This window comes from Rhizobium sp. P40RR-XXII, assembly GCF_012641405.1.
Classification (GTDB): Bacteria; Pseudomonadota; Alphaproteobacteria; order Rhizobiales; family Rhizobiaceae; genus Rhizobium.
In genome coordinates this window covers 115,343-173,013 of sequence record NZ_JABAII010000011.1, presented here as the reverse complement: position 1 = coordinate 173,013, position 57,671 = coordinate 115,343, and the positions used below count along the sequence as shown (strand labels likewise).

Genomic DNA, 57,671 nt, shown 5'->3' with positions numbered 1-57,671 from the left:
ATAATAGGCGAGCCCACTTTCCGGCTCCATGAACATCGGATCCATGGCTTGCGTGTCCACGGTGAAAGGCTGGCGGATCAGATCCGGATTCTGTGCCAGATATTGGTTGATCTTGTCGCGATAGGTGGGAACGTTCTGCTGATAGGTTGTTGGATCGGCTGTGGCATAGCTGAAGGTTTCGCTATCCTCGAAGTATTTTACATAGGTCGTTTGAGGCGACCACGGCGCGCCCATGCCCTGTGAAGACGCATCATCCAACGCGTACACCTGAAAGCTGGCGTCGTTGAATTGCATGTAGCGCTTTGCCGCCCGATAAGTCTCCCGCTTGTCGAACATGAGCAAGGCGACCGCCTGCCCGAGGAAATTCGGAACGTTGCCGGGCTTAACGATGACATCGAATTCTACCGACGAGGATCCCTTTGAGGCAAAGGCCTGGACAGACGCGGCAAGCGGCGTTTTAAAGAGCTCCGTCAGTCCCTTGTGTTGATCGATTGCCTCAGCCTCGACCTGCAGATCACGATACCGAGCCAACGGAGCAGACCTAACCGCTGATTTCAGCTGATTGCCGAGCACGACCCGTTTTGGCTTTGCATCATCAGGCAGGTAACTCAAATCCACATTCAGGAATTTGTGCTCGGTCGTCAGAGCCGGCAGATAGAGCGCGTACCACTGATCCCCTGCCCATCCCATATCGGCGGAATTGAAGTCCCGGGCAAACACCTTCTGGCCGGTCACCTTCGCGCGGCCGTCGATCCGCTCACTGGCCACGCCGGGAACAGGTGTCTGCACGCCTGTCGAATTGCTTGATGACTGACTGGCGGTGGCTCTCATTGGCGGCCCAAGGACGGTAACCGCTATAAGACCTGCCGCACCTTGCAGGAAACGGCGTCGCTTAATGGATGAACTTATATGAAGGTTTTGGAAAGTCGTATCGTTCATCGCGCACCTCTCGCCAATAAAGTGAAGAGACTTTGGGCACTTCAGCCGATCGGACTGCACGAAGACGAGGTGTAAGGGATACGAATGCCAACGACGCGTATCGTTGACATATGCTTTTGTATAAGTGCTTTTGTATAAGCACTTACGCTGCAGGAAACGCCACCCGGCAAGCGTGCAATCGAACTCGCCTCGACACCATATTTGCACCCATAAGTAAGTCAAGACGAATTGCGACATCAGCTGGCCATTTGACGGGTTTATGAACCTGGCGAACGCGATCATGCCGATGATCGGGGAATGACGCGCCAATATTCCACGACATGAGCTACGCTTGGCGTATCGCGGTAGGGACGCCCATTACTGGGCGCCCCCCCCCGCATAGATCCACGCGGGCGGGTTTCCCGCACGTGGCTCTTACCTTGGGTGTTTGACGGCGAAGCGTACATTTGGCCATGGATGAAGGATGCAAGGCTTGGGTAGGTAGTTGTTGGCTAACTGCACGATCCGTTCCCACGTGACGTCGGCCCTCTGACTGCGCCGCGGTAGGCATCGCCGCCAGAGACCAATCACCCGATACCGAAGCGCGGTGAGCGCCCGGATGTTCGTTGGAACCGCGAAGTAGGCGAAATGCCCGCCGACGATCTGCCTCAGCCATTTTCCCTGGTGGGAGATCGGCCAGTGCATCCGCCGCCGCAGGTCCGCCTTGATGTCCTTGAGCTTCGCCCGCATGCGGTCGCCTCGGGTCTTCCGCATAAGCTGGAAGTGCCCTTTGCGTGTTTTCCCGCAGATGAACGTGAACCCCAGGAAGGCGAAGGTCTCCGGTTTGCCGAGCCCGCGTTGCTTGCGGTTGACTGCAGCGAAGCGGCCAAACTCAATCAGGCGGGTCTTGTCCGGATGGAGCGACAGCATGAACTCCTCAAGCGTAAGCGCGAGTTTCTCCGCACCTTCTTTAGTTGAGTGAGCTTTGGCATGAGGTGTCCGCCTAAAAGAGGTGGACACCTAGTTATGAATGAAGGTCAAAAATTCGCCGTGCGGCTGGTTGGTCGGAATGGGAGACGCCGTTTCGATCAAAGTTCGAAAGACCGCCTTGTCGCGGCCTGCCTTGAACCTGGCGCGTCGGTATCGAAACTCGCGCGCGATCACGGGGTCAACGCAAACCTCGTTTGGAAATGGATACGGAAACACACCCAGGCCCGTCCATTATCGCCGTCTTCGACATCGTCCTTTATTCCGGTTCAAATCACCGCCGCGAGCAGCAAGTTCGACATCGAGATGCCTGCCACGGATCGCGAAGAGCGATTACCGACGGCGGAGAGGAGCGGCCCGCTGTCCTCTCCAGCGAAGGTGAGCGCATCACTGCCGAATGGTGTGAGATTGTCGCTGGAGTGCAGCGACATCAGCGCGTTGACGGCGATAATCGGAGCTCTGGGCCATGTTTAAGCTTGGCGCTGATCTTCAAGTCTATCTGCATCGCGAACCAATCGACTTCCGGGCCGGCATCAACAGCCTTGCGGTTCTGGTCCAGGAGACGATGGCGCTCGATCCATTTGCGCCTGCGGTATTTGCCTTCTGCAATCGCCGTCACGACCGGGTGAAGCTGCTGTTCTTCGATCGCTCCGGCTTCGTGCTTGTCCTGAAGCGGTTGACAGAGGACAAGTTCAGATGGCCACGCCGTGAGGTGCCGGTGGTCATGCTGACGACAGAACAACTGCATTGGATACTCGACGGTATCGATATCGATGCGATGATCCGCCATCCGGTGCGGCAATATCAGATCGCCGGCTGAGAATGGCGAATTGCGATTGACGCGCAGGGGCGGTTCAGATTCAAGAATCTGATGACTCGGACCGGCGAACCAAGCGTTGCAGAGCTGATGGCGCAGTTGGCGGCAAATGCTGCCGAAATCGCTGCGCTTAAAGCCGAGAAGGACGCGCTCTCGCGACGGGTCGTCAAGCTGGAAGAGGAGCTGGCACTGGCAAGGCTGCATCGCTTTGCCCCTCGCAGCGAAAAGCACATCGATCGCCTCTTCAACGAAGCCGAACAGGCTGCAGACGAAGATGACGGTGATGACGTTGTCGATCTCCCGGACACAGGCCTGCCGCCGGTTGAGAGCGCCGTGGGAAAGAAGCGCGGCCGCCGGCCTCTGCCGGAAGACCTCCCGCGCGAGCGTGTCGAATATGACATTCCCGACGTTCAGAAGGCTTGTCCCTGCTGCAACGGCCAAATGCATCGTATGGGCGAGGCCGTTACCGAGCAGCTCCATATCGAGGTCAAGGCAAAGGTCCTGCAGAATGTGCGGTTCAAGTACGCTTGCCGTCATTGCGACCGCACCGGGATCAACACGCCGGTCGTGATCGCTCCAATGCCGCCGCAACCCCTGCCAGGCAGCATCGCCACTGCCTCGACGCTAGCCTTCGCGCTGGTTCATAAATACGTCGACGGCACCCCGCTCTACCGCGTGGCTCAGACATTCGAGCGGGCCGGCGTTCCGATCAGCCGTGGCGCTCTCGCTCACTGGGTCATCGGCTCAAGCCAGAAGCATCTGCACCGCATCTATGACGCGCTGAAGCTGCGGCTCCGATCGCAACCCATCATCCATGGAGATGAGACAACCGTTCAGGTGCTGAAGGAAAAGGACAAGGAAGCCACCAGCACGTCGTATATGTGGGCCTATCGCAGCGACGAGGACAGTGAAGAGCCGATCGTACTGCTCGATTATCAGCCCGGCCGCGGCCAGATACACCCGCAGACCTTCCTCGGTGACTATCGCGGCATACTGATGAGCGATGGTTACACAGCCTGGCGCACATTGGATAACGCAACCCATGTCGGGTGCATGGCCCATTCCCGGCGGCGCTTCGTCGAGGCCCTCAAAACCAGGAAGAATGGAGGCGGACCGCCGGAGCAGGCACTCCGGTTCTTCGAGCAGCTCTACCGGATCGAAAAGCAGGCGCGAGACAAAAAGCCCGACGCCGGTGAAACGCAGGCCGACTGCATTCGCCGTTTCCGGCAACAGCACAGCTTGCCTGTCCTGAACGCCCTAAAGACGTGGCTCGACAATATCGCGCCAAAGGTCGTGCCGGATACCAAGCTCGGCGATGCCGTGTCCTACACTCTGAACCAATGGGATTACCTGACACGCTATACCAGCGACGGCAGGATGCCGATCGATAACAACATTTTGGAACGCGAGATCAGAGTTTTTGCGACCGGAAGAAAATCGTGGCTGTTCAGCGATACCGCCGACGGGGCCAAGGCCAGCGCCGTGATCTACAGTTTGATGCTGACTTGCCGCGCCTGTGGCGTCGACCCACTCACCTGGCTGCGCCACGTGCTCAACGCGTTGCCGCAGCGCGACGAGATTGCCGATATCGGCGACCTGTTACCGTTCAACTTCTCCGGCACCTCCGCGGCCTAATAGAGCTGCATACCGCTCCCGATACGAGGGCGATTTAGCCGTGACGAAGCCGCCAATGCGCATGGAAAATAGCGCTTACTTCTAAAGTTATAAGCCGAAGCATTAACTTATTGATCTTTTAAGAGTTTAGCAACATCCTGAGAAAAAATCCCCTCGTCCGTAGGCGGAATTTTAGCGATCATCGCTTCCACATCGAAAGACCGTCCCAAGGTATCCAATACCATACCGCAGGAATTATGACCGCATGTTGGTGCTTGGCCCTGGTCGAGCAGCATGCGGTTGCCATTCCGGTCAATTGCATCTGCCCTGAGCGGATTGTTAGGCGCTCCTACGCCTCCCGCTACAAACTCCCCTGTTTGCGGATTCAGTTCAAGATTATTGACGGCGGAACGCACGCTGCTATCAGCAGCGTCACTGACCCGGAAGCGGATGGCAACTGCCTCGCCACCAGCGGTAACCAGGCTCGCTGCAACGAGACCGAGATCGATCGCGGCCTGGATCTTTTGCGCTTCTTCGTCGGAATAGTTCTGCTTCTTAAAGGCCGAGACCAGAAGTGAATCGGCTTCCTTGCCCGTTATTAGCGTCTCCGTATAGCCATGCAAATGGTTGGCGCTATTCATTGCGGTGGCGATCGCGGCAATGCAGGCTGAGGTGCCAACATTGCATAGAGAGGCAACGCCTACGGTTCCCGCGATTTCTAGGATTGCAGCCGTTCCTGCATTGGTTCGGGCGATCTGTGCAAGAGCGCCGTCGATCGCGGCGGGTATCGAGCCGCCCTTGTCGACTGCGTCGGCTATATATCTGGCTAGGATCACATCGAGATAAACGGCCCCTTTACCTGGTTGGGTTCGCGGTTTTATCCGAAGAATCGTCATCAGGCAGAGGGCCGTATGCTCCCTTTAGACCCTTGTGGGCCTTGATGTTGGCTAGGATGACTTATAACCCGCGAAACAGTCATACTTCTCCAGGTCCAATTTAAACCCATATCGTTGAAAAAGCTTTTCGTTAGCTTCTGCGTTAATTTGATACTCTCCATATAGGAACGGATCCTCATCAGGTACGTTTAACGTTTCCCGAAGAAATTGAAGATCACTGTGTTCGAGCTGTAACATGTTCATGAGTTTAGCGCCCTCTCTTTGGAACATGTTAATGACGAAATAAATTCCCATCGCGCACCTCACGTTTTTGTACTTCGACCAGGTTTCGGGGGCTTTGTTTGCTTTCCAGTTTTAGGATCGTATTCACCTAAATGTTTCTTCCCAGTTTTATCATATTTCTCTAACGCTCCATGCGTATGCGCCGTCCACGACCCATTGATTTATCAGTTGCAGCAGCTTGATAGTCTTGCGGGAGGGCCGGATGTGAGCTCACCCGATAGTATCTGACGAGCTCATTGTGAGGCCTTGATGCGTGCGGCATAGGCCCAGGGCATGAGGGCATCGATGTCTTTTGCCAGGTGGCCGTTTGCGAGGCGGGTGAAGAGGTCGCACAGATAGGCGTAAGGCTCAACGCCGTTCATTTTACAAGTGCCGATCAGGCTGGCAAACCGGGCCCAATTGCGGCCCCCTTCATCGTGGCCCGCAAAGAGCGCATTGCGGCGATTCATGGCGGGTCGGCGGATCGCGTTTTCCACCAGGTTGGAGTCGATATCGACGTGGCCGTCGTCCAGGAACAGCCGGAAGCCGTCCTGCCGCGTTAGCATATAGGCCAGGGCTTTTCCGAGATCGGACTTGCGTGAGACGCGCTTGGCTTGCGCTGCCAGCCAGGTGAAGAACTCGTCCACCAGCGGGAGGGATAGGTCCTGTCGAACTGCCCGGCGATGTTCGGGATCTGAGCCCCGGATACTGGCTTCGATCTTGTAGAGCGCGGCGATCCGCACCAGCGCCGCGTCGACGATGGGCGATCCACTCTTTGGCGTGGCCTTGATCAGCTTTCTGCGCCCGTGCGCCCAACAGAAAGCCAGCTTCAAGGGGTCGCCACCCATCCGGTCCGACGAGGCCAGATGAGAATAGCCTCCGTATGCATCGACCTGGATCGTGCCGTTGAACCCGTCGAGGATTTCAGCGGCATATTCGCCTTTACGCCCAGGTCGATAATGGAACACCACGCCCGGCGGTGCAGAACCGTTCCAGCCGCGGTCGTCACGCAACACGGCCCAGAGATAACCGGTCTTCGTCTTGCCTCGCCCCGGATCAAGAACCGGAGCTGTTGTCTCGTCGACATAGAGCCGCGTGCTTTCAAACAGCAGCCGTTCAGCCATGTGGTCTACCACCGGTGCGATTTCGCTGCCCGTGCGCCCCATCCAATCGGAAAGGACCGTGCGGTCTATCGGCACCCCATGTCGCGCCATGACTTCGGCCTGCCGGTTGAGCGGCATGTGTTCGGAATGCTTGGAGACGGCAATCTGAGCCAGAAGGGCTTCCGTCGGCCAGCTCCCTTCCAAGAGATGCGCCGGCGCTCTGGCCTGGACGACGCCCGTTCGACCCTTGGGGCATGCGTATTTCGGGCGGATCGTGACGATCACCTCGTAGCGCGCCGGAACCCGGTCGAGCCGTTCCGTCCGATCCTCGCCGATCCGGACCATGTTGCCGCAACCGCAGGGACAAACGATGCTCTCGGGCTCGATCACCTTCTCGACCCGCGGCAGGTGTTCGGGCAGCGCACGGGCCTTACGCTCCTTGCGAGGAACGACCTTTTCCGGATCGGATGCGCTGGCTTCGATCTTTTTCTCGACGGCGGCGATCCGCGCCTGTGTTTCGGCAATCGCCGTTTCAAGGTCTTCCAGCGCCAGTTCCATCTGCGCCGGATCGAGCTTTTCCGATTTCGGCCCGAACTTCGTGCGCCGATAGTCGTGAACCTGCCCCTCAAGCTTCTCGATCAGTTCCTTCAACTCGGCGATGAACGCGTCCTTTTCGGCCACCACAGCCTGCTCATGCTGACGTGCAGCACGCTCGACCGACAGTTCGAACTGCATCGCCGCAAAGGCTTTGACCACCTCGGGTGGAAGGTCCGGGAACTGGCTAGGATCGATCGGCTGCGACATGCAGCTTCATAGCAAATCGAAGCAGAAAAACCCAATAAAACAATACAAAAACAGGACGGCTGAGTCATCCTGCCGCAGTCGGCGCTGTTACCCGTTGCGCCATAACCCGTCGCCAATCCAGCCCTTCGAACAAGGCTTCGTATTGAGCCCTGGAAAGACGCATCGTTCCATCCTGAACCTTGGGCCAGGCAAAGTTTCCATGTTCAAGAATCTTGTAGGTTAGCACCATTCCGGTGCCATCCCACACCAGGATCTTCAGGCGATCCCCGCGCTTCGACCGGAAGATCACCGTCACCCCCGAATGCGGATCAAGCTTCAACTCGGTCTGCACCATCAGAGCCAGCGCCTGATGCCCACAGCGGAAGTCCACCGGCCGCGTTGCAATCAGGATAGGCAGGCGTTGGCCCGCGACGATCATACCGTCCCTCGCATGGCTCGCACCAGAGCCGCCACACGTTCAACCGGCACATCGCCGGGAACCCGCATCACAAGGTCTGAGCCGATTTCCAACGTAATGATCCCCGACGGGGCTGCCGCCGGCTCCTGGATTGGCAAAGCATCGCCAGCCTCCTGCGGCTCCCTCTTGATCGCGAGTGGCACAAAAGCTGGCCCGAGTAAGCGGCTATCATCGGGCCGGCATCAGTTCCGCAGGCAGCGCCAGAAGACCCTGACGCGCCTGCCGTCGCCAATCGGAAAGCTGGTTTGCGATAACGCCGTGACGACGCGCGACATCCACCACGCGCACACCAGGCTCAAGGCTCTCCGCTACAATGCGAGACTTCACATCATCCGGCCAACGCCGGTTACCGCGGCGCGGCTCCACAACTTCGTAGCGGCCAATAAATCCATCTTCCATCATTCAGCTTCCAGATACGACTGGAAGACTTCTCGCATGCGCAGCTATGCTCAAAAAGCAGCAGACCCAATGGGACAGAGACGGCGCTTACGGATGTTCTGCAGGTCCGGCAGGCTAGGCAGCGAAGTATTGGTGTTCTCGGTATCGCGACGGATCGTGCCGATGTCCTGCATCTGATGCGCCGGATCGGTAATCGTGATGCCGATATTCTCGCCGATGGCGGAATACGCTTTGCCTGTATCGTTTTGGCCAGCCTTGACGGGCGGAGCGATCGTGAGCCCGCCAGTGCCGATCCCACCCCCATAGGTTTCGGCCTTCCAGGTCGAATGCGTGTCGATATCGGCTACCGTTAAGGTTTCCAGCCTGAGTATTAATGTGCGCGCTCTTTATGGCACACCAATCGATCGAATTTTAAAATCCTGTAAGGAATGAGAAGTACTTCGCTGTGAAAGTATATAAAAAATAATCGAAGAGATAATTAACCGAACCTACTCAATATTTCTCAGTATTTTCAAAAGCTCATTAGGAGTGAAACTGAAGTTATTTTTCCAATCCTTGTCACTCATGTGAAGATATCCAAGTATATTGTTAAGACAGCCGATAACAGCCATATCAACATCCTGGCTCTCTGAATCTACAGCAGGCCACTCCTTTGAAACTGCGCTGAATCGCTCTCGTGAAATTCCAAATAGCGTTTCAAATTCCCACCCGGGAAATACGCGTTCATCTTCCGAAAAGATCAAGCAATCCTTGATAATTTCAAGATCGTTCTTGGATAGGTTATTTAATTTCATCGCGCACCCACTATTTCAGCCCGCTTATGTAGTCTGCGCGTTGTCTTCTGTGGGAATCGATATTCGCTGATGTGACCCAAGTCAGGCCCACTCCTCAAAGCCATCATCTCCTATCCGCACCACTCCAGCAGCGCGCTCTGCGCGAAAAACCCTAAGCTTTCTTCAGCAATTTTTGCCTCCTCTGCCATTTGATTGAAAACTTCGATCTGCGCCGGCAGAGATGAGTTAGCCGACGCACGCCCGAACACCATTTCGCGGCGATCAACAGGTAAAACATTCTCCAAAAGCGAAATTTGCTCAATCACCGAACTTTCAAAGTAACACTCCGTTCTTGGAAAGCTTTATCCTACCATGCCCTGCCGCGCCATTGTCCGCCAGGTGGAAAGGTGGTTCGGCTTCAAACCGTGTCGCTCCGCGACCTCATTCACCATCGCGCCTGGCCGCAGGCTTTCCGAAACGATCTGTGATTTGATGTCGTCTGGCCAATGCCGATGAACCTCACGCCCAGTCTTCCTGGTCGTGAGAAGCTCCAATGTACTCTCCATGGCGAAACTCCCGTTGCTCGGCCATGGAAAGCCGATCACAGATTAGTCCAGACAGGGCAACGTGGGAGCGGAACACCGGTTACGCTGCGGCTTGCGGCAAGCGGAACCAGCTCGCGTGAGATTGCCGTCGTGTTAGGAATTGCGCGTAGCACAGTGCAGGATAATCTGCAGCGCGCAGCGGCGGTCAAAAGGCGGTCAGTCAGGCGTTGGCACGGTTCTCGTGCACTGGAGCAGATCATTATTGAACAGTTCAGATCAAATCCCATTACATTGCACAACGACCGTTTGAACCAAGTGACAGACCGATCTTGTGCAGCCGTGAGTCGAGATCTGCTCCAGCGAAAGGCAATTTACTGGCAGAAATCAGCTCAGCGCAGGCCTCGCGCAACAGCGCAAATTTTTGATCGCCAATTTCGCGGTCGGCCATTGTCTCAAGCAAGAGAGCCAGATTAGCGTGAAGGGAGGAGTCCTCCGGCACATTCTTGATCGCCGTCTTGTAGTTCTCAACAGCATCATTCAACCTGCCCAACTGCAGCAACAAATCAGATAGTTCGACGTAAGGTCTCGGCGACATTGGTGCGAGAAGGATGACCTCGCGCAATTCCTTGATCGCTTCGTCCACATTACCATGGTCGCGCAGGGCAATTGCGAGATCTTCGTGATAACTAGAGAAGGTTGGCTGTAGCCTCACGGTTTCTCGAAACGCAGCGATAGCATCTTCAAGCTTACCCTGCTGCAAATAAGCTTTGGCAAGCGTGTCATGGTTGTCAGCACTGTCGGGGCTGCGAGCAATGTCGGCTTTGATACGAACGATATCCTCAGCGTTTGCGGCATCTGCCTCGGCAATGCGCCCTGTCGCGCGCAATGCCTTCTGTAATCCGTCTTTGGCCGACGTATCGGCGGGATCCTGCGCAACCGCGAGCCGATATTCATCAATAGCTTCGCTGGATCTGCCCTGAGCCTGGTAGATATCGGCCACGCTTCGGTGATAGGCATGATGCTTCGGATGCAGCCTCGTCGCGGCCTCGTATTGAACTAGCGCCTCATTCCATTTTTTCTCACCCTCATAGAGACTGGCGAGGAAAAAGTGCGGCTCATAGGCGTTCGGAAACGCTGATATCGCGTCAAAGTAAGCTCGTGCAGCGTCCTCATATTTTCTGGCGGATTTGAGTTTAACACCCAGCCGAATTCGGGCATCCAGATCTCCAGGAGCGAGGCGAATTGCTTCGCGGTAATGTGCGATGGCCTCAGCGTCCGCGCTGGGTGATCCCCTCGAGTTATCGGCGATGCCGAGATGGGCGATGACGTTGTTGCCATCAAGGCGAAGTGCTTCGCGATATTCTGCCAGCGTTTCCTTTGTGGCATCGGAAACGCTCAGCGACAAATGGCGGGCCAGTGTGAGATGTGCCGCCACATTCTCCGGATCAACGCGAACCCATTCACGATAGGCGATATCCTCATAATCGATATGACCTGGGAGCCCAAGGCGAGCGTTCCGGAGCGCTGGATTTTGCACGATCGCGTGCGTCGGATCGGTATCGATGGCGGTCTTCAATTCGGAGACGGCGTCCTCCGTCTTGCCTAGGGTCGCCAGTATTAACCAAAGATACCAATGGGCCTGCGAGGCCTTCGGATCGAGTTGGACCGCTTGATTCATCTCGGCCTCGGCCTTTTTGAAATCGACCTGAAGCATGTAAACGGACCCTAGCCAAATATGCGGCTGGGCCGATTTAGGCATCAGCAACATCGCTTGTTGAGCCTGGGCGATGGCGTCTTCATATTTTTTCTGAATGAGCAGGACGGAGAATATCTTTTCCCGCAGAGCGACCGATGACGGATCTTCCCGCAGCGCAGCCCGGTAAGTGGCGAGCGCGTCGTCCCATTTGTGTTGATGCGCCTGCTGATCGCCTAAGGTGAGGAGCTGCGTGTTCTTGTTCGAGGGTGCAAGGGGCAATGGCTCCGCACCTCGCTTGGCCTCACCTCCAGTCGTCTCGCTGAATTGCACTTCCATGAAAAGCGAAGCGGCCGCGATATTCAAATTGGCAGAGGGAGCTGCAATGGACGCCGAAGCGACGCCAACGAAAAACAATGACAACGAGATTTTCTGGAGAGGGTGCATAATTGTAGCCATGACGAAACGCTTAACGTCCTGAAAGTGCTGACAGGCCTGGGATCACACTACACCAAACCTCGAATGGCTTTGGATCGTGTGAGTGCCGCGACGTCCTTGTTTCGGGTGAGGGTACGCGTTCTTCAAGCTCGTCATAAGGTCCCAGAATAAGTGATGGCGGGATCAACGCGTGATATCGAGGCGCTCGATGTCGGCGGCGGCGATTCCATATTTGGATTCGCCGTCTGTGCGCAAATAATAGCGAAGCTCCTCAATGTATGATTTTGCCCCGACGAGCCCCTCCAATCTGAAGGCAGTATGTCGTTGAGTGCTCGGGACCACACGAACCAAAAATAGCCGATTCAGGCTTGGTAGTCCTCGAACTCCCAAAACATGTAGCGGGCTAATTTCTTCGCAATCTCTTCCCATGAATTACCGGTCGTGTTTTCGACCAATTTCCTAACTGTGGATTTCAACACATCTTCATCATATTCATCCATCAAAATTGTATGACGAATAAAGCATGGCTTCCCCCCTGCACTGTGTGCAAGCCAACGAGGAGTGCAGACCTGAAAGCTGAAGATGTCCCCCCCGGGGACACCTTCTGGGCCAACCGTTACATCAGCTCCTATACAAAAGTCCGTTACATCATCTGGCCAGTAGCTGGAGAACTCACCTCCAACCATCGAGTACTGCTTTACCTCAGCCTTCATGGGATAACATCCACATGACCGTTAGCCCCCCATTTCGTCTGCCCAGGAAGTCGTTGTTCAAAATTCGCTTGCGTTTTACCAAGCTGAGGTTTGAAGCTCGGCGGTCTAAATTGCCTGAGGCCGTCGGCACTCTCATAGTACCCGCTGGAAGTAGTGCGATATCCCGGCCCCACCCAAGCCTCACCCATAACCATCGTCTGCTCGCTATTAAACGAACCAATTCCATAATTGATCTTGCCTTTTCCAGCCAAAGCAGCACTAGCAGCATTAGAGGCCTCACGCAAACTACCACTAAGTTCAGGCCAGTCTGTCCTAATTATGGTCACGGCCGCCAGCTGGGCGGCGGCAATATCGCGATAGATTTCGCCATTTGGACCAACGATGACGACGTTGCCCGCATTATCGATGACACGAACATATTTTTCAGGCAGGCCAGCGACGCTGTCCGGCAACGGGCCCGCAACGTCTCCAATAGTGGTCTTGGCATTGCCCCAGCCACCCCATGCAATGGCGCCGAGCATGATTGGGTCGCGGATGATGCTGGCAATTTGAGTTTTCGAACCTGTCAGCAGGGCTTTGGCTGCATCGCTCTTCAGAGTGGATTCTATATCACCGAAGTCCTGACCGTTTTGCGCATCATTGCTGTCTGCGTATTTCCAGGCGTCCAGGAACACCATGTGTCGATCGAGAAGCGACATCTCATCGGACTCGCCATTTCCTGCGAGGGCGGCGTCGAGATACTCGGCCGCAGCTATCCGCAGATTGGTACGGGCCTCGACGCAGGCTGCCGAAGAATTTCCGACGCAATCCGACAGCTTCTTATCACGATTAAGCGACAGAGTCTGAAGCTCTTCCTTGTGCTTACAGGCTGGGGAGTCAGAGTCACCAGAGGCTTCACAAGCGGCCAGCGTTCGAGCGAACTCCTCACGCTCTTTATGCGTGAGATAATTATACTGGTACTGCGCGGCGCCGTAGGAGGCACCTTCGCCACCACCGACAGCGCCGGCAGCCAGAGCAGACAGGCTCTCGCCAAGCAGGGCGGCGAGCGTCTGTTTGTCCTGATCGGACAGGGTGCTGTCCTTCAGCATGCCATCGACGAGATCGGCAATGGCTGGTGTCAGCAGTGCAGAGGTCGCAGCACCGGCAGCACCTTTGAGCGCACCCTCCCAACCATTGACACCGCCGAGAATACCGGCGCCGATCGTGTGCAGAAGAACGCGGCCGACCCCACCCTCTTTCCAATAGTCCATTCCCGTCTGGTCTTGGTTCAGAGCGGCCTGCTTGTAGAACTCACTGGCAATATCGCCAACAAGCCCAGCCATAGTCGCCTGCGCCGCCTGCAGATCAGCCTGGGTCTTGTACTGCTCGCGCAGGATGTTCTGCAGGTCCGGCAAGCCGGGCAGCGAGGTATTGGTGTTGTTCGTATCGCGGCGGATCGTGCCGATGTCCTGCACCTGATGCGCGGGATCGGTGATCGTGATGCCGATATTACCGCCGATGGCAGAATAGGCCTTGCCGGTCTCGTTTTCGCCGGCCTTGACGGGCGGAGCGATGGTCAGTCCGCCAGTCCCGATTCCGCCGCCATAGGTTTCGGCCTTCCAGGTCGAATGCGTGTCGATATCCGCAACCGTCAGGGTGCCGGTGGAGAAGGAGTTTTTGTCCGCCGTCGCCTGGCTGGTAATCAGCCCGCCGACAAGCGACGTCTGGCTGCTGACATCAATGTTGAGGCCGCCGGTGCCGGCATGAATGCCCGATTGTTCGGAAACGAGCACCGCATCGCCTCTGGCCTTCTGCACGGTGCCGGAAACGCCGGTGTTTCCGAAGCCGATCTGGCCGGAGACATTGAACTGATCAGCCTTGGCCTTCTGCGTATCCAGTTGGCTTTCGATCGTCAGGTTCTTGACATCGACCGCAACCGAATTGCCGCCGACCGTCGCCCCCCTAAGCGCGAGATCGTTGGTGACGATGGTGACATCGCCGGTGCCGCTCACATGCGTGTTCGTATGGCTGGTGCCGGAGGTTTCGGAACCGCCCTTGCCATAGGAGGCGTTGACCCCGACGCCGGTCTCTTGACAGCCGCCCTTGCTGGTGCAACCAAAGTTGACGCCGACGCCGGCGCTCCAGGATTTGTTCGAACTGGTCGAATCCGACGTGCCCGCGGCAGCGTTGAGGTTGATGTCGCCATTCGCTGCTGACAGGAAGATGTCGCCGGTCAGCGCATCTCCTGGAATCGTGGGTATGCCGTTCTTGTCGTAACCGGCTAGGATCTGCGCGCCGTCGCTGGTAATCGAGCCCTTCTCGGCCTCCATGGTAATGGAGCGGCCGGCACGAATATCCGTCACAACCGGGGTCGAGGATGACGAGGACCAGCTGTTTTCCTGGTGGCTGACGCCGGCATTGATGCCGATGCTGAAGGAAAGACCGGTTGCAACCTTAGGGTCTGTGCTGGTCAGCGCCTCATAGGCGCCCTTCAGCCCCTTGTAGCCCTCATAGAAACCGAGGCTGGCAATGGCCGTATTAGTCACCGCATTGACGCCACCGCTGTCGGAAAGACGCTCGGCCGAGTTCATGATGCTATCGGCCGCCTTGCCAATCTGGCTGGTCACCGAGATGGTCACACCGGCAAAGGTTTTCTCATGTACCTCCTCGTAATTGGTGACGTCATTGGCCGAGAGCAGATTAATGTCCTTGCCGGCGAAGAGAGTGACGTCGCGCTCGGCCGAAGCGCTGGTTGCCTGCAGGTTGACATTGTTGCCTGCCGAGATGTTGAGATCACGACCCGCCGCCAATGTCGATACTGCATTGGTATCGGACTGCTGCGCTTTGCTGTCCTTCGTCGACTGCGCGCCGATACCGACCGAGAAGCCGCCATTGCCGGCGGAAAGTGCCAAGCCGAACCCGGATTTCTTCTGCTGTTCGGATTGTGACGAGCTCTCGGCGCCCGGGGTCACGTTGACGTCGCGAGCGGCCGACACATTGATGTCGCGATCGGCATTGACAGACGAGCCCATGATGTTGAGATCGGTTGCCCTCGCCGCTAGGTTGACGTCGTTCCCGGCCGTAAGCTCTGAGCCGACGTTATCCGTGGAAGATTGCTGGCCCTGCTTCTCGTTCTTGCCGTAAAGTGAGATGAAGCCGCCGCCGGACCCGACGAAGAGACCGGAATCCTTGCGCTTGCTGTCGGACTGATGCTTCTCCTGGGCACCGATGATGGAGACACTCTCACCGGAGATATTTAGGGAGCCATCGGCATTGACCTTCGAGCCGACAATGGCCGCCGCCTTGCCGGCGTCGAGAGTGACGTCGCCGGAAGCCGAAAGCTGTGACCCGACCGTCGCTTCATTATAGCCGTCATAGCTGTAGCTCCCACTGCGCAGGAATCCTTTGCGCTTGGCGCTGTCGTGTTCAGTTTCAGTATCCTTGCCAGCGCTGACGATCAGATTGCCACCGGTCAGAATGTTCAAATCGGAGGTGTGCGTGTCGTCGCCTGCCGTGATCTTGGAGGCGGAGACTGTCGTATCGCCACCGGAGATAATCGCGGCGCCGCCTTTCCCCGAAACCGAAGACCCAATCGCCGTCGTGGTCTCCAGATGTCCGGAAACATTCTCCTTCGTCGAACCGAAGAAGCCGCTCTTCTTGCTGGAGCTCTTGACGTCGAGGGTGGCGCTATCGATCGCTTCAGCGATCGTGACGCTCTTACCGGCCTGCAAGCCAAGTTTTCCGTCGGCCGCCATCGTCGAGCCGATGACATTGATATCATTGGTCGACTTGGCGACGAGATTGCCACCGGCCGTAATGGTCGAACCATTGTGCGTCAGCTCGGACGACGAATTTTTGCCGAAGGTCGAGTTTGACTGGTTCTGCGACGTCGTGACATTGATGTCACCGTTTGAGGTCAGGCCAACGTCACCCTTGGCCGTCAGGTCAGAACCAGAGATCAGGACACCCGTGTTGGCATTGACCTGCAGGTTGCCGCCAGCCGAGAGCTGCGAGGCTTGCTGATCGGTACTCGTGGTCTTGCTGTAGCCATCGTTTGTTTTGCGGGCGACATCGGTCGAGACGATGTTGACCGCTCCATCCGTGGCCTTAAGTTTGAGATCGCCACCGGCCTTGGCAGAGGAACCTATGACATTGATGTCGTTGTTGGCCGCAATGATGAGATTACCACCGGCGTTGACGCGTGCCCCTGTCGCATTCTGCTGACCGCCGTTGTCGACCTTGACAGTGGTAAGATTGACATTGTTGCCGGATAGCTGGGCTGCACCACCCGCGGCGATCTTGCTGCCCTCTAAGCTCAGCGTACCGCCCGCGGCGACCTGCAGGTTGCCGCCGACCGACACGCCGGCATTGGTGTTGACGACATTCTGGCCGCCGATGGTCATCGTCTGTGCGGCAAGGGTAATGCCATTTGTGGCATTGAGGTTCATGTTGCCGCCGGTCAGGAAGGTGCCGCCATTGGCCTTGATCTCGGTGGCATTGATGGTCATGCCATCCGCTGCGGCAATCGCACCGGAATTGTTGACGGAGCCGGCATCGATGTTAACGCTGTTGCCGGCGATGACGGCGCCGCCGCCGTTGACCTTCGCCTTATCGGCGGCCGAGAGATAGACGACCGGCACCAGCACCTGCGCGCCGTCGACGATCTCAGTCTGATAGATCACCATCGACTGGGTCAGCGATGCCGCCTGCTGCGGCGTCAGTGCTTGCCCGAGAGCAAGCCCGTTCGCCTCGGCATAAGCGACGCCGTTGTCGAGCAGCGTCTTCATCTGGTCGGTGGCATTGTTGCCGGGGATGAAGGACCCCGCGCCAAGACCATCGCCCACCAGTTGCCGCATCTGTTCGTCTACGAGCTGATTGTCGAAATAGGCGTCGCCGAGGAAGGGAACCTTGGTCTCGGGCGTATAGCCGACGCGGTCGATGAAATAACTCGAGCCGTAGAACTTCGACACATCGAGGAAAGCCGCCCGTGTCTCGAACAGGAAGACCTGGCCCGGCCCGGTGCCGCCAACGCCGCCTGATTGCGGCTTGGCAAGCGAGGCGAGTTCCGCGCCATTGACCTGCAGTACCTGGGCAAGGTTGCCGCTGTTGCCGAGAGCAGCGGTGAGCTTGCCCATCAGGCTGTTCGGATTGATCGCAGCGCCGCCGGTCGTCAGGGTGCCCGAGCTGATCGAAGGGCCGCTCGCAAGCGTCACACCGTTGCTGCTCACCGAAGCACCGACGGCTGCCGTCAGGCCGCTGCCGTTGACCGTCGGGCCACCGGCGATCGTCGCGCTGCCACCTGCCAGCGATGGGCCACTACCGACGCTGGCGCCGCCATTTGAGGCGACACTGCTTAGTGCGGCATTGACATTGAACAAGGCACCACCGGCCGTCATACCGTTAAGCGCGGACAGAGGATCGCTTGATGTCGAAGGCGCGCTGACGGCTGCGCCGCCGCCCGTCGAACCGAGCGACGTATTGTTGATCGTACCAAAATTGAGGCTCAGGGCGCCGGCCGCCTTGAGCGTGCCGGCCGCGCCGCCGATAATCTGCGATCCCGAGACGATCGACGTGCCGTTGGCGATATTGCGGGAAGGATCGGCCGTGCCATCGGCGTTGTAGGCCGAACAGGCGCTTTGAGCGCTACAGGTCAGCGTCGTGGTGCGATTGAGAACGACGCCTTCGTTGGTAAGCGTCGATCCCTTGAGCGTCGCACCACCGCCCGCCTCGATCCGGCTGTAGGAGTTGGTGAGGTTGGTGGCATCGACTGTGAGATTGCCGCCGGCGCGGATCACGGCCTCGGGGCTCAACGGTGCCGTAAACCGATCCTCATAAACCGACTGGTTGATATTGGCGCTGCCATCCCAAGTGTAGGTCGTACTGGTGTCCGAGCCATTGCGAACGACCTCATCGACAATGAAATAACGCGACGGATTGTTGGGATCGAGGATCGGATTGCCGTTGGCATCCTTGGGAACGCGAGCCTTGATCCAGTCGAAGATCGGCCGCACTTCCGTCGGGCCACTGCCGCTGACCCAGGTCCAGGCGTGATAGGAGGTGCCGTCGGCAAGCGTTGCGACCGAATACAACAGCGGCTGATAGTCAGAAAACTGCCCCGGATCGACCCCCGCATAAAGCTGGAACATGTTCTGGTCGGTCGATTCCAGATAGGCGAAGGGTTGGCCCGCGACCGCTGGATTAAGCACGAAGGTGCCGACGGCAGCACCAGAGGAGACCAACTGACCCGTCACCCAGGTCGGCGTCGTCGATCGCCTGTTGGTGAGATTGTTGGTCAGGATCGACATGTCACCATCGGACTGAATAAGACCGGACACATTGGTGACTGCCGCATTGCGCTGACCGGCGGTCGTTCCCCGGATGGTCAACCCGCCATCTGCGAGGATAGCGCCCTGGTCGTTGGTGAGCGTGCCGCCGACGAAGAGGTTGGCGTTGTTGCCCGCAAAGACGAGGCCTGACGGGCTGTTGTAGAAGTCGCCAGCGACGTTGAACGTCAGATTGTTGCCGGCAGCAAGCTGACCGATGTTGCCCAACGATGGCAGGTTCAGCGTCAGGTCATGCGCGGCAAGCAGCGAAGTGCCCGCGGTGGTGGCAAGGCCTGCAGCGGAGATGGTGATGTCGCCAGAACCGCCAGCATTGGTAACGGTGCTGACTTGCGCATTGGAAAGATCGGCACCGCCGGAGAGATTGAGGGTAAGGCCGCCGAAGACGAGATTGCTTCCCGAGAGATTGGCGGATGAAGCGTTGACGATTAGCGAGCCACCGGCGGCAATCCGGCTGCCCCTGCTGCCGGAGAGATCCAGCGTTCCGGTATTGAGGGTTAGGTTGCCTCCAACGCGGGTGGTGCTGGTATAAGCAATGGCGCCAGGGCCTGTAAGCGCAGCGTCGCCTAAGCTCTGCAGGCTATTGTAACCGATGTTCTGCGCCGCCGTAGCGGCAAGATTGCCGCCCGAAAGTAGCGAATTGGCGCTGATACTACCGCTCGAGGCTGACAGCGTCATTGCACCAGTACGCTGCAGCATCAGACTGCCGCCGGCCGCAGCATTGGTGGCGGCGAAATCGACACCTGAGACCAGCGTGTCGATCGTTATCGATCGGGCGGACAGATTGGCGTTGCGGCTTGCAAGCGATTGGCCGGTGAGCGTGATGGCGTTGCGCGCTGTGAGCGACAGATCACCATGGGCGACGGCATTAGCGCTGATATTGTTCGCAGCGTTGGCCGTAATCGTCCCGGCAGCAAGCAGGCTGTTGAAAGAGATGTCGCCTGTGGTGGCTGCGAGCGCGAGATTGCCGCCCTGGCCTAGAATGACGTTACCGGCGCCCGATTGGTCCATTGCCGCAAAATCGACCCCGGCCGCGATGACGTTGCCGCTGACGGCAGATCCGGTTATCGAAACGTTGTTGGCACCCAGGAGCTGCCCGTTGATCCTGACCACGCCAGGACTGGTGGCCGAACCGATCGAGACCGCGCCGTGGCCCGTGATGTTGCCGCCTGTAAAGGCGCTTGCCGCCACATTGAGGTTGCCTGCGACGATCAGCGTGCCGGCCGATGCACTTCCAGCGTTAATGGTGAGATCGCCGCTTGATCCGAGAGCGATGGCGCCGTTTGACGATCGCGCAGTGGCAGCGAAATCGACGCCGGTAACTGCCTGACCGAGTTGGACGGTCGAACCGGAGAGCAAGACGTTGCCGGCGCCGAGGAGCTGGCCCGAGACATTGACGCTGTTGCTTCCAGCAAGGGTAATGTCGCCATGCCCGGTCATGGTATTGGCCACAATCGCAGACCCACTGGCATTGATAGCGCCGGCAGACAGCATGGTCTGCGCAGTGATGCCCGCAGACGCGGTCAGATTCATATCGCCGGCAGTTCCGAGCACTATACCGCCGCCACGGGCATTGGTGGCAGCGAAGTCGATGCCGGAGATCAACGTCGGCGCGTTGATGTGGCCGCCGCTAACCGTGAGATTGCCGGCAGCAATGATCTGGTTGCTGATATCGACACTGCCGACAATGTCTGCGTTGCCATGAGCTGTGATGCTGTCGGCGATGAGATCCGCCGCTTTCGCCGTGAAGCCACCTGCCGAAAGGATGGTGCCAGCCGAGATATTGCCGGAGGCCGTAAGATTGGTGCTGCCAGACGATGCCAGTACGATGTTGCCGCCGGCGCGGTTGGTGGCGGCAAAGTCGATGCCCGAGATCAGGGTTGGCGCGCTGATGCTGCCACCATTGATGGTGAGGTCGCCCGCGGCCAGGATTTGGTTGCTGACATCGACGTTACCGATGATGCCGACATTGCCGTGGCTTGTGACGCTACCCGCCTGGAGGTCGGCCGTCTTTGCCGTGATATCACCCGCCGACAGGATCGTGCCGGCCGTGGCATTGCCGGAGACGGTGAGGTCCGTCTTACCGGCCCCTCCAAGCACGATGTTGCCGCCGTTGGCTGCGGTCGCCGCAAAATCCACGCCGGAGACCAGAAGTCCGGCGTTGAGGCTGGCGCCATCGATCGAGAGATTGCCGGCCGATAGGACCTGGCCACTGACGTCGAGGCGACCGCTGGTCGCCAGATCGGTTGCGCCGTGGCTTGTGATGCTGCTCGCGCTCAGATCGCTCGCTTGCGCAGTCAAATTGCCTGCCGACGACAGCGTGCCGATAGTGACACTGCCCGGGGAACTCAGGGATATATCACCACTCGAAGTCTGAACGATGTTGCCGTTGGCGGCAGCCGTTCCGTCGAAATCGACACCGGAGACGATTGCCCCGGCTGCGATGCTCGGACCTGAGAGGCTGATGCTTCCACCGGCAAGGACTTGTCCGTTGACGGTCGTCGTACCGGCAAGCGCGATATCCTTGTGGCCGGTGACGGTATCGGCCGCCACAGTAGCGGCGTTGACGTTGATGGCACCGCCGGCCTGCATTGTCGATGCAGACAATCCGCCATTGAGCCGGGCGGTCAGATCGCCGGCTTGACTAAGGACGATATTGCCGCCTGCCCTATTGGTCGCGTCGAAGTCGATACCGGCGACGACAGATTGGGCCGAAAGGCTCTGGCCCGTGATCAGGATGTTGCCGGTGCCGAGAACCTGGCCGGTAACGTTGGTCGCGCCACTAAGCGTGATATCGCCATGCGCTGTGACTGCGTCCGCAGTCACAGTCGTGCCGCTGGCGGAAAAACTACCGGCCGACAGCAATGTCCCGGTATTGATCGCACCGGTCGAAGCGAGCGTCAGGTTGCCGCTTGTCGTCTGGACGATATTCCCATTGGCGGCAGCCGTCGCTGCGAAATCGACGCCGGAGACGATAGCCCCAGTTTGAATGCTCGAGCCGGAGATGCCGATGTTGCCGCCACCCAAGATCTGCTGATTGACGGTCGTTGTCCCGGAAAGGGTAATGTCATGATGACCAGTGACGGTATCGGCCGTCACGGTCGCGGCATTGACGTTGATGGCACCGGCGGCTTGCATCGTCGATGCCGAGAACCCGCCACTCAACTGAGCCGTCAGGTCCCCGAGCTGTCCAACAACGATATTGCCGCCCGCGGCATTGGTTGCACTGAAGTCGATGCCCGCAATGACGGTCTGCGCTGCCAGACTTTGACCAGTGATCAGCACGTTACCGGCGCTCAGGATCTGGCCGGCAACGCTGGTAGCACCCCGAAGCGTCACATCGCCATGCGCCGTGACGGTCCCGGCCGTGACGGTCGAGCCGGTAGCATTGAGTTTGCCGGCCGAGAGCAGCGTGCCAGTGCTGATGATGCCGGCTGAGGCAAGCGTTAGATCGCCGCTTGTCGTCTGGACGATGTTCCCGTTAGCGGCTGCCGTTGCCGCGAAATCAATACCCGAGACCGCAGTACCAACCTTAATGCTCGAGCCGGAGATGCCAACATTACCGCCTCCGAGCAGCTGGCTGGTGACAGCGACACCACCGGCTGACCCGCCGGAAAGGCTAATATCCTTTTGGCCGGTGATTGAAGCTGCGGAGACCGATGCACCGCTGATGCCGATGGCACCCGCGGCCTGTATGGTCGATGCCGCAACGGCGCCATTGACGTTCACGGCCAAATCGCCGGTCTGACCAAGGACGATATTGCCACCGGCGGCATTGGTGGCATTGAAGTCAATACCAGCGACAAGCGTCTGTGCCGACAAACTTTGACCTGAGATCAGCACGTTGCCGGCGCCGAGAATCTGGCCACTGACGCTGACGATGCCGCCAAGCGTCATGTTGTGATGCGCGGAGATATTGCCGGCGGATATCGATGAGCCGTTCGCGATGAGATCGCCCGCAGACAACAGCGTTCCGGCGCTGATCGCGCCTGCGGTCGTCAATGTCAGATTGCCAGCTCCCGTGGCCGTTGGACCAAGGGTGATGCGCCCGCCCGCCGCATTGGTGGCGGCGATATCGACGCCTGAGACAATGGCATCGGCGGCAATGCTCGAGCCGGTAATGCCGACATCGCCGCCGCCAAGCACCTGGCCACTAATCTTCACGCTGCCGCTTCCGGCGGTCGCACTGGTGGCGCCGGTCAGTATGATGTTCTTGCTGCCGGTGATCGCGTCAGCAGTGATGGTCTGACCGGTGGCGTTGATCGCGCCTGCCGCCAGCACGGTTCCTGCCTGGATGGCGCCAGCGCTGTCGTTGATCGTCAGATCACCGCTACCTGCCAGCACGATATTGCCGCCGGCGGCTTTGGTCGCGGCAAAATTGACCCCAGACGCAAGCAAACCAGCGCTGACACCATTGGCGTTGCCATTGATGGTGATATCGCTGGCTCCGAGCAATTGGTTGGTGACGCGCATGCCGCCGTCAATAGCGACGTTGCCGTGACTGGTGAGGTTGCTAGACTGCAGCAAGGAAGCCTGGGCGATCAGATTGCCGGCCGACAGCAACGTGCCAACGGTGATGGTTCCGGCGGCAGCTTTCAGATCGAGTGCGCCGGCCGCACCTAGGACGATGTTGCCACCAGCCGCGTTAGTTGAGGCAAAGTCGACGCCGGACGCGATAGCGGTCGCCTGAATGCCAGCCCCGGAGATCAGGATATTGCCCGCTCCAAGAATCTGACCGCTCGCGTTCATCGCAGCGTTAACGGTGAGCCCGCCATGCGAGGTAACGTTAGCGGCCGTGAGCGAGGTCGCGGTCGCGGTAAGATTGCCGGCTGATTGAATATTTCCCGCCGCGATATTGCCGGTCGCACTGGTGTTGAGGCTTCCGCCCGACTGCAGATTGCCAGTGGCGATATTGCCGCCGGTTGCCGTCAGGCTCAAGTTGCCTGCGGAGCCAAGAACGACACTCCCGCTAGGATCGGCACTGGTGGCAGCAACGTTAATGCCGGAAACAACCATGCCGGTGGAGATTGACCGCGCAGTGGCGCTGACATTGCCCTGCGCCAGGACATTGCCGGAAACGGCAAGACTATTACCAGCGGTAAGAGCGAGATTGTTGTAGCTCAACAGCGAGGCGGCCGAGATCGAGCCGGCCGTGGCAGTCAGGGTGAGGTCGCCGGTGCTGTTGGCAGCGCCGGCAATCGCGATATCGCCGGAGCTGGCGACAAGCGTCGCTGCACCATTGCCAGCGGTAACGCCGCCGGCAGCAATCCCGCCGCCCGAACTCATCAGCACGGTCGTGCCGCTGTTGACGTCGCCGGAGACGCTGAGCAGGCCGGCGCCGTTTGCAAGCACGATATCGCTATCCGCTGCAACCGATTGCAGGGTAATGCCTTGATCGGCCCGGATCGCGACCTTCTGCCTCGATGTGACCTTGGCAGCGGTGACCTTCTGTTTCGAGGTGATGGTGACGCCGTCGCGTGCGGACGCATTGCCAATCGAAATCTTGCCGTCGGCCGACAGCGACAGTTCGCCGGCATTGGCGGCCATATCGGCGCTCATCTTGACGCCGGCGCCCTTTTCCGTGACGACGACCTTGATGCGGTCGGCCTGCATGGCGCCGAGCGCCGAACCGTCGATCGCATATTCCGGGGTGCCCGAGGTGGCGGTCAGCGCCGTCGCCTCTCCGGTGGCATAATTGTATTGGCTGGCGCCACCCGTCAGGCGCATGGACTTGCCATAGATCGGCGCGTTGACATGGATCTGGCGGGAGACGACATCGAATAGATCGACAGCGCCCGGAGCGGCCACGAAATTGCCGCCTGCCCCTTCGAAGGTGACATCGCCGCTATTGACGGTGAAACCCGTCAGGCTTCCATCAGCACCGATATTGGGAATGCCCGTCGTCAGCGTGGCGCGTGGCGTATTGATGAAGCCGCAGCCCGAGCAAGTGATCCCGTTTGGGTTAGCTATCACCACGTCTGCCCGACCACCGAACACTTCGGTCGGGCCGTTGAGCGCCGAACGGTTACCTGAGGTAACCTCGTTGAGGATCACGCTCGCCGGACCGCTTGTCTTCAGGTTCGGATTGCCTGGCGTCGCACCGCCGAGATTCGATGTGCCGACCTCCCCATTGAAGTTGTTGAGGATCAGGCCAGGCGTGCCGACACTGAAGTTGTCGTATTTGTTATGTGACAGGCCTGTGCTGTTGGGCGTGACGATATCGACGAGCGGCACACCGTTGGGCGCAGCCCCAACACTCGGTTGATTGGCGGCCGGCGCTGTCGTGCTTGCCGAAACCGATTGCGCATTGGCCAGCATTGGCTGGAAGACCAGAAGGCCACTAAGCGCGAGGGCGACCGATTGCCGGGCGAGACGATGTACCTGTCTCAAAGCAGCGCTCGAAAACACTGATTTCGCCGACATGCCGATGTGATTGCTCATGATCACCACCTCACTGATGTACTGACAAACAGAAGCCCGGAGTCTCGCCGGCTGACTGTGCCGCCGAGAACGTCCGAATAGCCCATATCGAAATTGACATTGCCGCCGGCGAGCTTGGCGCCGACCGTCCAGCCAAGCATGTCGCCGCCTGAAATCTGGTAGCTGGCTTGGCGGGCGATCCGCCCGTAGTCGAGACCGACATAAGGCCTGAACTCTCCGAGGATCTTCGCAAGCTGGGCATTCTCGGCAAATGGCTGCGTTCGCCAGATGAGATCGTTGCGGATGAAGAAGCCGTTATTGCCGAACAGCATCGTCTCGCGCGTACCGCGCACCGAGGAGTAGCCGCCGACCGAGATCTGCTCGGCCCCGAACAGGTTGTCGGGCGAATATTGCCCGGTGACGATCGAATTGATCTCGAAATGCTGCTCCGCCACCTGGAGAGGTCGCGTCAGGGTGATCGTGCCCGTGAACTTCGAGAAGCGGGGATCTGCGTTGCCTGCCCCGGCATCGCCAGGTGCGACGGCGTCAAAGAGATTGAGCCCCTGGCTGTAGGAGAGATCGAAGACCCAGAGGCCACCCAGCATGCGGCGCGAATGCGAGAGGCCGAGATCGCCGACCGTGTATTTGCGGCTGCCGACCTCGATCCTGTTGCCGAGCAGGAAATTGTTGGTTTCCTTATAGGTCAATCCGCTGTTGAAGGTGGTGATCGAATCCTTATCGCGGAAAATCACCCGATCGGCGCCGATACCGACCTGCTTGCTGTCGCCTGACGTATTGAGCGGCCCGAAATTGCCCGGAACGGAACTGTCATACTCGTACCAGGAGCCATTGGCGGAAAAGGTCCAGTAGCCATAGGGCACGCTGACATTGCCGGAATAGCTATTGCTCTTGCCATGGCCATCGTCGCGCCAGGGATAATCCGGGCCGGTATGTTCGTAGCCGAAATTCCACTGATCGTTGATGCCGAAAAGATTGTCGTAGCCGATCGAGGCCGAGCTCTTGGAGTATCCCGTCTGCTCTTGACCGAGATTGCTGTTGCCGAAGGAAAGATGCCAGGGGTGGTTGGGCTTGTTCTCGATATTGAGGATCGAGGTGCCGTCGGTCTTGCCGGGCAGCATCGCCGTCTTGGCATTGTTGGAGGTCAGGCGGTTGATCTGGTCGAGACCCTGCTCGATGTCGCGCAGATTGGTGATCTTGCCCTTCATGCCGGGAAAGGCCGTGGCGATCATACCCGAACCCATCGCACCGGAATCTGGCGCCGGTTTACCGTTGATGTAGATGTCTGCAAGCGTGCCTTCGACGGCAACGAGGCGCAGCACCTTGGTCTTGGCGATATCCTGCGCCGGCACATAGACACGGGAGCTGACAAACCCCTTGTCGAGATAGAGATGGGTCAGGTCGCGCAGCAGTGCATTAATCTCGCCGACGCCCACACAGCGGTTCGCGTAAGGAGCCGTGACCTTGTCGATCGCGCCGGCCGAAAACTGCTTGACGCCCTCGACCTCGATATGGGTGATGGCAAAGCACGGGCCGGACTTGCCGCCGCCAGCAGCCGCAGGCTGCTGAACTTCGGCCGGAGAAGGCTTCGGCGTCATCTGGCCCAAGCTCTGCAGCCGCTGCTGCTCAGCTTCCTGTGCCTGCCGGCGCGCAAAGTCGTCGCTCGGCGTCTGCGCGACGGCGGCCGAAGCCGCGAGAACCGCTGCCAAAAGCCCGCCTATCGCGGTCGCCGCGCGCGAGATTGACGTCATAAGTCTGCCCCGGTCAGTTCGAAGCGGCCTTCTGCAGCGCATCGAGCGCCGCCGACAATCCCTTCAGCGAGAACTTGATGTTGACCTTCTGGCCATTCATCATCTGCACATGGCCGGTGCCATCCGTCGCCTCGGCGAGAGCGGCTACTATCTTCCCGTCCAGTTTCTGCTGCGCCCAGCAGCCGGCCTGATTGCAGTTGCGGTAGGCCAACTGGACGACGGGTTTGTCCGCCACATCGATGCCAAGCCCGGCGGGAATGTACATGTTGAGCGGTACGAGCGTCGTCAGCACCAGATCGGCTGGTGACTGCTTTGCCGTCTTTTTGTCCGTTGCGGCCGGAGCAGGCACCTTGGCAACCGCCAGCGTCAATATGTTCACATCCTGGTCGCCCTGCTTGACCGTTGCGATCTGAGCAACTTCGCAGTTCGTCAATGCCGAACCGTCCGCCGCCTTTCCGTCGATGCAGCGATAGTACCAATCATCAAATTTCTGAACGCGCGCCTGAGGTGCTTGCTTTTGTTCTTCTGTTTGAGGGGCCGCGCTCGGAGCAGAACCGGCGCCGGACGACATACTGGCAGCCGCCGGAGCGGGCTGTTCCTGCGCGGTCGCGGAAAATGCAACCAGCGCCGAAGAAAGGAGCGCGACAGAGGTGAAGGTCTTAAAGGAGAAAGACCTAATTGCGGGGGACATCCAAACTACCAAGTCAAAGCCATCCGCTTGCGCAAGGCGCGCCTTGCTCAATCAGCATGTCGGTCAAAATTCATGAAGATTCACCTGAACACGGTGTAGCCGATCATGGGCCTGATGCGATCAATAGCAGATCCCTGAGAAAGTACAGCGAAAAGTAGCGGCGTCACGCCACGCCACACGCTCGTTTTCAGATAGTCGTGTAAAATCTGCAACACAAGCGTTCAGCAATTGAATAAAATGTCTCGCTTTTGGTTCCCGCGACCCTGCCAGCTCCACACCACTCTATGGCGCGCGGACTGAACGCCATGCATTACTCGCATGCTGTCTCACATGGCGTCGTCTGAAATTGCATGCATCATCTCTCGGCCTTGAAAGTGCGTCCGAGGTCCGGCCCGGTGCCGAAATAATGTCGAAACACGTAAAACAGCGGGCTCCATCTCCTGGTATCGATGTGATTGGTTCCGGCGATGACGATATTCTTGTGTGCGTGGACGCGAAGAACCTTCGCTTCGATGATGGAGAAGGCTTCGGCACGCTCCGAAGGCCATTCGGCGCCGGGAGGATGCGCCGCCACCACCTCCGCCTCGAACTGGATCGGACATTCAGCGATGCGCAGAGGCCGCACGAGATCGGCAGGGTGTGGCGTCAAACCGGCGACCTCGAACTTGTCGGCCTCGAAACGATAGCCGATCTTTCCCTTGTGCGGGGGAACGGGATCGCGGCCTGTGGTGGGCGCGATCGCTTCGACCTTGGGCCACAACTCCGGCGACGGAAAATTCAGCACCAGCTGACGCTCGCGCAGGAGATTTTCCTGGCCCTTGCTGGTTGATGTCAGTCCCAGAACGACTCGATCATATAGAGCCCAAAACGAGGACATCGGCGAGATATTTGTCGTGCCGTCAGGGTTGAGGCTCGTAATCAGCACGACGGGAGTGCCGACATAAAGCACGCTGGGCTTGATTTCGATATGCTCGCGATCGCTCTCGGTTGCGTTGAATTCGGCTGCGTTTGTCAACATTGCAAACTCTCCTTTGAGAGTTCCAGTGTAGCCGACATGACGCCTGCAATAGTTCGGCCGTGACCGAACTATTGCTCCAGGGCCGGTACGCCAGCCTTCATTCACTCAGGCAATCCTCTGACAACGCCGATTTCACTTTTTCTCGGCGTTTCTGCGCCGAATGCCCGGTCGCCGAGTAAACTCCACTAAAGGGCAGGCAAAAACTTTGACGGCTAACTTATTCACGCTCACCGGCGGCGAGCGGCGGCAACACGATCACGGTATCCTCCGCCATAAGCATCCGCCCATCCTGTGCCCGCAATTCCAGCCGCCGCACCGGCAGCTTTGTCGCTCTGTCGACCAGCGTCACATGCGGCTCATTGGGCTCGAAGAAGAAATCCTCGCCCCATTGGCGAAGCGCGACCAGCAGCGGAAACAAGCCCTGCCCCTTCCGTGTCAGTACATATTCCTGATAGGGGCCGCCATCGGAGGCTGGCACGGTTTCCATGATGCCGTGAGCGACGAGATTGCGCAGCCGGGCCGAGAGAATGTTCTTGGCAAGGCCGAGGCTCTTCTGAAACTCCCCGAAACGCCGCAGGCCATCAAAGGCATCGCGGATGATCAGCAGCGACCACCAGTCGCCGATCGCATCCAGCGGCCGCGCCACCCCGCACATTGAATCCTTGTGGCTTATTCTCTTGGCCATGCTGCCCTGCTTTCGCCTGTTTACGCATATTCGTCCGTGTCGCTCCAGGAACGCGAATGAGCGCCCGCAGCATCAGCCCAACATATCGGTTGCAAACTAAAACCACAAGAGATACTGGAATCATAGTTTCGAACTAAAACCACATTAGGAGAGCAACCGTGATTCCCTCTGATGCGACCTTCGCCGGCACATTTCCCTTCGCACCACAGTTCACCGACGCACCGGGCTTTCGGATGCATTACGTCGATGAAGGCCCGCGCGATGGCGAGATCATTCTCTGCCTGCATGGCGAGCCGACCTGGGGCTACCTGTTTCGCCATCTCATCTCGACGCTGAGCCCCACGCACCGCGTCGTCGTTCCCGACCATATGGGGTTCGGCAAGAGCGAAACACCGGCCGGCCGCAGCTATTGGCTGCAGGATCACGTCGCTAATCTGGAAGCCTTCATCATAGCTCTCGGCCTCACCGACATCACCCTCGTCATGCATGATTTCGGCGGCCCGGTCGGCATGGGCTTTGCCGCGCGTCATCCCAATCGCATCCACCGCATCATCTCGGCAAACGGGCCGACGCTCTTCGGTCAACCAGATCTTCTCGATCGGCTGACAGCCAATACAGCTGTATCGCCCTGGTTCCAATGGATCGCCAAGGCCGAGGCCGACGGGACGCTGGGGCCGGTGCTTAACAATCTCGGCTTCAATATCCTCAGCACACTCAAGCTCAATGGCTTCGAAAACAACGCCGTCATCACCGATCTCTGGCTCGATGCCTATGGCTCGCCCTTTGCAAACGAGGCCGAGTGCCGTGGCGCGCTCGGCTGGGCCAAGGGCTTTGCAACCGGCACACATCAATTCGAAACGCCCGATCCGGCGGCTGGGTCTATCATCCGCAGTAAACCGGCGCTCGCCATCTGGGGAGAGGCGGACCGGACGCTGCATGCAGAACATTTCCTGCCGCTCTTCTCCGCCATCTTTCCGTCTGCCTCCATAGAACGCCTCCCAGGCGTCGGTCATTATTGCTTCGAAGATGCGCCGGAGGCCATATCAAGCCTGATATCGGATTTCGTTCGTCGGACCTGAGCATCGCGTTTCAGGACCAACTTCGAGGCAAGGAGCAGGAGCGAGAATGCCTTCCCGCTTCTGTTAACCACAGCATGGCTTGACCCCTGCCGCCCCGCCTCATAGCGTCTTGGGAAAACTATCGAAAGCCGGCGAACGGCAGCCGATTTCAACGGATAGAATGCCCATCCAATTGACATTCTCCAGGGTTGCGACACCGTCTCGCATGGTTGCTGACCCAACGTTTTGAGGCAAAATGACCAAGCGATCGCAAGCCGTTATCACCACAGCCGAAGAGCGACCGCGCGACGGATGGAACGACCCCGTCCACGGCTCCATATCCTGGCACACGCTCTTGAGCAGCGACATCACCCCCACCGACAGCATGAGCGCCGGCATCGCCGAACTCGCGCCCGGCGGCGAGCTCAAGCCGCATCGCCATGACCCATCGGAAATCTATTTCATCTTCGAAGGAACCGGCATCGTCCGGATCGATGGACAGGAAACGGCGGTCAAGCCCGGCACCACCGTCTTCATCCCCGGCAACGCCGAACACGGCATCCGCAACGAATCATCCGCCAACCTGAAATTCTTCTACGTCTTCCCGACTGGATCGTTTGGGGAGGTGGTTTATCGGTTTCCGGAGGGTTGAGGAATTTTCGGCAATTTCTTGGTGGATCAGCTCGCTTGATAATGGCCTGCAACAAAAGCCAATATGGCGGGAGAGGCAGGGCTCGAAGGCTAGGCAACGAACCTCTCATGCAAACGTCCGGTTGGGGGCGAAAATGTTCGCACAGCCGCGGGATAAGCGACCTTCCTGAAATGAGCATGAAACGCCCTTTCAATGTCTGCCACTCGTATAGCTCTGGTTCGCAAGATCGAGAGGTGCCGTGAAGAACGGCATCGAAGCTACGAGCTTATGAACGCCAACGAACCGGGAAGCCATGGAAGCCGCAATCTTCTCCGCAGACGGGACGCTGGATGCCTGCCGCTTCTCGCCCGGCGCAAGGTTGCCACGGTTCTTTCGATACGGCAGGACAATGAATTTCTCGGCGGTACTGAAGCCGTAGGGCACCCTTACGCGATCAATGAAACAATGTTTCGGTGGGCCGCACAAAAGGAAAGCCGTCGCACGCTAACGCCGACGAGCTCTCTTGATGGAGCGCTCACCAGGTCGGCCGTTAGATAGACTTTCCCGTTGCATTGCTCTCATCGGAACTGTCGTGCGATTCGTCGACCCCAAATGTTCCCGCATTGCTCTTTCTGCCTTGATCGGTAAGGCAGTAATGGACGCCGGGTGGCTCGACACATTAGGACCCAGTGCGGCATGAGCAATCTATTGAAGACGTCGGTTCCATATCAGCCGGCGTCGATCCGAGCAGGGCAGCTCCGCCCATATAAATCTCACATGATTTCTTACCCGCACTGACCGATCCGTCGTTGCAAATGAAGGTCAAGCCCTGGCAGTGATCGATGCTGCCTTTGTGGCCGCTACAGGGAGTGTTGGTCGCTTCAGCTCGCGTCGAAACTCCAAGAGCTACGGTTAAAGCAATAAGAACGGTGATCTGCAGAATCGGCTTGGACATTACATCCTCCCGATGAACCGAGCATTCATCGAAATCGCGTGAAAGTCGCCTCGCCGCGATCGGAAGCTCCTACAGCTTCACGTCCTTCCAAACCGGCTTGCGAATAATCCTGATCTGAACGAGCCGTCGCACGTTCATACCGACGAGCTCTTTCGATGGAGGGCTAACCAAGTCGGCGGTCAGGTAATCCTTCTTATTGCATTGCTCGCAGCGGAACTGCCGTGCGATGCGCCGAACCGAAATATTTCCGCATAGCTGCACCAAATCGACCGGGTCGTAGAAGCGCTTGATGCGACAGTGCGCGCAGGCGATTTTGACGTAGTACGAGCCGTTGGCATAGGACGATAGCGTGGACGCCGAAATGACATCCATTCGGCTTGCGGCTTTCTCTGGCATTTACTGGGTGGAAGGTTCGTTACTGCCGTAGGTTTCGGTCCAAGGAACCACGAACTCTTCGCACCACTGATCTATCGCTTCATCCGGCGTTGTTCCATCGAACCATTGCACCCTAGAAGGGATACCTTCGCCATTATAAAGAATGGCTGCAGTGCCGGCGGCCTCACACCAGGCGATTTCGAGCCAGTTTTTTGACGGGCCGGTGTTAACGACGCCGTTGAACGTCTCTTCTCCCTTGAAAAAATATTCAAACTTGTTGGCGGACTGCAGCCGGAAGATTTCTTGTCGCAGAAGGGGATGTGCTTCCTCATCTGTTTGTGGGCACAGGATGGTAAAATAGCCGTCGCGCAGATCGACAGTCGGCCACATTCCGATTTCCCGGAAATATCTCTCTCGCAGATACATATTCTCATCCTCCAAATGCCGTGGGCATGACGGCCCGCAGGTTTATCAGCTTCGGATTGGTTCGAGATGAGGCGCCGGCTCGTAAACCGGCGTGAAGCCTCTTGTAAAGCCGTGACACATGGCCGCTTCCGTCAATGCCAACTGCCCGCGAACGAATTGCAGCATGCCCAGGGCCGCGGCAATCGTTGCGCGCGCGTCACCGCCATATAGGGCAAGCGCCGCTTCAACCGGATCAAGTTCAGGTTCTTCAGTGGCGATCGGTTCGGCAGTCATAGTCACACGTCCTCATTCCGCCACATCGCTGCGGTGGTTCAAATTCAAATTTTCGGTCAATCTCAGGCGGCGTTCAGGTCGGCGATTTCGCCATGCTTTGCCAGCAGGCGCGGCGACGACATGTCGCCGGTCTCGTCCTCGACCATGACCGCATAAGCGGCAACGCCAACAAATCGGGAAGCCATGGAAGCCGCGATCTTCTCCGCGGACGGCCCGCTCGATGCCTGACGCATCTCGCCTGGTATTAGGTTGCCGCGGTTCTTTCGATACGGCAGGACAATAAATTTCTCGGCGGTACTCATGGCGTCTTCCTCAATTTGTTCTATAAATGTTCTCATTTGGGGGAAGAGTCAAGCTTAACAGGGAGCGACTAGAAGGTTTCCTTGATAGTGCAACTAAGGGTGTGCGAGAATTAGTCCGTAAAGCACTGGCGAGATCGATTTCATGAACGGCAAAGCAGAAACGAGGTCAGGTCACTGGTTTACTGGATACGATGCTTCTTCACAGGCAAGAATGACACTGCTTTGTCTGCCAGCTTTTCGAGCTTTTCCCATTCTGGCAGATCTTCCTCGGTCAAACGCTCCTGGATTGCCGCCAACATCCATCCCATTGCGGCAAAATCTTCCGTAGCCTTAAGGGCGTCGAATTTTTTGAGACACGCCTCGACAGCCGGTCGAGCTCTGGATTCAGCGCTATAGTCCGTGGCGATCAGCTGCTTCGCATCCAGAAAACCTTGGGCAATCCGCCGCTGATGTTCCTTATTGTGAAGGATCATTTTGAACGTGAACAGTAACGTCTCCAGCAAATGTCTGGCTTCATCGTCAGGGCCGTACATGCATGTCTCCCGTCCGTTTGCTCTTTGTAAGTGTATCTCCCTATAGGCTAAACGAGAATCCTCGAAAATTGAGGGGACGAGTGAAATGCCCCGGTATGCTATGGAAACGAGATGAGAATCATCCCTATTCCGGTTGCCGCCTTCACGTTTGCGAGCCCGGTCTATGCGGGACAGCTCGTCGAGGCGAAAATGATCATCTGCTTCACGCCGGCCGAACAGCGCGAGGGCAGGATCATCGACGCGATCGACCATGCGCGGTCATCTATCCGCGTCCAGACTTATGGGTACACGTCGCTTCCGATCATCCATGCGCTGCAATGGGCCGCGGGCTGGTGTGTTGAAGTCCTAGCCATCCTCGACAAAGCTAATGAACGCAAATATTCGGGCGCGACACTGCGAGCGCCTTGAAAACCTCGATGGTTTCTAACTCGTGAAGCGATGTCAGATTGGGAAGCCGGTAAGACGGGTTTAACATGTGCGACTTGATAAGTTAAAAAACTCGATTTGTTTAACATGTCCGTCGCAACGTGTTAAATCCGCATCCATGGTTGCTTGCCTGCGGCAATCCAAGATCTGAGTTAAATTCCAAGAAGCAGATTTGCTGGGTAGCGCCTTTAGCATGGCCCTATGATCATTTGTCATCGCAGTCAATCTGAGCCGACGACGTTTGCTGCGAGCATAAACATCATAACTATATGATAACACACATGTTTATGGCGGAGAGGGTGGGATTTGAACCCACGATGCCCTTGCAGGCATGCCGCATTTCGAGCGCGGTGCATTCGACCACTCTGCCACCTCTCCGGTTATGCTGGTCGGCGCGTTTCTCGGCGCGGGCTGTCTCATAGCGAGAGAAGGATAGGATGGCATACAATTTTGCGTCTGGGTCCGAGAAGTTCCTAGTGCCATGTGCCGACACTGTGGCTACTCCCGGACAATCTGTAACAGTGGCTCGAAACTGTAGAGAGCGGGGCGCCTGCCCGCGGCAGGTTCTAGTGTGCGAATAAGGCCGCGCTCCGCAAGGATGCGTGTAAAACGGTGCGCAGACGTCTCCGGAATCCCAGACTTCTTGGTGAACACATTATTCCTGAAGACTGGTCGCGAGAACAAGAAGTCCAATGCAGCTGTGCTCCATTGCGACGTTAGGATCTGCGGGAATTCGCGTTTCAAATCTTCATAGAGGTCTCGAATACGCTCAGCAGTTGCCAAGTTCTTCTGCGCTTGTTCTTCAAGGGCTTCCAAGAAAAAGACGATCCAATCTGTCCATGCTCCCGATTTCGAAACTTCCCGCATGCGGTCGATATATTCGTCTCTGCGATCCTCAAAGTAGCTACTGATATAGAAGTGCGGAGCCGAGATTGCTCTATATTTCCACAGCATGAGAGTAATGAGCATTCGGCCAATTCTGCCATTGCCATCCTTAAAGGGATGTAGTGCTTCAAATTCGAGATGCGCCACTGCCGTCTTAATCAAAATCTGCCAGTCATCAGATTCAATAAAAGCAAAGAGACGGTCCATCCCGTCTTGAAGCTGCTCCGGTCGCATCGGAACGAAATGCACCTTCCGGCGCAGGCGATCTGCTAGATAATTCTGTTCAGTTTTGAACTCTCCAGGCGAAAGATGCGCTCCTCTACCAAAGCCAAGCAGCACACGATGCGCGCTCTTGATTAGAAAACTGGAAAGCGGCGCTCCCTGCTCAATGCTGCGCTGGGCCGCGCCAAGCGCTCGGCTGTAAAGGAATACCTCAATAGCCTCATTACGATAATGGCCTCCGGCCTCATCACCGCTTTCCTCTTGGTCGGCTTCATATCGTAACACTTCGTCCAATGTGCTGACAGTGCCTTCCATACGAGACGACACCACCGCTTCCTGGTTCCGCAGCGGAGCAAGCAATATCTCGCTGTTGTGCATACCCTTCAGCATCTGATCGTAACGCGCCAAAGCCGCCGATGCAGATGCGATCGGCATTATCAGGCGATTGGCGTCAATCTTATTAGGCGGAAACTCATCATAGTGATATTCCACTGCTTCTGACAAATCTAAGCCGGAACGCTCAACCATTTGATTTCCAATTTCCCTATTTTTTGACATACAAATGTGGTTGCCTGTCTCATGCAGGAAGCAACCAAGCTTGTCCACCAAAAAATGCGATTTTTGGAAGTCTACCCCTCTTGGCTCTCACCGATAAGAGTCCAAAGACATTGAATTCCAAAAATCAGCTTTTTTGAAAGTCAACGCGATTTGAGTGCCACGGAGGAGATACAAACAGCTTTCTCTTCCATTTTTGCTCAATTCCGGAATTCAACTGACGAAAAATCCCATGGTTTTGGCAACTGCGCAGCTCTCCACCACAGCGGTTACGCGAATCTCCGCGCAGCGAACTGCCAATCGGTTCGGCCCACGATCCTACAAAATATCGCTGGTTAGCATGATGAATCGCAACAAGCGAACGTAACGCGGTTGCCGGCTCAACGATCATTTATCCCGGTAGATACGCGACTTGGACGCATACGCCATAATGAGAAAGCTTGGAGGAGTTCTAGGCATCAAGGCCCAAAATGGCGGAGAGGGTGGGATTTGAACCCACGATGCCCTTGCAGGCATGCCGCATTTCGAGTGCGGTGCATTCGACCACTCTGCCACCTCTCCGGTTATGCTGGTCGGCGCGTTTGAGCGCGGAGGGCTACATAGCGACAGTCGGGGGGGATGGCAAGGGCGAATATGAAAGCTTTTCATCCTTTTGCCTTGACAGATTAGGGGCGCTTATATATCCCGTGCGGCGCAATAGGTGTGGATAAGTCCGCGCCTTGGCAGCCCCGCTTTGCGCGGGGTTTCACCGGCAGATCTTTTCGAGGACCTCAAGCCTTTGGAATCCCTGCTAAGTTTCGACTGATAAAAAGACGGCCGCTCGTCCTTAATGGCGAGAGAGCCGGAACGAACATGAAAGGATAAAAAATGTTCGCAGTCATCAAGACCGGCGGTAAGCAGTACCGTGTGGCAGCCAACGACGTGCTGACCATCGAGAAGCTCGAAGTCACCGCCGGCGGCACCGTAGAATTCACCGAAGTCCTCGTTATCGGCGAAGGCGCCGACGCTGCGATTGGTGCTCCCTTCGTCAAGGGCGCTTCCGTCAAGGCCGAAGTGGTCGAGCACAACCGCGGCAAGAAGGTCATCGCCTTCAAGAAGCGCCGTCGTCAGAACTCGAAGCGTTCGCGCGGCCATCGCCAGCATCACACGGTCGTCCGCATCACGGACATCGTGGCTGCCAAGTAAGTAACGGGATCAAGGTTTAAAGGAGAACTCCAATGGCACACAAAAAAGCTGGCGGTTCCTCGCGCAACGGTCGCGATTCCGAATCCAAGCGCCTTGGCGTGAAGAAGTTCGGCGGCGAAGCCGTCATCGCAGGCAACATTATCGTGCGTCAGCGCGGCACGCAGTGGCACCCGGGTTCCAACGTTGGCCTCGGCAAGGATCACACGATTTTTGCGCTTACGGCGGGCAACGTGAACTATCGTACGAAGGCCAATGGCCGCGTGTACGTGTCTGTAATGCCGAAAGCGGAAGCAGCGGAATAAGCCGGTAGCGCTCTAAAACAGCCGGCGTCTCATCGACCCGGCTGACGCTACAAGGTTCAGTCAAGAAAAAAGGGGAGATGGGGCGCCATCTCCCCTTTTTCTTTACCCTCAACCAAGGAGGACTGAACCATGCAAGGCGAATTGTTAAGGGAAGACCAATCAAGGTCTCCCGAAGAACGGCTGAGGCCGGATAGGTTAAGGACCGATTGCCCCGTCTTACTGTCGGAAAGGCTCGTTCTACGCGCGCCCCACGAAGAAGACATCGACGCCCTTGCCCATCTCGCCAACAACGCCAACGTCGCCACTATGGTATCGCGTATGCCGCACCCGTATACGACCAATGATGCCGCCGATTTCGTGCGACGCACGAAGCTTGGCGAGATTGGCAAGTGCGTCTATGCGATTACCAAAGCCGACAACGGCGCCTTTCTCGGTTGCTGCGGGGTCGAGCCCACGGGCGATCCCAACACCGTCGAGATCGGCTACTGGCTGGGCGAACCCTACTGGAACCAGGGCTATACGACCGAAGCCGCCCATGCCCTCGTCGACATGGTCTTCCGCACCCGCGAAAACGTCGCCCAAATCGACGCCCGTTGCCGGGTCATGAACGTCGCATCCAGGCGCGTCGTCCAGAAGTGCGGCTTCCAGTTCCAGGGATCCGGCCTTGCCGCTTCGCTGGCGCTCGGCAGCACCGTGCCGGTCGAATGGTACAGGCTCGACCGCAAGACCTGGATGTCGTTGCGCAGCTGGGGAGGCATGAGATGAACGCTCTCGCCCTCACCCGCCGCGATGCCAGAATGCTGATGCCCGGCCCGGCGCCGGTCATCCAGACCGGCCGACTGACGCTGCGCCCGCACCGGCTCAGCGACGCCGATATGATCGCGGAATCGCTTTCCGATTTCGCCGTTACCCGCATGCTGGCCCGCGTGCCCGCGCCCTATGACCGGCAGGATGCGCTCGACTGGTTGGTCCAGCACACCTCCGGCCTCGGCCTTGACTGGCAGCTGGCCATCACTGAGCGGGATGATGCCCATATCGGCTGCGTCGGTATCGAGCTCCGCCACGGCCGCTGGCACCTCGGTTACTGGCTGAACCGCTACTACTGGCGGCAAGGCATCATGACCGAAGCGGTCAAGGCTGCGCTCGAACGCTTTGCCCGCCGCATGCCCGAAGTCGCCGTCCATTCCGGCGCCTTCGCCGACAATCCGGCGTCGCTCAAGCTGCAGCAGAAGCTCGGCTTCGAGATCACCGGATGCTCGGAGATCTACAGCTTTGCCCGCAACACCATGGTTCCGCATATCGAAACCGTGCTGATGCCGGGCGCGCTGCGGCTCTCGCAGGCAGCGTGAAGCCTTGAAAACCCGCTATCGCCGGCCCGGCCGGCGGTAGCGTTACACCAATCGCGTTGTTCTTGATGTTATGACACGTCGGCTGCACGATATTCTTTGACCTCAGCCCGAAGCGCCTATATCGAAGGCGACATGACGGGTAAATGGCCAGCCGATGCGTCCCCATGAATGCGCAAAGGGCGGCTGAAATCGATAAAGAGCGCATAGGCTTTTCCGAATCCATTCGATCCGAAGGGATATGCGCCGACACCGGGTGACGGACGTAAGATGAAATTTCTCGATGAAGCAAAAGTCTATATTCGCTCAGGCGACGGCGGCGCGGGCAGCGTCTCTTTCCGACGCGAGAAATTCATCGAGTTCGGCGGACCGGACGGCGGCGATGGCGGTCGCGGCGGCGATGTGTGGGTTGAGGCCGTCAACGGCCTCAACACGCTGATCGACTTCCGCTATCAGCAGCATTTCAAGGCCACCATCGGCACGCATGGCATGGGCCGGAACCGCGCCGGCGCCAAGGGCGAAGACGTGACGCTGAAGGTGCCCGTCGGCACGCAGATCTTCGAGGAAGACGGCGAAACCCTGATCTGCGACATCACCCGGGAAGGCCAACGCTTCCGTCTCGCCGCCGGCGGCAATGGTGGCTTTGGCAACGCCTATTTCAAATCCTCGGTCAACCAGGCACCGGACTGGGCCAATCCCGGCCTGCCGGGCGAGGAAAAGACCGTATGGCTGCGGTTGAAACTGATTGCCGATGCCGGTCTCGTCGGCCTGCCGAATGCCGGCAAGTCGACGTTCCTCGCCGCCGTCAGCCGTGCGCGGCCGAAGATTGCCAACTATCCGTTCACAACCCTGCATCCCAATCTCGGTGTTGCCACCATCGACGGCCAGGAATTCATTCTGGCCGACATTCCCGGCCTGATCGAAGGCGCGCATGAAGGTGTGGGCATCGGCGACCGCTTCCTCGGCCATGTCGAGCGCACCCGCGTGCTGCTGCATCTGGTCTCCGCTCAGGAAGAGAAGGTCGGCAAGGCCTACAAGACTGTGCAGCACGAGCTTGAGGCTTACGGCAACAGCATTCCCGACAAGCCTGAAATCGTCGCTCTCTCGCAAATCGACGTGGTGGACGAAGAGACGCTGAAGAAGAAGACGCGTGAGCTGGCGCGCGCCTGCGGCAAGACGCCCTTCCAGATCTCTGCCGTCACCGGCCGTGGCATGACGGAAGTGCTGCGCGCGCTGCGCGACGTTATCGTCGAAGCCAATAGGGGCGAGGCCGACAGGCCGGCGAAAGCGCCAAAGGTACGCCATCGCGATCTGCAGAGCTCCGACGATGCGGACGAGGACCAGCAGGGATGACCGCCCGCAAGCCGCTCGATCGCTATCGCCGTATCGTCATCAAGATCGGCTCCGCCCTCCTGGTCGATCGCAAGACCGGCTTGAAGAAATCCTGGCTCGACGGCATGTGCGCGGATATCGCTGCATTGAAGGCCAAGGGCATCGATGTTCTGGTCGTCTCCTCCGGCGCGATTGCGCTTGGCCGCTCCGTGCTCGATCTGCCCTCCGGTGCGCTGAAGCTGGAGGAAAGCCAGGCGGCGGCGGCAGTGGGCCAGATTGCGCTTGCCCGCGCCTGGTCGGAGAGCCTGTCGCATGACGATATCGTCGCCGGCCAGATCCTGCTGACACTCGGCGACACGGAAGAGCGCCGCCGTTACCTCAACGCGCGCGCCACCATCAACCAGCTTCTGAAGATCGGCGCTGTGCCGATCATCAACGAGAACGACACGGTCGCCACAAGCGAAATCCGCTATGGCGACAATGATCGCCTCGCCGCCCGCGTCGCCACCATGACCGGCGCCGATCTCCTGGTACTACTGTCAGACATCGACGGACTCTATACCGCTCCGCCGCATCTGGATCCGCAGGCGAAATTCCTCGATACGATCGCGGATATCACGCCCGAGATCGAAGCCATGGCCGGCGGCGCCGCTTCCGAACTGTCGCGCGGCGGCATGCGCACCAAGATCGATGCCGGCAAGATTGCGACCGGCGCCGGCTGCGCCATGATCATCGCCTCCGGCAAGACCGACCGCCCGTTGAACGCGATCGAGAACGGCGCGCGCTCGTCCTGGTTCGCGCCCTCGGGCACGCCCGTGACAGCCCGCAAGACCTGGATCGCCGGACAGCTGCAGCCGGCTGGCGAACTGCATGTCGACGATGGCGCCGTCACGGCGCTTGGCGCCGGCAAGAGCCTGCTACCGGCCGGCGTCCGCAAGGTTATCGGCCATTTCGGCCGCGGCGATACGGTTGCCGTCATCGGACCTTCGGGCCGCGAGATCGCGCGTGGCCTTGCCGGCTATGACGCCGAAGAGGCCCGCCAGATCACCGGCCGCAAATCGGCTGAGATCGCGGCGATCCTCGGCTATGCCGGCCGCGCCGCCATGGTGCATCGCGACGACCTCGTCATGACCGCGTCCGTCAAGACGAAGGCCGAGAAGTTGAAGAAGGATGAAGCTCATGCTTGATAGCGTCGCACAAAGCCCCGACATCGATGCGCTGATGAACGATATCGGTCGCAAGGCCCGGGCTGCGTCGCGACCGTTGGCCTTCGCTGCCACGGAGAGCAAGAATAAGGCGTTGAACGCAATGGCGGACGCCATTCTGGCCCGCAAGGATCATATCCTATCTGAAAACGCTAGGGATCTGAAGGACGTCGAGGGCACGGACATGCTCGCCTCCTTCGTCGATCGCCTGACATTGAACGACAAACGCGTTGCCGAGATGGCCGAAGGCATTCGCGCCATCGCTGCCCTCGCCGATCCGGTGGGTGAAGTCATCGCCGCCTGGGATCGCCCGAACGGCCTCAAAATCGAGCGCGTTCGCACGCCACTCGGCGTCATCGGCGTCATCTTCGAAAGCCGGCCGAACGTAACGGCCGATGCCGGCGCGCTGTGCCTGAAGGCCGGCAATGCCGTTATCCTTCGCTGCGGCAGCGATTCGCGCCGCTCGTCACAGGCCATTCATGATTGCCTGGTCGAAGGGTTGAAGGCGGCTGGCCTGCCGGAATATGCCATCCAGCTCGTGCCCGTCAGCGATCGCGCCGCGGTCGGCGCCATGCTGCGCGGCCTCGAAGGCAATATCGACGTCATAGTGCCGCGCGGCGGCAAGAGCCTCGTCGCCCGCGTCCAGACCGAGGCACGCGTGCCGGTCTTTGCCCATCTCGAAGGTCTCTGCCATATCTACGTCGATGCCTCGGCCGATCTCGACATGGCGAAATCCATCGTCGTCAACGCCAAGATGCGCCGCACGGGCATCTGCGGTGCCGCCGAAACGCTGCTGGTTGATTCGAAGGTCGCTTCCACCCATCTGAAGCCGCTGCTCGACGGGCTGTCAGCGGCGGGCTGCGAAATCCGTGGCTCCGCCGATGTGCTCAAGCTTGAGCCCGGCCTGAAGGCGGCAACTGAAGAGGATTGGACGACGGAATATCTGGCCGCGATCATCTCGGTCGCGCTGGTCGACGGCATTTCCGGTGCAATTGACCATATCGGCAGATATTCGTCGAACCATACCGAAGCCGTGATCGCCGAGGATGCTGGGGTCGTCGAACGCTTCTTCACCGAGATCGACTCGGCGATCCTGCTACACAATGCCTCGACACAATTTGCCGATGGCGGCGAGTTCGGCATGGGCGCAGAAATCGGTATCGCCACCGGCAAGATGCACGCGCGCGGGCCAGTGGGCGTCGAGCAGCTCACCTCCTTCAAATATCGCGTACGCGGCACCGGACAGATACGGCCCTGACGTGCTGAAGGAAGAGATCGATCAACACTATCTGCGCATGCCTCATGCCGAGCGCGGCATGGTGGTCGGTCTTTTCGGTGGCTCCTTCAATCCACCGCATGAAGGCCACGCACTCGTGGCCGAGATCGCTATCCGCCGGCTCGGCCTGGATCAGCTCTGGTGGATGGTGACGCCGGGCAACCCGCTGAAGAGCCGCAATCATCTGGCGCCGCTCGCCGAGCGCATCTCGCTCAGCGAGATGATCGCCCACGATCCGCGCATTAAGGTGACCGCCTTCGAGCAGACGCTGGGCATGAGCTATACGGCCAATACGCTTGCGCGCGTGAAGGCACGCAACAGTCATGTCCATTTTATCTGGATCATGGGTGCCGACAGCTTGAATACATTCCATCGCTGGCAGAAATGGCAGGAAATCGCCCGGACATTTCCGATCGCCGTTATCGACCGGCCGGGATCGACGCTATCCTATCTCTCGGCCAAAATGGCCAAGACGTTCCATTATGCACGCGTCGACGAGGATGACGCCCGCGTGCTCTGGAAGAAGCGGGCGCCGGCCTGGACCTTCATCCACGGACCACGCTCGGCGCTCAGCTCGACAGCCTTGCGCGCCGCACAGTAATTCCACCAATTTTTTTGGGAAAATCTGGAAAATAAAAAGCCCGACGCGGGAGGAGGATGCGTCGGGCTTTTGAACCTGATCAGCAACTGGGAGGAGGAGAGTTGCTGATCCATATCGAACGGCATTGGGAGGAGGAGATCGCCGTTTCGATGCTTATGTTCTAGCAGATTTCACCGATTGATAAATGGCTGATTGCGCAATGCAGCAATGCACCGGCAGCATAGCTATGAAAATTTTCTGCCCAAAAAACGCTTCTTTTGCGAATTCCCCGCCGTTTGATTTTCATCATCGAAATGAACTCGGCGAAAGAATGGCACAGGATCCCACGATTCGTAACGTTACGTCTTGTTTCGTGAGCGTTCGCCAATTCGCTGGGCGAATACAGACATGCATTTTTGCAATGCTCCAAGCCCCTCCTATGCGCTGCGCCACTGAAAATCCATAGAATTCGTAGCGTTACACCGCAATATCGCGATATATTTTTATAAATACATCCCTAGCCAAGCTTCGCGCGTCGTTATATCAGTCAAAATATGTCGATACCTTTGGAGAGAATAAAATGGCCACCAGCCGACGCCGATGGATCAAGCTTGCAACCGCCGCCCTTTCCGCTGCATGGCTGAGTCTTTCGACCGCACCAGCGCCGGCATTCGCCGCCGACAAGATCGTGGTTTTTGCCGCCGCCAGCATGAAAAACGCGCTTGATAATGTCGATGCAGCCTTTACCGCGGAAACCGGCAAGGAAGTTACCGTCTCCTATGCCGCAAGCGGTCCGCTCGCCAAGCAGCTTGAAAATGGCGCACCGGCCGATGTCTTCATCTCCGCCGACACCAACTGGATGGATTACGTCGCAGGCAAGAAGTTGATTAAGGATGACAGCCGCGTCAACCTCCTCGGCAACAAGCTCGTTCTCGTTGCCGCCAAGGACAAGGCAAAGCCGGTAGAGATCAAGCAGGGCATGGATCTAGCCGGCCTGCTCGGCGATGGCCGCCTGGCGATCGGCCAGCCGGAATCGGTCCCTGCCGGCAAATACGGCAAGAGCGCGCTGGAAAAGCTCGGCGTCTGGGCATCAGTGGAAAAGAAGGTCGCTGGCGCCGAAAGCGTGCGCGCCGCGCTCGCCCTCGTTTCACGCGGCGAAGCGCCCTATGGCATCGTCTACCAGACCGATGTCTCGGCCGATCCGGGCGTTGCCGTCGTCGGCACTTTCCCGGCAGACAGCCACCCGCTGATCGTCTACCCCTTCGCCATCACCAGCAGCAGCAAGAACTCGGATGTACTGGCCTATTTCGACTACCTGAAATCGGCTAAGGCTGTTCCGTTCTTCGAGCATGAGGGCTTCACGATCCTGAAGCGGTGAGCATTGTCACTGCAATCGGGCACGAACGTTCAGCCATCGGGCTCGCCGACCCGTGGCGAGCCTGAGACGTTTTAAGGGGCAGGTATTTGGAAGCGTTGGGTTTGAGCGGCGACGAATGGACGGCGATAGCGCTGAGCCTGCGCGTTTCCATCGTCGCCATGCTGGTGAGCCTCCCCTTCGGCATCGGAGCTGCCCTGCTGCTTGCGCGCGGTCGCTTCTGGGGCAAATCGATCCTCAACGGCCTCATCCATATGCCGCTGATCCTGCCGCCTGTCGTCACCGGCTTCATTCTTCTCATCCTCTTCGGCCGCAAGGGGCCGATCGGGTCTTTGCTCGATCAATATCTCGGTATCGTCTTCTCGTTTCGCTGGACGGGTGCGGCACTTGCCTGCGGCGTCATGGGCTTCCCGCTGATGGTCAGAAGCATCCGACTGTCGGTCGAAGCCGTCGACCGCAAGCTCGAAGAGGCGGCTGGCACGCTGGGCGCCAGCCCCGTCTGGACCTTTCTGACGGTCACCCTGCCGCTGATCCTGCCCGGGATCATCGCCGGCATGATCCTTTCTTTTGCCAAGGCCATGGGCGAGTTCGGCGCCACCATCACCTTCGTTTCCAACATTCCCGGCGAGACCCAGACCCTGTCTTCGGCCATCTACACCTTCACCCAGGTTCCCGGCGGCGATGCCGGCGCCCTGCGGTTGACCATCGTCGCCATCGTCATTTCCATGGCGGCCCTGCTCGCTTCGGAATTCCTTGCCTACCTCGCCGGTCGAAGGGTGGATTTCGAATGACGCTCTCGGTCGATATCCGCCACCGCCTCGGCGCCTTTTCGCTGGAGGCCGCATTCACCTCCGATGGCGGCGTGACCGCCCTTTTCGGCCGATCCGGATCCGGTAAGACTTCGATCGTCCGCATTATTGCCGGCCTCATCCGGCCCGATCACGGCCGCATCAGCCTCGACGATACGGTACTTGCCGATACCGGCAGGCAGATCTTCGTGCCGCGCCACCGCCGCCGCTTCGGCTATGTCTTCCAGGAAGCGCGCCTATTTCCGCATCTTTCGGTGCGGCAGAACCTCAATTACGGCCGCTGGTTCGCGCCTCGGAACGAGCGCGGCGAAAGCTTTGACGGCGTCGTCGACCTCCTCGACATCGGCGCGCTGCTCGACCGTAGGCCAGCCAAGCTTTCCGGCGGCGAGAAGCAGCGCGTCGCGATCGGCCGCGCCCTGCTCTCCTCCCCGCGGCTCCTCTTGATGGATGAGCCGCTTGCCGCGCTCGACGAAGCCCGCAAGGCCGAAATCCTGCCCTATCTCGAGCGGCTGCGTGACGAGACCAAGATACCCATTATCTATGTCAGCCACTCGATCGCCGAAGTGGCGCGGCTCGCCAACCGCGTCGTCGTCATGCGCGACGGCAAGGTAGAGACGATAGGTGCCGCCGTCGATATTTTCAGCCAGCTATCCGGCCCGCTGGCGGCCGACCGCCGCGAAGCCGGTGTGCTCCTGGAAGGCCGCGTGGAATTGATGGACGATCGACATCATCTGACCATTGTTGCCCTGAAGACGGCAAAACTGGTCGTGCCGGGCCAGGCAGCCGCTCTCGGCAAGGCCGTGCGCGTCCATATTCCCGCCCGCGACGTCATGCTGGCAACGACACGGCCCGAGGGCCTCAGCGCCCTAAATATTCTCGATGGAGAAGTGTTGGAGATTGGTACGGCTGCCGACGGAACGGCGGAAGTCAGGGTCGATTGCGGCGGCGACATCGTAACCGCCCGCATCACGCAATTCTCAGCCGAGCGGCTGGGATTGCGCATTGGCTTGCCGATCCATGCGGTCATCAAGACGGTGGCGCTCGAGTACTAGAGCCGGATGATTTTAGGTCTATTCGACCTAAAATCTGAATCCGCTCTAGAATCAAAGAAGGAGGGCGTGATGTCGTCCGAAAACCGCCTACACTTTTCGGCATCACGCTCTAGATTGATCAGGATTTATCGGCCGTGCTGCGGTTGGCTTCCAGCCAGCTCAGATCGTCGGCTATTGCCGCGCGCAACGTCGTTTCCATGCCGCGAAAGCGGCGCAGCAACTCCTCGCCGAATGGAGTCAAGACAGCCCCTCCGCCCTTCTGCCCGCCGCGTTGAGATTCCACCACCGGCTCGCGGAACATATGGTTCAGTTCGCTGATGAGCAGCCAGGCCCGACGGTAAGACATATCCATGGCACGGCCGGCAGCCGAGATCGAACCGGTCTCCTGAATATGTTCGAGAAGCTCCATCTTGCCGTGCCCAAGTCGGTCCTGCTCCGAAAAGCTGATACGGAGAACGGGCTTCAGCGATGGCTGCGGAGCGTCTGTCATGGCACCTGTAACCGTTTGGTCTGCCGAGCATGATGCCGAAAAGTGCGATCGGTTTTCGGACGACATCGTGCTCTATCATTTAATGCTAGCGCGGATTCAGATTTCAGGCCAATTCGAGCTGAAATCTCGATCCGCGCTGGTGTATACGCGGCCTTCGCCTGCCTGTACATGCCGGCAGGAATGGACAAGCGGCGGCATCGGCCTATCTGATCTTCAATGTAAAAGGCGCGCCTGCATCCGAACTCCGCGCGCGAATGGGGATCGTGCGGGAATTCGACTTTCGCGGGAAAGGGAAAACCTATGCCGGCCTATATCATCTCCGACGTCACGGCGAAGGATGCCGAAGCCTTCCAGATCTACCGGACCCGCGCTGCCGCCTCCATAGCCCATTATGGCGGGCGCTACCTGGTCCGCGGCGGCCCGATCGAACAACTGGAGGGCGATTGGTCGCCGCAAGCCCTCGTGATCGTGGAGTTTCCCGACATTGAGCGGGCCAAAGCCTGGTATGGTTCGTCGGAATACGCAACTGCCCTCGACATTCGCGACAAGGCCCTCGGCCGCAACCTCATTCTTGTCGAAGGAGTGAGCCGGGCGACCTGATTTTTGGCCCTCAGTGCGAATATTCACCCATATTTGGTGCGAAAGAGCCCTATCCAGGCACAAATCCTTGTCTTGAACGCCTCAAGATGGCCGTTGGCGTCTTGAAACCTTAATGCTTTGATGCCTATCTTTATGACGTGGTCGACTCAGATCACATCCGTGCATGTTCTGTTACTCAAGGAAGGAAGAGCACTGACAACAGTACACGCCAAGGGAAGAACGCCTGTCGTTATCCCGAAGAGCTCGGAACGTGGCGCCGATGCCGCTGCCCGCGCCCTGCAAGCCGTCCTCGCGAGCCTCGAGGATTCCAAGGCCGAAAATATCGTTACCATCGACATTGCTGGCAAGTCTGCGCTTGGAGACCACATGGTCGTCGTCTCCGGCCGATCGAACCGTCATGTCGTGGCGATTGCCGACCATCTCATGACCGATCTCAAGGGCGAGGGCTTCGGCAATGCCCGCGTCGAGGGTCTCGATGGCGGCGACTGGGTGTTGATCGACACCGGCGACATCATCGTTCATGTCTTCCGACCCGAGATCCGCGAGTTCTACAACATCGAAAAGATGTGGGCCGCACCCGATCTCGACGAAGGCACGCTGCACTAGCCGAGCCAAGGCATTTCCAGGAAAAGCGCGCAGCGCTTTTCCGTCGGGAATGCGAAAATGCTTTAAGGGCGCTTTCCCGGCTCCCGTTGGCAGCTTTACCATCGCCGGACATGAGCTTCCGGCAAGAGTTTCGTTTTGTGCCGCCATGACGGCGGATATGCTTGGGAGCGGGAATGCGGATAGGTCTTTTTGCGGTGGGACGGTTGAAGGCCGGCCCGGAAAAGGATCTTGCGGCCCGCTATCTCGACCGTTTCGCCAAGGCCGGGCCGGCGATCGGCTTGGAAATGGCGCGCATGACCGAGGTTGCCGAAAGCCGCGCCTCCAATAGCGAGACGCGCAAGCGCGAAGAGGCGGGCCTGCTGCAGAAGGCGCATCCCGAAGGCGGCGTCCTCATCCTTCTCGACGAACGCGGCAAGGCGCTCGATAGCGAAGCCTTTGCCGCCATGCTCGGGACATACCGTGATCATGGCAAACGCGACCTGACGATCGCCATCGGAGGCGCCGATGGCCTCGACCCATCCCTTTACGACAAGGCCGACATGACCATATGCTTGGGCAAGCTGACCTGGCCGCACCAGCTCGTGCGCATCCTGATTGCCGAGCAGCTCTACCGCGCCGTCACCATCCTCTCCGGTCATCCCTATCACAGGGTGTGAACGTCCCATTCCATTTCGAAAACAGTTTGGCTTTCGGTCATTTTGCGTTAACGAAACGCTCACATAGGCGTGTTTTGATTCACGCCCTGAAAATGACGATGCTTCCTAGAGCAATTTCAGGAAAAGTGCTGAGCACTTTTCCTGAAATTGCGAGACAACAAAAAGATGGAGCGGTTCAGAGATTTTCTGAAGAGCTGAACCGCTCTAGCCGATCGCGGCAAATCAGCCTATTTTCACGCGATCCGAAGGGACCAGGCCCGAACCGACTGGATGAGAAAAGCCCAGCCCATGCTTTCCCGTCTTCTGCTGCCACCCCTGGCGGCATGTCTCGGTGTGGCCGCCTATGTGGCCGGTTCTTTCCCTTTGCTGGCTGTGGCCGTAGCGCAGGAGGCCGAGACCACCGCACCGCAGGCGCCCGACGATCGTGCCGCAACATCGGCACCGGTGCCGTCGGCGCAGCAGGCGCCCGACCCAGCAGCGGATCTCGCGCGCAAACGAGACGAAACCCGCGCCCAGCTCGACGAACTGTCGAAGACGATCAATCTCTCCTCCGACAAGACGAAAGAGCTGGAAGACAGCATCGCCTCCCTCGACAAGAGCACCGACAGCCTGCGCCAGGCGCTGATCGACAGCGCCGCCCGCCGCAAGGAGCTGGACCGTAAGATCCAGCGGAGCGAGAAGACGCTGACGGATCTTGCCGTCAAGGAAGGCAAGATTCGCGCTTCCCTGCATGGTCGCCGCGCCCTGCTGGCCGAAGTGCTGGGCGCTCTCGAGCGCATGGGCCGCAACCCGCCGCCGGCGCTGCTGGTGACGCCGGACGATGCACTCGCCTCGGTACGCAGCGCCATTCTTCTCGGCGCCGTCGTGCCCGGTATGCGCCAGGAGACCGACAAGCTCATCGCCGATCTCACCGATCTCAGCAAGCTGCATGCCGACGCGGCCGCCGAAAAGGCGAGCTTCACCACCACCATGACCAACAGTCTGGAGGAGGAGCGGCGCATGGATCTGCTGATTGCCGAGAACGATAAGCACAGCAAGGAGAATGCCGCCCAGCTCGAGAGCGAACGCAAGCGCGCAGAGGAACTGGCGGGCAAGGCAACCAGCCTGGAAGGCCTCGTGTCCTCTCTCGAAAGCCAGATCGGCTCGGTGCGCGATGCCGCGGCCGCGGCCCGCGCGGAAGAGGCGCGCCGGGCGCAGATGACCGAACAGCAGCGCGAGCAAGCGAAAGCCCTGGCCGAGAACGGTGTGCCCGATAAAAACCGCATTACGCCCGCATATCCCTTCTCGGACCTTAAACAGAAGTTGGAGCTGCCCGTGGCGGGCGATACCCTCCGCCAGTTCGGCGACGACGACGGCACCGGTCATACGGCGATGGGGTTGACCATTGCGACGGGTCCGGAAGCGCTCGTCACGGCTCCCGCCGACGGCACGGTTGTCTACGCCGGCGCGTTTCGCAGCTACGGTCAGATGATCATTCTGGATACGGGCGACGGTTACCACATGGTGCTGTCGGGAATGGACGCGATCAAGACGCGTCCGGGTAGATTTGTCTTCGCTGGCGAACCGCTTGCCACGATGGGCCTAAAAAGAGTCGCGAGTGCGACCGCTTTGGCGCTGGAAACGGATCGGCCAACGCTTTACATTGAATTCAGAAAAGATGGAAAACCGGTCGATTCTCGACCTTGGTGGACCTCCAAAGACACTGGAAAGGCACGCAATGATACGTAGGGCTTCTCTTGTTCTCGTCGGCGCATTGATGGGTGCGACCGCGATGGGCGTTATCTACTCGGCGGTAGCGCCGGCGGAAGCCGCTGGCACTTCCACCTACAAGGAATTGTCGATTTTCGGCGACGTCTTTGAGCGCGTTCGCGCGCAGTACGTGACACCGCCGCAGGAAGACAAGCTTGTCGAAGCCGCCATCAATGGCATGCTGACCTCTCTGGACCCGCATTCGAGCTACATGAATGCCAAGGACGCCGAAGACATGCGCACCCAGACCAAGGGTGAATTCGGCGGTCTCGGCATCGAAGTGACGATGGACAACGACCTCGTCAAGGTCATTACCCCGATCGACGATACCCCTGCCGCCAAGGCCGGCGTTCTCGCCGGCGACTACATCACCGCGATCGACGGCCAGTCCGTTCGCGGCCTGAAGCTGGAAGACGCCGTCGAGAAGATGCGCGGCCCGGTCAAGACGCCGATCAAGCTCACCCTGATGCGCAAAGGCGCCGACAAGCCGATCGAACTCACCGTTATTCGCGACGTGATCGCGGTTGCCGCCGTCAAGTCGCGCGAGGAAGGCGGCGATGTCGGCTATATCCGCATCATCTCCTTTACGGAAAAGACGACGCCGGACCTCGAAGCCGCGATCGCGAAGATCAAGAAGGATATTCCGGCGGACAAGCTGAAGGGCTATGTCCTCGACCTGCGCCTCAACCCCGGCGGCCTGCTCGACCAGGCAATCAATGTCGCCGACGATGTGCTCCAACGTGGCGAGATCGTTTCCACGCGCGGCCGCAATCCGGACGAGACCCGGCGCTTCAACGCCACGCCCGGCGATCTGACTGACGGTAAGCCGATCATCGTGCTCACCAACGGCGGCTCGGCTTCCGCTTCTGAAATCGTCGCCGGCGCCCTGCAGGACCTGCGTCGCGCCACCGTCCTCGGCACGCAGTCCTTCGGCAAGGGCTCCGTCCAGACGATCATCCCGCTGGGCGATGGCAACGGCGCGCTTCGCCTGACGACGGCGCTCTACTATACGCCCTCGGGCCGCTCGATTCAGGGCACCGGCATCACGCCTGACATTAAGGTCGACCAGCCGCTGCCCGATGATCTGAAGGGCAAGCTGACGACGGAAGGCGAGTCCAGCCTGCCGGGTCACATCAAGGGCCAGAGCGAAACCGACAAGGGCTCAGGCTCTTCGGCCTATGTGCCGCCGGATCCGAAGGACGATATCCAGCTCAACTACGCGCTCGACCTGCTGCGCGGCGCCAAGACGGATCCATCCTTCCCGCCGAACCCGGAAAAGGCAGTTTCCTCCAAGTAAGGAGATGGCGCCGGGCTGGAAACAGACCCGGCGCTTTCATAAGCGGCGAGCGGGATTGCGTACCGTTCCGCTCTCCTCGACCGAATGAAATCGGCCTTGTTCAAAAGCAGCTTTGTTCATGTTCCAACGCATGTCGCGCAAAAGCGTGCGGCGGTTTTGCGATAGCGACATGCACAAAATCAAGAGCTTAAGCGCAAGGAGCGAATCTGAAAGATCGCGACGCGCTTTAGCACTTTGATGCGGGCATTTTGCCGCTCGGCGGCGAAGGACATGCTCGAGGCCGATACAGTTTTCCGCTTGGAGTGGATAGGACCTTTGGGAACGGATCTGCATGCACCGTTGGGACAGAATCGCCGCCCCGGCCGCCAGCGGCGTCTTCCACCCTTTGGGCGCATTCTCGGCGGCCTCTGTCTGATCTCGATTGCCTGCTTCTCCCTCTATTCGGCACTGCAACGAGACGAGCTTCAGAAAACCCGGCCGGTCGAAACCGCGAAGAAGGAAGAGCCCGCGCCGCCAGCCGAAGCCAAGCCGGCGCCGAACGGCCAGTCGGCGCTGACCCAGGTTGATCCGCAATCCGGCGCCAATACGACGAGAGTCGTCACCGATGACGGTTCTATCGTCACCATGTTCAGCCCCAGCAATCGCGACGGCAGCGGCCCCGTATTGATCAATGCCAATCAGGTGGGCCAGGACCCGCGCATGGCGGCGACGCCGAACGAGAGCCTCCTCGAGGATTCGCCCTTCGGCAAGCTGCCGATCATTTCATCGAGCGGCCTGCGGCCGATGGATCAATATGCGCGGCCCTGGTCCGGCGCCCGCGGCACGCGCATCGCCATCGTCGTTAGCGGCCTCGGCCTTAGCCAGACCGGCACCCAGCGCGCCATCGAGAAGCTGCCGGAGGAAATCACGCTCGCCTTTGCCGCCAGCGGCAACAGCTTGCAGCGCTGGATGCAGGACGCAAGGCGCGGCGGCCACGAAATCCTCATCCAGGTGCCCTTCGAGCCTTTCGACTATCCCAGCAACAATCCCGGACCGGACACGCTGCTGACCTCATTGTCATCGGCGAAGAATATCGACAACCTGCACCAGGCGATGGGCAAGATCACCAATTATACCGGTATCATGAACTATCTCGGCGGCCGCTTCCTTGCCAATCCCAATGCCCTGGAGCCGGTTCTGCGCGATGTCGGCAAACGCGGCCTGCTGTTCCTGGACGATGGCTCTTCGGCGCAATCGAAATCCGGAACGCTGTCGAAGACGCTGGAAGTACCGCATGCCTTTGCCGATATCCAGCTCGACGGAGAGCTGCAGCAGGAGGCGATCCGGAAAAAGCTCGATGAGCTGGAGCGCATTGCCCGCCGCAATGGTTCGGCGATTGGTGTTGCCTCCGCTTTCGACGAGAGCGTCGACGCCATCAGCAAATGGAGTGAGGAAGCCGCCATGCGCGGCATAGAAATCGTTGCTGTCTCGGCGCTTGCCGAAGACCCGAAACATCCCTGATCCTTGGAGAGAAAGATGAGCACGCCCCACGCCCCCGTGAGAGCCGAAGACCTGCCTTACCGTCCCTGTGTCGGCATCATGATCCTGAACCGGGATGGGATGGTCTGGGCCGGACGTCGCATTCCAGTCGGCAATTCGGAATATGACGGCTCGCCGCAGCTCTGGCAGATGCCGCAAGGCGGCATAGACGAAGGCGAAGATCCATTGAAAGCCGCCTATCGCGAGCTCTACGAGGAAACGGGTATGAAAACCGTGACCCTGCTTGCGGAAGCGAAGGACTGGATCAACTACGATTTGCCGCCGCAGCTGATCGGTGTCGGCCTCAAAGGGAAGTTTCGCGGCCAGACGCAGCGCTGGTTTGCCTTCCGCTTCGATGGCGACGAAAGCGAGATCGCCATCAACCCGCCGCCGGGCGGCCATGAGCCGGAATTCGATGCCTGGGAGTGGAAGCCGATGGCAACGCTGCCCGAACTGATCGTCACCTTCAAGCGATCGGTCTACGAACAGGTCATTTCAGAGTTCACCCATCTCGCCGGCCTGAAGGCTGAAGACTGAACCGGAAAGACCGGCCGCAAATGCGGCCGGTTCTGCAAGGCGTGGGTTATTCCGCGGAATCGGCGGAGTCGGCGTTGAGCTGGCCGTATTTGGCTTCACCGATCTTCCCAAGCAGATCGAGCTGCGTTTCCAGGAAGTCGATATGGCCTTCCTCGTCTGCCAAGAGCTCTTCGAACAGCTTCATCGAAACATAGTCGCCGGCATCGTGACAGATATCGCGTGATTTCTTGTAGGCCGTGCGGGCGTCGTATTCGCCGGCGAGATCGGCTTCCAGCACTTCCTTGACATTCTGGCCGATACGCAGCGGCGCCAGCGTCTGCAGGTTCGGATGACCTTCGAGAAAGATGATGCGGGCAACGAGACGATCGGCGTGCTGCATTTCCTCGATGGATTCAGCGCGCTCCTTTTTGGCAAGCTTGGTATAGCCCCAGTCTTCGAGGAGTCGATAGTGAACCCAATACTGATTGACTGCGCCAAGCTCGAGAAACAGCGCCTCGTTAAGCCGCTCGATGACTTTTTTGTCGCCTTTCAATGTCCGCTCTCCTGTTGTCTTCATGAAATTTTTTCAGGCGGGACATGAAATCAAATATTTCAGTTTCCGTCGAGTGGCGACGGGCATGATAATCTTCGGTTGTCTGTATAATGATATCAACGACATTCGGGAAACAGCCGCAGCAGCGGCCGCGCTTTTCCATCGCGTGATAAACCTTAGCAGGAACGATAAGCTGCCAACAGTCCTGGTCCAGGAACTCGTTGATGACGTCCCTGATTTCCTTGTCGGTGATATAATTACAGCTACAAACCAGCATTCTTCGCTCAGCCCGTCAAACATGACATCCGCTGTCTTGTTATCTGCTAAAGAAGACGCCCTTTGTCAAGAAAGAAACGATCGGAATTCATCCGCCGATTGGCTCGCTCACCTTTTGCCTGGATGCGAAGTCCGGAATTTCAATGGAAATTGCGTCCCCGCGGCATAACTCTAGCCGTTTCCCCGCCATTGCTGCGGCCTTCCGCCGCTACCCCGGCCCCGGCTTCGCGGGGCAATAGAGGGGGCTTTTCCTTCTGTCTGACATCCATGGTTGGCCGCAGCGCCTCATCCGCCCGATCACTGACGCCGAAACGCCGTGCCTCGCGCTGTAGGATGCCGAGCGCAGGCGTCATGTCCTCGATATGATCGACCACCACATGGATGACGCCGCTCTCGCTTTGCAGCCGGCCACGGATCTTCACCAGCCGCGCGCCCATGACGATGGCGCGATATTTCTCGAATTTTTTCGGCCAGACGATCGCATTGGCGACACCGGTCTCGTCCTCCAGCGTCATGAAGATCACCCCCTTGGCAGAGCCCGGCCGCTGGCGCACCAACACCAGCCCGGCGATCATCACTATCCGTCCATTGGCCACCTTGGACAAATCACGGCTTTGCACGATGCCCTGCCGCGCCAAATCGGCGCGCAGGAAGGAAACCGGGTGCGCCTTCAGCGATAGCGACAGATAGCGATAATCTTCGATGACCTGCTCGCCGGGCAGCATTTCCGGCAGCGCAACCGCCGGCTCGGCCTGCAGCTCCGCATGATCGCCGAGATCGAAGAGGGGAAGCTTTTCGGCAGCACTGCTGGCATCGAGCGCCCGCACGGCCCATAGCGCCTCCCGTCGGCTCAAGCCGATAGAACCGAACGCATCCGCATCCGCCAGGCGTTCGATCTGCGCCTTGGCAAGCCCGGAGCGCAGCCAGAGATCGCGCACCGACCGATAGCCATCGCCACGCCGCCCGACGAGCTGCTCCATTTCCTCATCGGACAGACCCTTGACCTGCCGAAAACCGAGACGGACGGCATATTGCGTCCTGATGATCTTGCGCATCGAGGCATGGCGCGGCTCGACCGCATCCTTATCGAAACATCCCTGCTCGAGCAGGCAATCCCAGCTGGAACGATTGACATCCACGGGCCGAACCTCGACGCCATGCTCGCGCGCGTCACGAACGAGCTGCGCTGGCGCATAGAAGCCCATGGGCTGGGCATTGAGGATCGCCGCGCAGAAGACGTCTGGATAATAGGCCTTGAGCCAGGAGGAGGCGTAGACAAGAAGAGCGAAGGACGCCGCATGGCTCTCGGGAAAGCCATATTCGCCGAAGCCTTCAATCTGGCTGAAACAACGCTCGGCAAAATCTTGAGGATAGCCGTTCGCGACCATGCCCGAAACCAGGTCCTTCTTGAATTCGTCGACCTTTCCCGTCCGCTTGAACGTTGCCATGGACCGGCGCAGCCGATCGGCCTTGGCGGCCGAAAATCCGGCCGCCGTAATGGCAATCTGCATCGCCTGTTCCTGAAACAGAGGCACTCCCAACGTTCTTTCCAAGACCGCCTTCAATTCGGGACGATGATACTCGATCGGTCGATTGTGAAGAACGTCATCCCGCCGCTTGAGGTAGGGGTGAACCATGTTGCCTTGGATGGGACCGGGCCGGACGATCGCCACCTCGATGACCAGATCATAGAATTTGCGAGGACGCAGGCGCGGCAGCATGCTCATCTGCGCCCGGCTTTCGATCTGGAAAACGCCGATCGTATCGGCGCGGCAGATCATGTCGTACACCGGGAATCGATCAGGATATTCGCCGCTGCCAAGATCGGCGAGCTCCTTCTTCACGTCGTAATGCAGCAGCAGCAGGTCGAAAGCCTTGGCAAGGCAGGTCAGCATACCGAGCGCAAGCACGTCGATCTTCAATATGTTGAGATTGTCGAGGTCGTCCTTGTTCCATTCGATCATGAAACGATCGTCCATCGCCGTATGCATGATCGGCACCACTTCGTCCAATCGATCCCGGGTGATGACGAAGCCTCCGACATGCTGGGTCAGATGCCGCGGAAACCCCATCAGCGTCGAGGCATAGGAAAGGACGTTCCGTGTCGTCTTATCCTTGAGATCGAGGCCGGCAATCTTCGCCTCGCGCTCGGACAGGTCTTCTGTCGACCAACCCCAGACGCCGCTCGCAAGAGCCGATTGCACATCCTCCGACAAGCCGAAGGCTTTCGCCACTTCGCGTCCGGCCGAGCGGGCCCGATAACTGGTGACCGCGGCCGTCAGCCCGGCATGCTCCTTTTTGTAATGCCTGTAGATGAACTGGATGACCTCTTCACGCTTCTCGTGCTCGAAATCGACATCGATGTCAGGTGGCTCCTCCCGTTCCGTCGATATGAAGCGCTCGAAGAGCAGGGTCGTTATTTCCGGATTGACCTCGGTAATTCTGAGGCAATAGCAAACCGTCGAATTGGCGGCCGACCCTCGTCCCTGGCACAGGATATTCTGACTACGGGCAAACATCATGATGCGGTGCACCGTCAGGAAGTAAGGCTCATATCGCCGTTCGCGAATGAGCTTGAGCTCATGATCGATCTGTTTAGCAACTTTTTCGGGGATTCCGTTGGGAAAGCGCCATTTCGCGCCTTCTCGCGTCAATCGCTCCAGCGTTTCCGAAACAGTTTCGCCATCAATGCTTTCGTCGGGATAATTATGTTTCAGCTCATCCAGCGAAAAAGACAGCCGGCTAAAGAACTTCTGCGTATTCGCGATGGCCTTCGGATAATCCCTGAAGAGGCGCGCCATCTCGGCAGCATCCTTCAGATAGCGTTCGGCATTAGCCGCGAGCCTGAAGCCGGCTTCCGCGATCGGCACATGCTCACGGATCGAAACGACGATATCGGCAAGCGGCTTGCGCTCGGTTGCGTGATAGAGCGGCTGATTGCTGGCGATCAGCCGCACGCCATTGCGCTGCGCGATGATAGAGAGCG

The 57,671-nt window shown here is 58.7% G+C and carries 50 protein-coding genes, 2 tRNA genes and 3 pseudogenes (2 of these 55 running past the window's edge); 24 read left to right on the top strand and 31 right to left on the bottom strand.

What is annotated here, in order from left to right; translation table 11 throughout:
• Both HGP16_RS21260 and HGP16_RS21255 read right to left on the bottom strand, forming a co-directional pair.
• Window positions 1-1,221, bottom strand: partial view of a xanthine dehydrogenase family protein molybdopterin-binding subunit gene (locus HGP16_RS21260; RefSeq protein WP_168841984.1) — the 5' portion only. It extends 1,914 nt beyond the left edge of the window; 1,221 of the gene's 3,135 nt are visible here — the first part of the coding sequence; the start codon lies at window positions 1,219-1,221; its stop codon lies off the left edge, out of view.
• A gap of 132 nt (window positions 1,222-1,353) precedes the next feature.
• A complete protein-coding gene (locus HGP16_RS21255) occupies window positions 1,354-1,848 on the bottom strand; it encodes a maturase (protein ID WP_246703624.1) in 495 nt (164 codons plus the stop codon).
• Between the two features lie 96 nt (window positions 1,849-1,944).
• Here HGP16_RS21255 and tnpA (HGP16_RS21250) point away from each other — a divergent pair, with 96 nt between their 5' ends.
• The 3 genes from tnpA (HGP16_RS21250) to tnpC (HGP16_RS21240) are packed head-to-tail and all read left to right on the top strand — an operon-like array spanning window position 1,945 to window position 4,357.
• A complete protein-coding gene (tnpA, locus tag HGP16_RS21250; RefSeq protein ID WP_205926810.1) occupies window positions 1,945-2,379 on the top strand; it encodes an IS66-like element accessory protein TnpA in 435 nt (144 codons plus the stop codon).
• Window positions 2,372-2,725 (top strand): IS66 family insertion sequence element accessory protein TnpB, encoded by a 354-nt coding sequence (gene tnpB / locus HGP16_RS21245; protein WP_168841982.1) that lies wholly within the window; start codon window positions 2,372-2,374, stop codon window positions 2,723-2,725. The genes tnpA (HGP16_RS21250) and tnpB (HGP16_RS21245) overlap by 8 nt, the downstream gene beginning before the upstream one ends.
• A gap of 51 nt (window positions 2,726-2,776) precedes the next feature.
• Window positions 2,777-4,357, top strand: a complete 1,581-nt coding sequence (tnpC, locus tag HGP16_RS21240) for an IS66 family transposase (protein ID WP_168841981.1) — start codon at window positions 2,777-2,779, stop codon at window positions 4,355-4,357.
• 107 nt (window positions 4,358-4,464) lie between these two features.
• On the opposite strand, the gene HGP16_RS21235 is transcribed toward tnpC (HGP16_RS21240), so the two are convergent.
• The 16 genes and pseudogenes from HGP16_RS21235 to HGP16_RS21165 form a co-directional block, all read right to left on the bottom strand.
• Complete coding sequence (locus HGP16_RS21235) at window positions 4,465-5,232, bottom strand: hypothetical protein (protein WP_168841980.1); 768 nt, start codon at window positions 5,230-5,232, stop codon at window positions 4,465-4,467.
• Window positions 5,233-5,534: 302 nt separating this feature from the next.
• Window positions 5,535-5,675 (bottom strand): colicin E3/pyocin S6 family cytotoxin, encoded by a 141-nt coding sequence (locus HGP16_RS34730; protein WP_168842025.1) that lies wholly within the window; start codon window positions 5,673-5,675, stop codon window positions 5,535-5,537.
• Between the two features lie 72 nt (window positions 5,676-5,747).
• On the bottom strand, window positions 5,748-7,400 hold the full coding sequence (tnpC, locus tag HGP16_RS21225; protein ID WP_168841979.1) for an IS66 family transposase: 1,653 nt from the start codon (window positions 7,398-7,400) through the stop codon (window positions 5,748-5,750).
• Window positions 7,401-7,464: 64 nt separating this feature from the next.
• Window positions 7,465-7,818 carry an IS66 family insertion sequence element accessory protein TnpB gene (gene tnpB / locus HGP16_RS21220; protein ID WP_168841978.1) on the bottom strand — a complete coding sequence of 118 codons (354 nt, stop codon included), beginning with the start codon at window positions 7,816-7,818 and terminating at the stop codon, window positions 7,465-7,467.
• Window positions 7,815-8,259, bottom strand: a pseudogene (tnpA, locus tag HGP16_RS34725) (IS66-like element accessory protein TnpA). Before tnpA (HGP16_RS34725) ends, tnpB (HGP16_RS21220) begins: the two are co-directional and overlap by 4 nt.
• Before the next feature lie 89 nt (window positions 8,260-8,348).
• Window positions 8,349-8,612, bottom strand: a pseudogene (locus HGP16_RS34720) (hypothetical protein); the annotation flags it as partial.
• 132 nt (window positions 8,613-8,744) lie between these two features.
• The gene (locus tag HGP16_RS21210) at window positions 8,745-9,050 is read right to left on the bottom strand and encodes a hypothetical protein (RefSeq protein WP_168841977.1); all 306 of its coding nucleotides are present in this window, start codon (window positions 9,048-9,050) and stop codon (window positions 8,745-8,747) included.
• Between the two features lie 110 nt (window positions 9,051-9,160).
• Complete coding sequence (locus HGP16_RS21205) at window positions 9,161-9,355, bottom strand: hypothetical protein (protein ID WP_168841976.1); 195 nt, start codon at window positions 9,353-9,355, stop codon at window positions 9,161-9,163.
• 36 nt (window positions 9,356-9,391) lie between these two features.
• Complete coding sequence (locus HGP16_RS21200; RefSeq protein WP_168841975.1) at window positions 9,392-9,595, bottom strand: transposase; 204 nt, start codon at window positions 9,593-9,595, stop codon at window positions 9,392-9,394.
• Window positions 9,596-9,860: 265 nt separating this feature from the next.
• The gene (locus tag HGP16_RS21195) at window positions 9,861-11,690 is read right to left on the bottom strand and encodes a tetratricopeptide repeat protein (protein WP_168879641.1); all 1,830 of its coding nucleotides are present in this window, start codon (window positions 11,688-11,690) and stop codon (window positions 9,861-9,863) included.
• A gap of 377 nt (window positions 11,691-12,067) precedes the next feature.
• Window positions 12,068-12,418, bottom strand: coding sequence for an immunity 8 family protein (locus tag HGP16_RS21190; protein ID WP_168841973.1), 351 nt, complete (start codon window positions 12,416-12,418; stop codon window positions 12,068-12,070).
• Window positions 12,415-25,161: a hemagglutinin repeat-containing protein gene (locus tag HGP16_RS34090; RefSeq protein WP_409526856.1), complete on the bottom strand. Its 12,747-nt coding sequence runs from the start codon at window positions 25,159-25,161 to the stop codon at window positions 12,415-12,417. The genes HGP16_RS21190 and HGP16_RS34090 overlap by 4 nt, the downstream gene beginning before the upstream one ends.
• 20 nt (window positions 25,162-25,181) lie before the next feature.
• Window positions 25,182-26,927 carry a ShlB/FhaC/HecB family hemolysin secretion/activation protein gene (locus HGP16_RS21180; protein ID WP_168841972.1) on the bottom strand — a complete coding sequence of 582 codons (1,746 nt, stop codon included), beginning with the start codon at window positions 26,925-26,927 and terminating at the stop codon, window positions 25,182-25,184.
• Window positions 26,928-26,940: 13 nt separating this feature from the next.
• The gene (locus tag HGP16_RS21175; RefSeq protein ID WP_168841971.1) at window positions 26,941-27,618 is read right to left on the bottom strand and encodes an invasion associated locus B family protein; all 678 of its coding nucleotides are present in this window, start codon (window positions 27,616-27,618) and stop codon (window positions 26,941-26,943) included.
• A gap of 355 nt (window positions 27,619-27,973) precedes the next feature.
• Window positions 27,974-28,636 (bottom strand): flavin reductase family protein, encoded by a 663-nt coding sequence (locus HGP16_RS21170; protein ID WP_168841970.1) that lies wholly within the window; start codon window positions 28,634-28,636, stop codon window positions 27,974-27,976.
• A gap of 217 nt (window positions 28,637-28,853) precedes the next feature.
• Entirely contained in the window at window positions 28,854-29,321 is a 468-nt protein-coding gene (locus HGP16_RS21165) for a winged helix-turn-helix transcriptional regulator (RefSeq protein WP_168841969.1), read from the bottom strand.
• A 158-nt stretch (window positions 29,322-29,479) separates the two neighbouring features.
• On the opposite strand from HGP16_RS21165, the gene HGP16_RS21160 reads away from it, so the two are divergent.
• Both HGP16_RS21160 and HGP16_RS21155 read left to right on the top strand, forming a co-directional pair.
• Window positions 29,480-30,400: an alpha/beta fold hydrolase gene (locus HGP16_RS21160; protein ID WP_168841968.1), complete on the top strand. Its 921-nt coding sequence runs from the start codon at window positions 29,480-29,482 to the stop codon at window positions 30,398-30,400.
• Between the two features lie 235 nt (window positions 30,401-30,635).
• Window positions 30,636-31,031, top strand: coding sequence for a cupin domain-containing protein (locus tag HGP16_RS21155; protein ID WP_168841967.1), 396 nt, complete (start codon window positions 30,636-30,638; stop codon window positions 31,029-31,031).
• Window positions 31,032-31,220: 189 nt separating this feature from the next.
• Here the strand turns inward: HGP16_RS21155 and HGP16_RS34715 are convergent, their stop codons facing one another.
• The 6 genes from HGP16_RS34715 to HGP16_RS21130 form a co-directional block, all read right to left on the bottom strand.
• Window positions 31,221-31,454: a hypothetical protein gene (locus HGP16_RS34715; RefSeq protein WP_409526854.1), complete on the bottom strand. Its 234-nt coding sequence runs from the start codon at window positions 31,452-31,454 to the stop codon at window positions 31,221-31,223.
• Between the two features lie 580 nt (window positions 31,455-32,034).
• Window positions 32,035-32,337 (bottom strand): hypothetical protein, encoded by a 303-nt coding sequence (locus tag HGP16_RS21150; protein WP_168841966.1) that lies wholly within the window; start codon window positions 32,335-32,337, stop codon window positions 32,035-32,037.
• Window positions 32,338-32,361: 24 nt separating this feature from the next.
• Window positions 32,362-32,730: a hypothetical protein gene (locus HGP16_RS21145; RefSeq protein ID WP_168841965.1), complete on the bottom strand. Its 369-nt coding sequence runs from the start codon at window positions 32,728-32,730 to the stop codon at window positions 32,362-32,364.
• A gap of 81 nt (window positions 32,731-32,811) precedes the next feature.
• The gene (locus tag HGP16_RS21140) at window positions 32,812-33,039 is read right to left on the bottom strand and encodes a hypothetical protein (protein ID WP_168841964.1); all 228 of its coding nucleotides are present in this window, start codon (window positions 33,037-33,039) and stop codon (window positions 32,812-32,814) included.
• A gap of 62 nt (window positions 33,040-33,101) precedes the next feature.
• Window positions 33,102-33,341, bottom strand: coding sequence for a hypothetical protein (locus HGP16_RS21135; RefSeq protein WP_168841963.1), 240 nt, complete (start codon window positions 33,339-33,341; stop codon window positions 33,102-33,104).
• A gap of 179 nt (window positions 33,342-33,520) precedes the next feature.
• On the bottom strand, window positions 33,521-33,874 hold the full coding sequence (locus HGP16_RS21130) for a hypothetical protein (protein ID WP_168841962.1): 354 nt from the start codon (window positions 33,872-33,874) through the stop codon (window positions 33,521-33,523).
• 111 nt (window positions 33,875-33,985) lie between these two features.
• Between HGP16_RS21130 and HGP16_RS21125 the strand changes: the two genes are divergently transcribed.
• Window positions 33,986-34,282, top strand: a complete 297-nt coding sequence (locus HGP16_RS21125) for a hypothetical protein (protein ID WP_168841961.1) — start codon at window positions 33,986-33,988, stop codon at window positions 34,280-34,282.
• A 306-nt stretch (window positions 34,283-34,588) separates the two neighbouring features.
• On the opposite strand, the gene HGP16_RS21120 is transcribed toward HGP16_RS21125, so the two are convergent.
• The 3 genes from HGP16_RS21120 to HGP16_RS21110 all read right to left on the bottom strand — a co-directional run bounded on the left by HGP16_RS21120 (window position 34,589) and on the right by HGP16_RS21110 (window position 36,523).
• Window positions 34,589-34,678: transfer RNA gene (locus HGP16_RS21120), tRNA-Ser, on the bottom strand.
• 120 nt (window positions 34,679-34,798) lie between these two features.
• Window positions 34,799-35,935, bottom strand: coding sequence for a Fic family protein (locus HGP16_RS21115; protein WP_168841960.1), 1,137 nt, complete (start codon window positions 35,933-35,935; stop codon window positions 34,799-34,801).
• A gap of 498 nt (window positions 35,936-36,433) precedes the next feature.
• Window positions 36,434-36,523 (bottom strand) — tRNA-Ser (locus HGP16_RS21110).
• A 306-nt stretch (window positions 36,524-36,829) separates the two neighbouring features.
• On the opposite strand from HGP16_RS21110, the gene rplU reads away from it, so the two are divergent.
• From rplU to modC, 11 genes are all read left to right on the top strand, one after another.
• The gene (rplU, locus tag HGP16_RS21105; RefSeq protein ID WP_004127263.1) at window positions 36,830-37,147 is read left to right on the top strand and encodes a 50S ribosomal protein L21; all 318 of its coding nucleotides are present in this window, start codon (window positions 36,830-36,832) and stop codon (window positions 37,145-37,147) included.
• A gap of 32 nt (window positions 37,148-37,179) precedes the next feature.
• Window positions 37,180-37,449 carry a 50S ribosomal protein L27 gene (gene rpmA / locus HGP16_RS21100; RefSeq protein WP_004127267.1) on the top strand — a complete coding sequence of 90 codons (270 nt, stop codon included), beginning with the start codon at window positions 37,180-37,182 and terminating at the stop codon, window positions 37,447-37,449.
• A gap of 129 nt (window positions 37,450-37,578) precedes the next feature.
• Complete coding sequence (locus HGP16_RS21095; RefSeq protein ID WP_149637926.1) at window positions 37,579-38,214, top strand: GNAT family N-acetyltransferase; 636 nt, start codon at window positions 37,579-37,581, stop codon at window positions 38,212-38,214.
• Window positions 38,211-38,798, top strand: coding sequence for a GNAT family N-acetyltransferase (locus tag HGP16_RS21090; RefSeq protein WP_168841959.1), 588 nt, complete (start codon window positions 38,211-38,213; stop codon window positions 38,796-38,798). The genes HGP16_RS21095 and HGP16_RS21090 overlap by 4 nt, the downstream gene beginning before the upstream one ends.
• Before the next feature lie 267 nt (window positions 38,799-39,065).
• On the top strand, window positions 39,066-40,148 hold the full coding sequence (obgE, locus tag HGP16_RS21085; protein WP_168841958.1) for a GTPase ObgE: 1,083 nt from the start codon (window positions 39,066-39,068) through the stop codon (window positions 40,146-40,148).
• Entirely contained in the window at window positions 40,145-41,314 is a 1,170-nt protein-coding gene (gene proB, locus HGP16_RS21080) for a glutamate 5-kinase (protein WP_168841957.1), read from the top strand. The genes obgE and proB overlap by 4 nt, the downstream gene beginning before the upstream one ends.
• Window positions 41,307-42,590, top strand: coding sequence for a glutamate-5-semialdehyde dehydrogenase (locus HGP16_RS21075; protein WP_168841956.1), 1,284 nt, complete (start codon window positions 41,307-41,309; stop codon window positions 42,588-42,590). The genes proB and HGP16_RS21075 overlap by 8 nt, the downstream gene beginning before the upstream one ends.
• 37 nt (window positions 42,591-42,627) lie before the next feature.
• Window positions 42,628-43,209, top strand: coding sequence for a nicotinate-nucleotide adenylyltransferase (locus HGP16_RS21070; protein ID WP_246703535.1), 582 nt, complete (start codon window positions 42,628-42,630; stop codon window positions 43,207-43,209).
• Window positions 43,210-43,768: 559 nt separating this feature from the next.
• On the top strand, window positions 43,769-44,566 hold the full coding sequence (modA, locus tag HGP16_RS21065) for a molybdate ABC transporter substrate-binding protein (protein ID WP_168841954.1): 798 nt from the start codon (window positions 43,769-43,771) through the stop codon (window positions 44,564-44,566).
• 86 nt (window positions 44,567-44,652) lie between these two features.
• Entirely contained in the window at window positions 44,653-45,354 is a 702-nt protein-coding gene (gene modB, locus HGP16_RS21060) for a molybdate ABC transporter permease subunit (RefSeq protein WP_168841953.1), read from the top strand.
• Window positions 45,351-46,424 carry a molybdenum ABC transporter ATP-binding protein gene (gene modC / locus HGP16_RS21055; protein WP_168841952.1) on the top strand — a complete coding sequence of 358 codons (1,074 nt, stop codon included), beginning with the start codon at window positions 45,351-45,353 and terminating at the stop codon, window positions 46,422-46,424. Before modB ends, modC begins: the two co-directional genes overlap by 4 nt.
• A 118-nt stretch (window positions 46,425-46,542) precedes the next feature.
• Here modC and HGP16_RS21050 read toward each other — a convergent pair whose 3' ends face one another.
• Window positions 46,543-46,914, bottom strand: coding sequence for a winged helix-turn-helix domain-containing protein (locus tag HGP16_RS21050; protein ID WP_168841951.1), 372 nt, complete (start codon window positions 46,912-46,914; stop codon window positions 46,543-46,545).
• 300 nt (window positions 46,915-47,214) lie between these two features.
• Between HGP16_RS21050 and HGP16_RS21045 the strand changes: the two genes are divergently transcribed.
• From HGP16_RS21045 to HGP16_RS21015, 7 genes and pseudogenes are all read left to right on the top strand, one after another.
• The gene (locus HGP16_RS21045; RefSeq protein ID WP_168841950.1) at window positions 47,215-47,514 is read left to right on the top strand and encodes a DUF1330 domain-containing protein; all 300 of its coding nucleotides are present in this window, start codon (window positions 47,215-47,217) and stop codon (window positions 47,512-47,514) included.
• 163 nt (window positions 47,515-47,677) lie between these two features.
• Window positions 47,678-48,120 (top strand): annotated as a pseudogene (gene rsfS, locus HGP16_RS21040) (ribosome silencing factor).
• A gap of 173 nt (window positions 48,121-48,293) precedes the next feature.
• Window positions 48,294-48,776, top strand: a complete 483-nt coding sequence (gene rlmH, locus HGP16_RS21035) for a 23S rRNA (pseudouridine(1915)-N(3))-methyltransferase RlmH (RefSeq protein ID WP_168841948.1) — start codon at window positions 48,294-48,296, stop codon at window positions 48,774-48,776.
• Window positions 48,777-49,046: 270 nt separating this feature from the next.
• Window positions 49,047-50,504, top strand: a complete 1,458-nt coding sequence (locus tag HGP16_RS21030; protein WP_205926640.1) for a murein hydrolase activator EnvC — start codon at window positions 49,047-49,049, stop codon at window positions 50,502-50,504.
• A complete protein-coding gene (locus HGP16_RS21025) occupies window positions 50,494-51,822 on the top strand; it encodes a S41 family peptidase (protein ID WP_168841946.1) in 1,329 nt (442 codons plus the stop codon). Before HGP16_RS21030 ends, HGP16_RS21025 begins: the two co-directional genes overlap by 11 nt.
• Before the next feature lie 315 nt (window positions 51,823-52,137).
• The gene (locus HGP16_RS21020; RefSeq protein ID WP_168841945.1) at window positions 52,138-53,322 is read left to right on the top strand and encodes a divergent polysaccharide deacetylase family protein; all 1,185 of its coding nucleotides are present in this window, start codon (window positions 52,138-52,140) and stop codon (window positions 53,320-53,322) included.
• A gap of 15 nt (window positions 53,323-53,337) precedes the next feature.
• The gene (locus HGP16_RS21015; RefSeq protein WP_168841944.1) at window positions 53,338-53,877 is read left to right on the top strand and encodes an RNA pyrophosphohydrolase; all 540 of its coding nucleotides are present in this window, start codon (window positions 53,338-53,340) and stop codon (window positions 53,875-53,877) included.
• 46 nt (window positions 53,878-53,923) lie between these two features.
• Here the strand turns inward: HGP16_RS21015 and bfr are convergent, their stop codons facing one another.
• The 3 genes from bfr to HGP16_RS21000 all read right to left on the bottom strand — a co-directional run.
• A complete protein-coding gene (gene bfr, locus HGP16_RS21010; protein WP_149637944.1) occupies window positions 53,924-54,409 on the bottom strand; it encodes a bacterioferritin in 486 nt (161 codons plus the stop codon).
• Complete coding sequence (locus HGP16_RS21005; protein WP_168841943.1) at window positions 54,375-54,686, bottom strand: (2Fe-2S)-binding protein; 312 nt, start codon at window positions 54,684-54,686, stop codon at window positions 54,375-54,377. The genes bfr and HGP16_RS21005 overlap by 35 nt, the downstream gene beginning before the upstream one ends.
• Window positions 54,687-54,825: 139 nt before the next feature.
• Window positions 54,826-57,671, bottom strand: partial view of an error-prone DNA polymerase gene (locus HGP16_RS21000; protein WP_168841942.1) — the 3' portion only. It continues 622 nt past the right edge of the window; the window shows 2,846 of its 3,468 coding nt (coding positions 623-3,468); its start codon lies beyond the right edge, outside the window; the stop codon is at window positions 54,826-54,828.

Bases quoted from the DNA above. Each gene is read 5' to 3' on its own strand.
- HGP16_RS21015 (WP_168841944.1), top strand. From the start codon at position 53,338: ATGAGCACGCCCCACGCCCCCGTGAGAGCCGAAGACCTGCCTTACCGT.
- HGP16_RS21130 (WP_168841962.1), bottom strand. From the start codon at position 33,874: ATGTACGGCCCTGACGATGAAGCCAGACATTTGCTGGAGACGTTACTG.
- obgE (WP_168841958.1), top strand. From the start codon at position 39,066: ATGAAATTTCTCGATGAAGCAAAAGTCTATATTCGCTCAGGCGACGGC.
- HGP16_RS21095 (WP_149637926.1), top strand. From the start codon at position 37,579: ATGCAAGGCGAATTGTTAAGGGAAGACCAATCAAGGTCTCCCGAAGAA.
- HGP16_RS21135 (WP_168841963.1), bottom strand. From the start codon at position 33,341: ATGAGTACCGCCGAGAAATTTATTGTCCTGCCGTATCGAAAGAACCGC.
- HGP16_RS21175 (WP_168841971.1), bottom strand. From the start codon at position 27,618: ATGTCCCCCGCAATTAGGTCTTTCTCCTTTAAGACCTTCACCTCTGTC.
- tnpC (WP_168841981.1), top strand. From the start codon at position 2,777: ATGACTCGGACCGGCGAACCAAGCGTTGCAGAGCTGATGGCGCAGTTG.
- HGP16_RS21045 (WP_168841950.1), top strand. From the start codon at position 47,215: ATGCCGGCCTATATCATCTCCGACGTCACGGCGAAGGATGCCGAAGCC.
- HGP16_RS34090 (WP_409526856.1), bottom strand. From the start codon at position 25,161: ATGTCGGCGAAATCAGTGTTTTCGAGCGCTGCTTTGAGACAGGTACAT.
- HGP16_RS21125 (WP_168841961.1), top strand. From the start codon at position 33,986: ATGAGAATCATCCCTATTCCGGTTGCCGCCTTCACGTTTGCGAGCCCG.
- HGP16_RS21210 (WP_168841977.1), bottom strand. From the start codon at position 9,050: ATGAAATTAAATAACCTATCCAAGAACGATCTTGAAATTATCAAGGAT.
- HGP16_RS21200 (WP_168841975.1), bottom strand. From the start codon at position 9,595: ATGGAGAGTACATTGGAGCTTCTCACGACCAGGAAGACTGGGCGTGAG.
- HGP16_RS21075 (WP_168841956.1), top strand. From the start codon at position 41,307: ATGCTTGATAGCGTCGCACAAAGCCCCGACATCGATGCGCTGATGAAC.
- HGP16_RS21235 (WP_168841980.1), bottom strand. From the start codon at position 5,232: ATGACGATTCTTCGGATAAAACCGCGAACCCAACCAGGTAAAGGGGCC.
- HGP16_RS21030 (WP_205926640.1), top strand. From the start codon at position 49,047: ATGAGAAAAGCCCAGCCCATGCTTTCCCGTCTTCTGCTGCCACCCCTG.
- HGP16_RS21190 (WP_168841973.1), bottom strand. From the start codon at position 12,418: ATGAAGGCTGAGGTAAAGCAGTACTCGATGGTTGGAGGTGAGTTCTCC.
- HGP16_RS21165 (WP_168841969.1), bottom strand. From the start codon at position 29,321: ATGGCCAAGAGAATAAGCCACAAGGATTCAATGTGCGGGGTGGCGCGG.
- proB (WP_168841957.1), top strand. From the start codon at position 40,145: ATGACCGCCCGCAAGCCGCTCGATCGCTATCGCCGTATCGTCATCAAG.
- HGP16_RS21145 (WP_168841965.1), bottom strand. From the start codon at position 32,730: ATGTGGCCGACTGTCGATCTGCGCGACGGCTATTTTACCATCCTGTGC.
- tnpC (WP_168841979.1), bottom strand. From the start codon at position 7,400: ATGTCGCAGCCGATCGATCCTAGCCAGTTCCCGGACCTTCCACCCGAG.
- HGP16_RS21180 (WP_168841972.1), bottom strand. From the start codon at position 26,927: ATGACGTCAATCTCGCGCGCGGCGACCGCGATAGGCGGGCTTTTGGCA.
- HGP16_RS21005 (WP_168841943.1), bottom strand. From the start codon at position 54,686: ATGCTGGTTTGTAGCTGTAATTATATCACCGACAAGGAAATCAGGGAC.
- rplU (WP_004127263.1), top strand. From the start codon at position 36,830: ATGTTCGCAGTCATCAAGACCGGCGGTAAGCAGTACCGTGTGGCAGCC.
- tnpA (WP_205926810.1), top strand. From the start codon at position 1,945: ATGAATGAAGGTCAAAAATTCGCCGTGCGGCTGGTTGGTCGGAATGGG.
- HGP16_RS21090 (WP_168841959.1), top strand. From the start codon at position 38,211: ATGAACGCTCTCGCCCTCACCCGCCGCGATGCCAGAATGCTGATGCCC.
- modA (WP_168841954.1), top strand. From the start codon at position 43,769: ATGGCCACCAGCCGACGCCGATGGATCAAGCTTGCAACCGCCGCCCTT.
- rlmH (WP_168841948.1), top strand. From the start codon at position 48,294: ATGCGGATAGGTCTTTTTGCGGTGGGACGGTTGAAGGCCGGCCCGGAA.
- HGP16_RS21050 (WP_168841951.1), bottom strand. From the start codon at position 46,914: ATGACAGACGCTCCGCAGCCATCGCTGAAGCCCGTTCTCCGTATCAGC.
- tnpB (WP_168841982.1), top strand. From the start codon at position 2,372: ATGTTTAAGCTTGGCGCTGATCTTCAAGTCTATCTGCATCGCGAACCA.
- HGP16_RS21140 (WP_168841964.1), bottom strand. From the start codon at position 33,039: ATGACTGCCGAACCGATCGCCACTGAAGAACCTGAACTTGATCCGGTT.
- modC (WP_168841952.1), top strand. From the start codon at position 45,351: ATGACGCTCTCGGTCGATATCCGCCACCGCCTCGGCGCCTTTTCGCTG.
- HGP16_RS21150 (WP_168841966.1), bottom strand. From the start codon at position 32,337: ATGGATGTCATTTCGGCGTCCACGCTATCGTCCTATGCCAACGGCTCG.
- HGP16_RS21155 (WP_168841967.1), top strand. From the start codon at position 30,636: ATGACCAAGCGATCGCAAGCCGTTATCACCACAGCCGAAGAGCGACCG.
- HGP16_RS21170 (WP_168841970.1), bottom strand. From the start codon at position 28,636: ATGTTGACAAACGCAGCCGAATTCAACGCAACCGAGAGCGATCGCGAG.
- rpmA (WP_004127267.1), top strand. From the start codon at position 37,180: ATGGCACACAAAAAAGCTGGCGGTTCCTCGCGCAACGGTCGCGATTCC.
- HGP16_RS21115 (WP_168841960.1), bottom strand. From the start codon at position 35,935: ATGGTTGAGCGTTCCGGCTTAGATTTGTCAGAAGCAGTGGAATATCAC.
- tnpB (WP_168841978.1), bottom strand. From the start codon at position 7,818: ATGATCGTCGCGGGCCAACGCCTGCCTATCCTGATTGCAACGCGGCCG.
- HGP16_RS21025 (WP_168841946.1), top strand. From the start codon at position 50,494: ATGATACGTAGGGCTTCTCTTGTTCTCGTCGGCGCATTGATGGGTGCG.
- HGP16_RS21070 (WP_246703535.1), top strand. From the start codon at position 42,628: ATGCCTCATGCCGAGCGCGGCATGGTGGTCGGTCTTTTCGGTGGCTCC.
- HGP16_RS21255 (WP_246703624.1), bottom strand. From the start codon at position 1,848: ATGCTGTCGCTCCATCCGGACAAGACCCGCCTGATTGAGTTTGGCCGC.